Here is a 54,513-nt window from a genome sequence, read left to right on the forward strand (position 1 = left end):
CAGCATTCTCAACCACTTTTGCTTTTACTAAAGCTTTCAATGGCACCATGTTTCCAACGTTATTTCTTACATAAAACTTTTCGATTTTCTCTAAAGAAGAACGGTAACTACTATCTGCCTGCACCATTACCCTAAAGTTTCTACCATATAAAGTAAAATCGTTGATGTACGAACTACCCAATAAAGTAGAAAGTGTACCAAAAACATCCGATACTTGTACCCCTTGTTTTTTGGCTTGATCACGATCTACATCAATCTGATAACTTGGGGTGCGTGAACTAAAGAAAGTAAATGCCATGCCAATTTCTGGACGCTGATTGACAGCCGCCAAGAATTTACGGGCTACTTTTTCAAATTGCTGAACATTATCGGGACTGGTTGTTTGTAAAAGTTCAAACGTAAAACCAGCGGTTTGTCCTAGCCCAGGAATTGCTGGCGGTGCAATTGCAAGGACTCTGGCTTCTTTAATATCAGCCGTACTCTTTTTGATTTTTTCAATTACCGCTTGTACTTGATGTTCTTTCCCTTCTCTATCCGACCATGGTTTTAAGTTTACAAAGAAAGTACCAACGTTTGTTTTGTTAGAGAAACTTACGATGTTCAAACCAGCGATACCACCTACTACTCTTACTTCTGGCAATACTTCCAAACGCTTCATAATGGTTTGAAACAACGCTACGTTTCGGCTTGTAGAAGTAGCTTCTGGCATTTCGTAAGTTACATATAAACGTCCTTCATCTTCTGTTGGAATAAAACCTGTTGGTTTTGTTTTGAACAAATATCCTAAGCCAACAAATAAACAAACCATCATCACCAAAACCATTGGCGTAGCTTTAATCCACTTCGCAACCCCTCTTGTATAAGAAAGAGAAAGGCTATCAAACTTAGTATTGAACCAAGCGAAGAATTTTTCTAAGGCATTTTTTCGTGCATTTTTATCTTTCGATGGTTTCAGCATAATTGTACATAATGCTGGCGTTAAAGAAAGTGCTACAAAGGCAGAAAGAATTACAGAAACTGCAATGGTAATGGCAAATTGTTGATATAATCTACCAACGATTCCCGGCACAAAACTTACTGGAACAAACACCGCAGCAAGAATTAATGCAATAGCGATTACCGGCCCAGAAATATCTTTCATGGCTTTCTTGGTTGCTTGTTTGGGCGTCATTCCGTATTCATCCATATTATGCTGTACGGCTTCAACCACTACAATGGCATCATCCACCACAATCCCAATGGCTAATACAAAAGCAAAAAGCGTAAGTGTATTAATCGTAAAACCAAAAGGAATAAAGAAAATAAACGTTCCGATTAATGACACAGGAATGGCTAAAATTGGAATCAAAGTAGCTCTCCAGTTTTGAAGGAATAAGAATACCACCAGAATTACCAAAATCAGGGCTTCAACCAAGGTATGAATTACTTCTTCAATAGAAACTTTTACAACCGAAGCTGACTCTAAAGGCACTACGTAGTCAATATCTTTCGGGAAAGTCTTTTTCATTTCCGTCAAAGCCGCTACAACGCCTTCATAGGTTTTTAGCGTATTTCCTCCAGGAGCTAAGTAAATAATTACAAAAGCCGCAGGTTTACCCGAAACAAAAGCATTTACGCCATAATCAAATCTTCCTAGTTCAACTCTTGCCACATCTTTCAAATACACAATACTTCCTGTGGCTGGCACAGTACGAACGATAATATTTTCAAATTGGTCTTTCGTATTTAAACGACTGTTTGTCAATACGCTATATTCAAATGCTTGCGTTGAAGGTTGAGGATTCCCCCCTACTGTACCTGCTGCAATCTGAAGATTTTGTTCTGCCAAAGCCGCTGTAATATCGCTTGGCGTCATGCGCATGGCTGCCAATTTTTCTGGATTCAACCAGATTCTCATCCCAAAATCATCTGCTCTCGATACAATATCCCCTACTCCTTTTACTCTTTGAAGGGCATCTTTTACATAGATGTTGGCAAAGTTTCCGATGAATTTTGCATCATGTGTACCTTTTGGAGAGTACAATGCCAATGCCATCATGATACTTGGATTACGCTTACGAACCGTTAAACCAAGTCGTTTTACAGCATCTGGTAAAGTTGGTTGCGCCACACTTACACGGTTCTGAACATCCAATGCGGCAATGTTTACGTCTGTTCCAATATCGAAAGTAACGTTAATACTACTTTGTCCGCTACTGGTACTGTTACTCGACATATAAGTCATGCCCGGCGTACCGTTGATTTGCGTTTCAATCGGTGTGGTGGTGGTTTGCTCCACCGTCTGGGCATCTGCTCCTGTAAAATTACCCGCCACCGTAACAGTTGGAGGCGTAATATCTGGATATTGTGAGATAGGCAATGTAGTCAAGGCAATGATTCCTACGATGACAAGCACCAATGAGGTAACAATTGCGGTGATTGGCCTTTTTATAAAAACATCTGCTATCATTTCTATATTTTTTAATTTTTTTGAGTCTTTGAGTTGATAAGTCTATGAGTTTAAAGCTTATGTGTTTATAAGACATGTTTATAATTTTGAACTCATAAACTTTGTACTCATAAACTTTAAAACTCATTTACTCATAAACTCTCAATAAGCTTATTTTTTCGCTGGTGTAGCCGAAGGAACTTCCGTTGTATAAACAGCACCTTCACGTAAATTTTGAATTCCTTCAACGACTATTTTATCGCCTTCTTTCAATCCTTCTTTCACAATAATGTTAGTACCCAAAGCTGTTCCCAAGTGTACTCTTTTTTGCGTTACTTTACTGCTATCGCCCGGTACATACACAAAAAATTCACCCAATTGCTCAGAAATTGCTTTGTAAGGAATCACAACGGCTTTGCTAGAAGTACTCAATACTCTAACGGTTCCAGTCATACCCGAACGAAGTAAATTCTTAGGATTAGGGAAAGCCAGTCTAGTTTTTATCGTTCCAGTTTGTGGGTCAACGGCTCTATCCATCAAAAGGATTTTTCCTGTATGTGGATAAATATCTCCCCCAAATGCAAGTGTAAAAGTAGAATCATTGTTGGCTTTCCCTTTTTGGATTAAGTTGCTGAAGTAGTAAATATCTTTTTGGTCAACGTTAAAATCAACGGCTAATTGATTATCCGTAGAAACCGTATTCAAAATCGTTTGTCCTGCCGTTACAGCAGCTCCTTTTTTCACTAAAGAAATACCAATTGTTCCATCAAAAGGCGCATATACTTTGGTATAACGCACATTAGTTTGTACTCCTTTGATATTTGCTTTTGAAGCTTCAACTTGTTTTTTAGCTACTTCCAAAGCCGCATCTGCATTATCAACCAATTGTTTGGCTACGGCATCATTTTTCGCTAATTCTTGAAAACGATTCGCATCTTTTTGTGCTTTTGCTAAATTGGCTTCTTGCACATTTAAGTTCGCTACCGCTTGGTCATAATTTGCTTCATATAACTGTGTATCAATTGAATACAACAATTGTCCTTTGCGTACTCTTGAACCATCGCTAAAATGTACACCCGTAATAAAACCGCTTACTTGTGGTCTTAATTCTACCACATCCAAAGCCGTTACCGTAGCAGGATATTCATCATGATACGAAGCATCTGTTACTTGTACGGCTTCAATCGTTACAGGAACTGGAGGCAATGCTGGCATTTGTCCTGCCTTTTTATCACCGCATGAGCTTAATAAAAATAAAGCCGCAATGATTGAAAATTGTGTTGATTTATCGAAAAACATATTGATTCTGTTCATTTATTTGTCTGTTATTCGTTGCTGTTTTACCAGAAGATTATTTTGTGAATGAGTGAATCATTTCTAAAGAAAATTCCATTCGCAATTCACTAACTCACAACTCATCTATTAATTAATAAGCTAATTGTCCTAATGATTTTTGTACATCTACTTTACTAGATAACACCAAGTAAAGTGAATTATAATAATTGATTCTTGCCGTGCGAAGGTCCGTTTCAGAAGTAATTACTTCTAAATACGTTTTAATGCCCGAACGATATTGCAATTGAATTAAATCATAGACTTCTTTTGCCAACTCCATGTTTTCTTTTTGTGAAAGAAACACTGCCAAATTACTCTTATAAGTAGCTAACGCTTGCTGGTATTCTGTGTTGACGCTCAATTTCAGATTTTTAACGTCTAAATCTACACGCTTGAGTTGCCATTCGGCAGAGTTGATATTTGCTTTTCGTTTTCCTCCTTGAAAAATCGGTAAAGAAAGTGTTATGTTGGCGAATGAGTTCGGATAATTTCTTGAATATAAATCTGTAAACGAGTTATTCAAAAAGTTAAGATTGTACGCTCCGTTGAAAGAAACCGAAGGTAAATAACTCCATTTATTATACTTCAATTCGGCTTCACGAAGGTTTTTTAAAGTAGCTAATTGTTTGTATTCGATGCGTGAAGTAAAATCTGATTGTTGTAAAGTATCAATCACGATGTCTCTATCTAATTGTAAAGTATCATACACAATCACCAATTCTTCGTTTTCAGGATATGCCATCAACGACTTCAAGTTTTGTAATCTTGCTTTCAACAATTCTTCATTGCTTTTCTTCAAAGCCAAAGTATTGTTCAAAGTAATGCTTACTCTTTTGTAATCTATTTTATCCGTAGTTCCTGCATTGTATTGATTTTTAGCATCTTTCAAACTTCTTTGTAAACGAATAATATCGCCTTCAGTTACTTTTATTTGTTGTTTCGTTGCCAATACTGCATAAAAAGCTTTGGAAACATTAGCCGCTAAATTGATTTTAGCATTCGCCGTTGTTTGGCTGGCTTGTAAACGCACATCGTTTTGACTTCTATTCGCTAAAAGTGCATCACGATTAAAAAGGTTTTGCGAAAGTGAAAACTGTGCTGCCGAAGTATTATCAACGCCCAATTTTACAGGGTTTCCACCGATGATACTTGTCTGAACCAAAAAGTTATGCTGCAGATTGTAATTGAAATTGATTTGAGGATACCAATCAGCTAATTTTCCCTTGATAGTGTTTTCAACAATGCGTTGGTCGATGAGTGATTGCTGAATTTGTGGATGATTTTTAATGGCATATTGTACTACATTCTCAAGCGTGGCATCATCTAATTTGGGCGTTGCCACAAGCTTTTCCGACGAATTTTCTTGAACAACCGTTTGGGAGTATAGATTCGAGGGAATTTTTAAAACCAATAACGTTGTCAGCAACATCATTGATAGTATTTTTCTAGTCTGACGCATGAATTTGATAGGTAAAATAATTTGTTTTGAATAAATATAAACGGACTTACTGCATTATTTGGATAATAACATGACTTTATAACCTATAAAAAATGATATTCGTTCATGAATTGAAAAAAATAGTCAATTTTGTTGTCTATTTTTTTCAAAATAGGATTATGGCACTTTCTCAATAGAATCTTCTCTTTCTGAAAAATACGTTTTAAAACAATGCCTACTCTTCAAAATCATTACGAAATCATTTATTACTACACATTGGATTATCAATCCCAATCATTTAAAAGGCTTATAATACCTTATAAATCTTCCTCTGATTTCAACAAAATTGATATTGACAAAACCTGAAAACAAAGTTCCTACATTTTTTAAAAGGGGCTGTTATACAAATTCCTGTTATTTCTACCATTATTGCTGATGGTAATCTGTATTTGATAAAATTCAGTCTCTGCTTAATTGCTGATTCACAAAGAGCTAAACAAGTACAATCTGTATTCCTCTCATTTTTCTTCTAAGTAAAATTTTTATAAAATCTGTAAAGGCATTGTAAAGTTTTTCCGCAATTTATAGATTAATTCTAATGAGTAATTGGACATAACTTATAAGATTACCCCTAGCTGTTTGTTTAGGATATTTGAGGTAATAACTTTGTTTGGTGAACTAAATATTGGATAAATCCTATTATGAATCTCCAATTTTCAAACTGACAAAATCCATTTTTTCTTCTTTTAGAATTGTCCAAAAATTAATTGATTTATGACTAGTAAAAATAATAATTCAGACGAAGTTCTTGATGTCGTATTGATTGGAGCAGGAATTATGAGTGCCACGTTAGGAGCATTACTCAAAGAACTGCAACCAGATTTAAGTATAGAAGTATTTGAACGCTTAGACATTGCGGCAGCCGAAAGTTCGGATGCTTGGAATAATGCGGGAACTGGCCACTCGGCTTTTTGCGAATTAAACTATACGCCTCAATTACCTGATGGTTCTGTCGAGATTTCAAAGGCAATTGCTATTGCAGAGTCTTTTGAAGTATCAAAACAGTTTTGGTCTTATCTTGTACAGAAAAGAAATGATGTGTCGCCAGAGGCTTTTATCAAAAGTACTCCGCACATGAGTTTTGTTTGGGGCGAAAAAAATGTAGAGTATTTACATAAAAGATTTACCCGTTTGCAAGAATCCCATTTATTCAACGGAATGATTTATTCTGAAGACCCACAACAACTTTCGGAATGGATGCCTTTGGTAATGGAAGGTAGAAATCCAGAGGAAAAAGTGGCTGCAACCAGAATGGATTTAGGAACAGATGTAAACTTTGGTTCATTAACCAGAATTATGTTTGAAGACTTACAACATGATCAAAATGTTTCGATTCATTTCAATCATGAAGTAAGAAAACTGAAGAAAAAAGACGGTTTCTGGAAAATAAAGGTAAAAGATTTGACAACTGGCGAGAAAAGAGTTGTTAGAGCTAAATTCGTTTTCATCGGTGCTGGTGGTGGTTCATTACCATTATTAGAAAAAGCAGCGATTCCAGAAGGAAAAGGTTTTGGTGGTTTCCCTGTAAGTGGACAATGGTTGAAATGTGTGAATCCAGAAATTATCGAGCGTCACAACGCTAAAGTATATGGAAAAGCTGCTGTTGGTTCTCCGCCAATGTCGGTTCCTCACTTGGATACTCGTATGATTGATGGTAAAAAAGCATTACTTTTTGGTCCTTACGCAGGTTTCTCGACTCGTTTCTTGAAAAATGGTTCATTGTTAGATTTACCTTTGTCTATCAAACCAAATAATATTTATCCGATGATTTCGGCTGGTTTAGACAATATTCCTTTGACAAAATATTTAATTGATCAAGTTCGTCAATCGCCAGAAGATCGTTTGGTGGCTCTTAGAGACTATTTGCCAAATGCTAAAATGGAAGATTGGGAATTAGAAACAGCTGGTCAGCGTGTACAAGTAATTAAGAAAGACCCAAAACATGGTGGAATTCTTGAATTCGGAACAGAAGTAGTAAGTGCAGCCGACGGCTCAATTGCAGCTTTGTTAGGCGCTTCTCCAGGTGCATCAACGGCTGTTTCAATTATGCTTACTTTATTGGAACGTTGTTATCCAGAACAATTGAAATCTGGTGAATGGCAAGAAAAACTAAAGCAAATGATTCCTTCATTTGGCGAATCTTTGAGCAAAAATGCCGAATTAAGCGAAAATATAAGAATGCAAACAGCGGAAGCCCTACAATTACAAGTAGCGGTATAATCATTTTGTTTTCGAAATAGAAAGTCAATTAAGGGAAGCCTTGATTGACTTTTTTGTTTTACACCAATTAAAAGAGGATAGAAAAGAATAATGAATGCGCTTAAATTTAGACAATCAATCGTCATAAACAGCATTCAAATGTTTCAGCATAGACTTTCGTTTTTACTCTTTTTGTTATTCAATATTTTCACTTTTTCAGAAAGTATTGCACAAAAAACGCCTGCTAATTTTAAAGTCATTGGTTTTTATACTGCCAAGAACGACCAAGCTCATATTAGTTATGTACACGAAGCCAATAAATGGTTTGCTGAAATGGCGAAAAAACATCATTTCAGCTACGATTCTACCAATAATTGGCAAAATCTGAATACTGATTTTCTGTCTAAATATCAAGTTGTACTATTTTTGGATACTCGTCCCGAAACGCCTGAGCAAAGAATCGCTTTCCAACAATACATGGAAAATGGCGGCGCTTGGATGGGATTTCATTTTGCGGGTTTTGCTCTCAACAATTCTACTTATCCCCAAAATTGGGATTGGTATCACGAAAATTTCTTGGGTTCAGGCGAATATAAAAGCAATACTTGGCGACCGACTTCGGCAATATTAAAAGTTGAAAATACAAAGCATCCCGCTACGAAACATTTACCAAAAACTTTCAAATCTGCTCCAAACGAATGGTATCGTTGGACGAACGATTTACGAAAAAATCCTTCCATTGAAGTATTAATTGCTATTCATCCCAATAGTTTCCCATTAGGAACTGGCCCAAAAGCACATGAAATTTGGCAAAGTGGCGACTATCCTGTGGTTTGGACGAATAAAAAGTACAAAATGATTTACGTCAATATGGGCCATAACGATATTGATTATGAACACAAAACAAACGCAGATTTATCGAATACTTTTCAGAATAAAATACAAAGTCAGTTAATACTTGATGGACTTTTATGGTTAGGGAAAAAATAAAAACGCCCAAATGGTCTAATTGTCCATTTGGGCGTTTTGTGCAAAATCTACTTTTATTCTTCTTCTAAATAATCCAAATCCTTACCATGTGTTTCAGGAATGGTTAAAATAGAATAGAATGCCAAGGTAAAGCAAATTACGCCAACAATAGCTGCGGCATGAAATACGCCTATTTCTACTTTCAAATTTGCGTAAAGTACAGTCATACCAATTACCGTTCCACGTACCATATTCGGAACAGTAGTAGCGGCAGTTGCTCTAAGGTTTGTCCCAAATTGTTCGGCACCGATAGTAACGAACATCGCCCAATATCCTACTGAAAAACCCATACAAACACATAATATATATAAACCAGATGCTGTAGAAATACCTGCATAAAGGAAGATGATACTACAAATCAATGAAAGGACTAACAGAATGGTAACCGCTTTTTTTCTGGATTCTAATAACTGACTTATCACACCACTAGATAAGTCGCCTATGGCAAGGCCTACATAGCAAAACATAATAGCTTTACCAGGTTCAATATTTTCTGGAATACCCATTTTCTTTCCAAATTCATTGGCGAAAGTGGCTAAAATACCAATTACAAACCATGTAGGCATACCAATAGCAATACATTTTAAATATCGTTGTAGTCTATCCGCATTTGTAAAAAGAGCGAAGAAATTACCTTTACTTACATGTTTCTGTTTCTTAGCATTTTCAAACATACCAGATTCAAAAACGCTTATTCTCATCAAAAGTAGGATAATACCTAAACCCCCACCAATAAAATAAGCATTTCGCCAGCCACCAAATTGTGTTACGGTAAAATATGCCGCTACTGCGCCGAACAAGCCAACACCAGCAACTAAAGAAGAGCCTAATGCTCTTAATTCTTTTGGCAATACTTCCGAAACTAAAGTAATTCCTGCACCTAATTCACCCGCCAAACCTACACCAGCGACGAATCGTAAAATAGCATAAGTAGTAGGGTCTTGGATAAAACCACAAGCAATATTGGCAATAGAATAAGTAACAATAGAACCAAAAAGTACAGATAATCTTCCTTTTTTATCTCCTAAAACGCCCCATAAAATCCCTCCTATTAATAAACCACCCATTTGCCAATTTAGAATATCTTTTCCGACAGAAGAGATTTCCTCATCATTCAAACCCAAATCTCGCAAACTTGAAACCCGAACAATTCCAAATAAAAGAAGATCATAAATATCAACAAAATAACCTAAAGAGGCGACAATCACAGGGATACTCAGGAGATGTTGTAAGGGAGTTTTTGAAAGCGTATTAGTCATGTTCAATTTGTTAAAAAGGGTTTGTTACAAAAATCGTAAGGAAATACAATCAATCCAATTCTATTGTAACAAATCTATTATTTAAATACATTAAGTCTATGTTTCTACTTCATTCATCATTAAATCTGTTTTCCACATTTAAAGTATCTCAAATCTTAATATTTGATATTAATCATACTTTTATGAAACTGTACTCATAACGCTATTGAATGAATTGTGGCTAGCTTTATATAAAATTATTTATATTTTTTGTTCTTTATTTTAAGATTTTTGCGACTATGCACTTGTTGTTCTCGTATATTTTATGAAAACACATAAAACTTAATGAAAATTTTGTAAAAATAACTTTTGAAGAATAAAAGTTATGAATACAAGTATATTTTCAATCAACGCTATCTTCTCAATTTTTTTACGTCGAAACGAGTAAATAAAAGCTGAAATTGGAAAATAAATTTTAATTATTTTTTAATATTTTACAGAAATAGCCAACTTAATTTCTTAACTTGGGATAACAAATTCTTCGTTTGCTTCAAAACAAATTGAAAATTTTATAAATAACATTGAAATTATCTTATTTTTTACTTTTTTATTCACTCCATTTTTAACCGCCAATAAACAATGGAAAAACGCTTACTTTTTATCTTAATATACCTAGCTCCACTTCTAGGTTTTAGCCAAAGTATTGAAAGAATCAAAATTGCTTCTATCACTCCTAGCGAAAATACAGGACAAGATTATAGTCCATGGCTAAATGATGACTTGAATGATCAAGTACAAAGTGCTTGGACAGGAAATTTCAAATGGGTTGATGTAACGCTTTCATTAGAAAGGTCATGTAAAGTTTCTAAAATATCTTTATACGATGCGCAAGGAACTTTTGAAAATACTCCCGTATCAATTTATGCTACAGATGGCACAAACAAAGTACTCTTAGGTCTTTTTAAAGGGCTAACATATAATTCGTTTGTTGACATCATTCTCGATACTCCTGTTGATGCAAAGGCTATCATCATTCATAAATATGCCAATGATATTCCGCAAAAGGTTCAAATCTATGGTATTCCAACAAGTGCCATTATTGTTCCAACACAACCTGTTGTAACTCCTGCGCCAGTTGTTGTGGTTGCACCAACAGTTGCGGCAGAACGCATTAAAATAACTGCTGTAAAACCAAGTGAGGAAACAGGTCAGGACTTTACTCCTTGGTTGAATGATGATTTAAACAATTACGTTGAAAATGCTTGGGGAAGTAGTAATAATAGATGGGTTGATGTAAAATTGACCCTAGAAAAACGCAGTAAAATCACAAAATTATCTTTGTATGATACAGAAGGGTCTTTCACTGAACACCCTGTATCTCTTTATGCCTTAGACGGAACGAATAAGACATTACTAGGTACTTTTGAAGGACTTACTTATAAAACATTTGTTGATATTGTGGTAGCAAGCCCATTTGATGCGGATGCCATTATAGTGCGTAAGTATGGAAATGATATTCCGCAAAAAGTATATGTTTATGGTTTAGCGGCCACAACTCCTGCTGTATCAACACAAGAAGAACCAGTTGTAACACCTGAGCCTAATCCAGTTGTGGTTACTCCAACGCCCGCACCTACTCCAACAGAACCAACGGCTATTCCAGAACGCATTAAAATCATTGCTGTAAAACCTAGCGAAAATACAGGACAAGACTTTACTCCTTGGTTGAATGATGATTTAAACAACTACGTTGAAAGTGCTTGGGGAAGTAATAACAATAAATGGGTTGATGTTAAACTGACACTAGAAAAACGCAGTAAAATCACAAAATTATCTTTGTATGATACAGAAGGAACTTTTACAGAGCATCCTGTTTCTCTTTATGCTTTAGATGGTGCAAATAAAATATTCCTTGGGCTTTTCGAAGGACTTACTTATAAAACATTTGTTGACATTGTTGTGGCAAGCCCATTCGATGCTGATGCCATTATTGTTCGTAAATATGGAAATGATATTCCGCAAAAAGTATATGTTTATGGTTTAGCGGCCACAACTCCTGCTGTATCAGTACCAGAAGAACCAGTTGTAACGCCTGAACCTGATCCAGTTGTGGTTACTCCAACGCCTACACCAAGCCCTGTTGTGAAAGGTACAAAAATTACAATCGACCCGAAACGTTGGTATGAACTTAATACCATTGGACGAGGCTTGAAAGAATTAGTGGATGGCGATATAACAACTACTGTTCAACAAAGTTGGATAAAAGTAATGACGAATTACGATGCTTACTATCCACTTCTTGATGATGAAGAAATTACATTAGAAAGTATTCGTTTTTATGACGGGCAAGGTATTTTCGTAAATGACCCAATGACACTTTCTATCATTACAGATAAATGGGAAAGAATTCCTGTCGCTAAATTTACAGGAGAAGCTTATCAAGAATGGGTGGGGCCAGATCCTGCTAATCCTAATTCTTTCGTGTTAGCAACCCCTCCAACTGGAAAAATTAGATACTTGGTTATCAATACTCATGGCCAATATCCAAATGAAATGGAATTGTATGGTACACATAAGCAAAGTACTAAACCAGTAACAGTAGCACACAACACCGTTAAAATGAGAGATGGTTTTGGTGCAAACGGTTTTGAATGGGATTTTTATAACCCATTTGATGCTGATGAAATTGACGAAACAAAATTCAATGCTGTTAAATCTTTTACTGGTTTCCGCCATTATATCGACTGGGATAAACTAGAAGCTCGTGAAGGAAGCTATACTTTCAACCCTACATTTAATGGTGGTTGGGATTACGATAAAGTATATGACCGTTGCAAAAAACAAGGTATCGAAGTATTAGCTTGTATTCAAACAGCACCAGACTGGCTTGTAAATACCTATCCTGAAGAACAAAGAGATAGAAATGTTACTCCTGTTAAATTCGGAAAATCTGTCACTGACCCTGCTTCTTATATTCAGCAAGCTCGTGTTGCTTTTCAATTTGCAGCTCGTTATGGAAATAATACTAATGTTGATAGAAGTCTTTTGAGTGTTTATGATAAACCTAGATGGACTTTCGACCGTGTAAATACTGTTAAAGTTGGCTTAGGAGTAGTTAAATACATGGAATGTGGTAACGAACGTGATAAATGGTGGAAAGGACGTAGTGCATATCAAACCGCTCGTGAGCATGCAGCAAATTTATCTGCATTCTATGATGGTCACAAAAATACAATGGGGCCAGGCGTAGGGGTAAAAAATGCAGACCCTACAATGAACGTTGTAATGGCAGGTTTGGCATCAGCATCAACAGATTATGTAAGAGGAATGATTGACTGGTGTAAAGAATTCAGAGGCTATAAAGCTGATGGAAAGGTTGATTTATGCTGGGACGTAATCAACTATCACCTTTACTCTGATGATGCTAATTCTAGTCAAAGCGGAACATCTAGTCGTGGTGCTGCACCAGAAGTATCTAGTGCAGGTCAAACAGCTAAAGACTTTGTTCAAATGGCTCATGATTATGCTTACGATATGCCTGTTTGGATTTCAGAATTGGGTTATGACATCAATCAAGGAAGTGCATTGAAAGCGATTCCAATCGGAAATAAATCTGAATATGTTACGCAAGCAGATTGGACTTTAAGATCATCATTGTTGTACAATCGTTTAGGTGTTGCTAAAACTTTCTTTTATGAAATCTATGACGATAACTTTGCGAACCCGCTACATTTTAGTTCATCTGGTTTAATCAATCAAGATAAAACTCGCAGACCTGCAGCAGATTATCTATATCAAACAAATAAATTGATGGGTGAATATGTATATAAAGAAACGATTTCTCAAGACCCAATGGTTGACCGTTATGAATTAAATGGTAAATCTGCTTATGTCTTATTTATTCCAGATGAAAAAGGTCGTACAGGAAGCTATACTTTGAATCTTGGGAATGTTTCAAAAGGAAATTTATACGCTCCAAAAGTAGGCGCAGATTCTATGAGTGTTTCGGCACTTACTGGTAGCTCAGGAAAATTTACGTTAAACGTTACTGAAACACCGATTTTCTTTATACCAACTGCTACAGAAACAGCAACAGTTAAAACGGGAAGCGTTACTTCTACTAAAGAAATGTTTAGCCTTGCTAGTACAGAAAAGTTAAGTAATGAAATGCCTGCGTTAACATCATTAAATACATATCCTAATCCAACAACTGATTATGTCTTATTAACCCTTGAAAACGAAAGCACTGAAAATTTAGAAGTAAAAGTAAGCGACTTAACACTAGGCAGAGTAATGATTCAAGATGTTTATGAAAAAACTGGCGTAAAATTCTCTCAAAAAATAAGCCTTAGTGACTTACCTGTTGGAAGTTATGCAATAGAAGTAGTTCAAGGAAAAGATCAAATGGTGAAAAAAATCATTAAGACAAATTAGAATAAACTTAGCTGCCCTATAATTTTTTTAGTGGCAGCTAAGTATGGTTTTCTTTTTCCTGTATTAATTAATTTTACATCTGTCCTAAAAACCGTTCCTAATTGCATTTGGCTACGTTGTTTTCGGGAACAGCTCACCCACAAAACTGGAACTTTTTGACCTTCTTTTGGGCGTACTCTTATTCTTTTACTTTTAGCATCGTAAATTGTTGATAAAAATATATCCTTAAAATAAATTGATTCAGCCATAACCTTTTAGTATTTAAGCAATTACAATTTAAGCAAAATCATTCATATTCAATAAAGGAAGACTTCTATTTAATTGGAAGTCTTCTTTGTTTTAAACCCATTACTGAGGTTCTCTTCCATCAAAAAACTTCATTTCTTAGTAATATTTTACAAAAAGACAATTAAAATCATATTTTTTGTTGATAAGTTTATATAATTTTACAAAACTAAAGATTACTTAACCAAAAACAATTACTAAACATTAAATAAGGGTGCATTTTGGCTTGATTTAGCCAAAACTGTTCCTGATATTGAATAGACAAATACCATGTCAAAATTAAAATACTTTTTCCTTTACTTATGCTGTATGCTAAGTATGGATTTATTGGCTTCACCAGCTAAACAAATAACGGTGGCGAAAGATGGTAGCGGAGATTTTAAAAGTATCCAAGAAGCTTTTGATGCTATTCCTCTTAACAATAATAGCCCTGTTTTTATCTTTGTTAAAAACGGCACATATAAAGAAAAAGTCGTACTAGATTCTACCAAAAATATGGTGACGCTCGTCGGAGAAAATGCTTCTGGGACTATTTTAACTTTCGATGATTATTCTGGGAAATTAGGGAAAAACGGCATAAAAATAAGTACTACCACTTCTGCATCGGCAAGAATTGTTGCAGATGATTTTACTGCCGTAAACATTACTTTTGCAAATGGTGCTGGTCCTGTAGGACAAGCAGTAGCGATGTTGGTTGATGGCGATAAAGCTCGTTTTATCAATTGTCGCTTTCTAGGGTTTCAAGATACATTATATCCTAAGCGTGCTGGTACTCGACAATATTATAAAAACTGCTATATTGAAGGCACTGTCGATTTTATCTTTGGTTGGGCAATTGCTTATTTTGACCATTGCCAATTAAATGGTAAATTAGATGCAGGTTTTTTTACGGCTGCCTCAACACCAGAGAATCAATCTCATGGTTTTGTTTTTAACCGTTGTACTTTAACGGGAAGCGCCCCAGCCGCTACTTATTATTTAGGAAGACCGTGGCGAGATTATGCCAAAACTGTATTTTTATGTTGCGAAATGTCGAACATCATTAAGCCAGAAGGATGGCACAATTGGCATAAAGTAAATGCCGAAAAAACTGCTTTCTATGCAGAGTATCATTCAAAAGAAGTTGGTGGAATTTCGCAAGCAAGAGTACAATGGTCGAAACAATTAGAGAAATCAGACCTCAAGAAATATACAGTACAAAACGTACTTGGAGGAAATGACCAGTGGAAAGCGACAAAAGGACTTTCAAAACTGGTTAAAACAAAAGTTTAAGAACCCTCTTTGCTTTCAATTTGTAATTCAGCCTTGTATCATTCTGATGCAGGGCTTTTTTCTTGTTCCTCTGCCTTAGCCTCTTCTTGTTAAAAATCTTTCTTTCTAACAAAAAACACCCTATTTTTGCATTCTGATATGCAAAAAAAATCTTTCATAATACGGTTATTTAGCACATTATTGATGTGTCAAATATTGGTGTTTTCTGTTTATGGAAGAACTCTTTCGGTAAAACAGGCACAGTATTTTGGCAAACACAAATGCAAAATTGAAAGTCCTAGCGAACAACAAACCCTTGGCTCAAATATTAGAGTATTTATAGACTTAAACGCTACAGACGAGCAGCCCGAAACGTTATCAATCCTTTCTTGCATTCAAAATACCAATCCTTTAGCATTCCAGTTTGAAACGCCCTCTCATTTTAAACGATATTTTTATCAGATTTTATTTGAGCATTTTATCGCTAAAAATGCCCCTTGAGTTTCTTCTTGAAAACAATTTCACAAAAGCTTTACAAAGTTTTTGATGATTTTACGTTATTCAATCACTAGTTTTATCAATTTATCGCTTTCCATTTATTAGAAAAATCTAAAAATGAAAGGCAATATCCTTACTGATTCCTGATTGTTTATTCAGGAAATAATCCTTTTGTTGCTACATCAGGATTCCAAAATCATATCATTATGTGGAATACAATTGCCAAATTAATCATCCAATATCGCATACTCTGGATAGGAATTATTCTCAGTTCAACGATTTTTATGGGTTATGAAGCTAGCAGAATTGAGCTTTCTTATGAAATTGCTAGGATTCTTCCCGCCTACGACCCTATCGAAAAAGAGTACCAAGATTTTCGTAAAACTTTTGGTGAAGACGGTAGTATCATGGTAATCGGCTGGCAGTCGCCAAAGCTTTTTGAATTAGAAAAGTATCAAAATCTGGTTAAGCTAACAGAAGATATTAAACAATTAGAAGGTATCAAAAACATTATTTCGATTGCCAATCTATACGAATTAAAGCGAAATGATGCCCTCAAAAAATTTGAAGTTGTGCCAATTCATGGCAATACTTCTATTTCTCAAGTACAATTAGATTCTATTCAGCAAAAGGTTTTAGCCTTGAAATTTTACGACGGAAAGGTAATTAATCAAGAAAGCAATACGGCTTTGATGGCAATTACTTTCAATGAAAAAACATTGAATTCAGCCAATAGAATTGCCATTGTAAATCAGATAAAAAAACTGGCGACAGATTACTCCATTAAAAATCAGACCGAATTACACTTTTCGGGTATGCCCTTTATCCGTACCGCTACAATGCTAAAGGTTTCGAAGGAAATGAAACTGTTTATGGGTTTAGCCATTTTGATTACGGGTGTTATTCTCTGGTTCTTCTTCCGCTCAGTGCGCTTTACGCTTATTTCAATCGTTGTGGTACTGGTTGGTGTGATTTTTTCACTGGGAACGCTTCAATTAATTGGCTATAAAATCACAATTCTAACAGGATTAATTCCACCATTATTAGTTGTAATCGGTGTGCCAAATGCCATTTTCTTGATTAATAAATACCAAGCAGAATTAATTCAGCATGGCGATAAAGAGCTGGCGTTGAAAAATATGATTACTGGTATTGGGCTTTCTACTTTCTTGGCGAATGTCACCACAGCCATTGGTTTCGGCGTTTTTTACTTTACCAACAGTAGCCTTTTAGTTGAATTTGGTGTCATTGCCGCACTCAATGTCATGATTACTTATCTGCTTTGTATTCTATTAATTCCGATTGCGCTGTTTTACATGGGTTTGCCGAAGGCTCGTCATTTAAAACATTTGGAAGTAAAATGGATTAATAATTTTCTAGCAAAAATCAACTACTTGGTGCATCATCAACGAAAAGCCATTTATTCTGTGGTTTTGGTTGTAGTTCTGATTTCAGCTTATGGCATCACCAAAGTACAAGTGATTGGTTATGTGGTTGATGATTTACCAAAAAATGACCCAATCTACACGGATTTAAGATTTTTCGAGAAAAACTTCAATGGTGTTTTGCCTTTCGAAATCATGATTGATACAAAAAAGCCAAATGGAGTTTTTGCAGATCAGGCTCGTACTTTATACAAAATCAAGGCTTTACAAAACAAAATGAGAGCCTATAAGGAATTCTCAAAACCATTATCAATTGTTGAAGCAACTAGGTTTTTATATCAATCATATCGTGGTGGCGATGCTAAGTATTTTGTATTGCCGAACGTGTTGGAACTTGCTAAATTGACGGAATATGTACAGAATGGTAGCGCTTCTTCAAAACAATTCAAATCGTTTTTGAATGAAGATAAAAGTGTTACTCGTATCAGTTTCCAAATGGCTGATGTGGGTTCTGTACGTATTAAAGAATTAATAGATGAAATTCGCCCACAAGTAGATGAAATCTTCGACCCAAAAGAATACAAAGTAAGTTTAACAGGACATAGTTTGGTTTTCTTGAAAAGCAACGATTACTTACTTTCAAATCTTTACGAAAGTTTATTGATTGCCATTGGTTTAATTGCGATTGTTGGCATGGCACTTTTCCGTTCTATTCCAGTAATTATTCTCTCAAAACTTCCTTGTTTAATTCCTTTGGCATTAACAGCAGGTTTGATGGGTTTCTGGGATATTCACTTTAAACCTTCTACCATTTTGGTATTTAGCATTACTTTCGGAATTGCTTCCGACGGAACGGTTTACTTCCTAACAAGGTATCGTCAGGAATTATACGAAAGAGGTCATAGCGTTTCGCAAGCCATTACCAACAGTATTTTTGGCACGGGTTTAAGCATGGTTTATACCGCAATTATTCTTTTCTGTGGTTTCTCAATTTTTGCAGTTTCAAGTTTTGGTGGTACTGCGGCAATGGGCGTAATGGTTTCAATTACTTTATTGGTTGCGATGGTTACCAATTTGATTCTATTGCCATCATTATTACTAACGATTGCAGACTATCAACAAAAAAAGAAAACGGTTTAGTTGAAAGAGTAAAGTACTAGAACGTAATTAGTTATATGTCGAAATAAGGCATTTTAGCTGTTTTTCATTTAAAATATTGCCTTTGTTAAACTTTATTTAGACTTATTTCAAATAATGCTTGATTTAATTCTTTTTGAAGCTTAATTTTGAGGAAGATAAAAAATGAGAATCAATGTTATTTTCGAGTACTTACCAACATGAATTATTCACAACCCAAAAGGGAAGTGTGTTGCAATGCGATTTATCGGATAAAATTTATTTGAATTTTAAAGAATTGACCTTTGCTTTTAAAATTCAAGATTTTTTAGCTTTCAGAAGAAAAGTTCAAGCGGTTAATATTCATGAAATGATTTTTAACATTTCAGATCAATATGACTTTGAGATTCTTGAGTTTCCTCAAAATCAGCTTTCGCTTAAATTAACTTTATGTGATATTGTTCAATTAAGAGAATTGCTTGATGGAGCAAGATTCGCACTTGAAATGTATTCGATGTTGCACGAGGTATTGGGAGACTTCGAAGTTGTTTAGACTTAGTACAAATTCTAAGCATTTTTCTTCAATACCAAAGCTTTCTATTTCCTTTTTTAGTAATTTGACCTATATAAAAAAGAGAAACAACATGAAAGATTTATTAAGACTCCGTACTTCTCTTAAAGAAGAAATCGAAATAGCATTAAATGCTCAGTGCAAGATAGAAGCTGAGGCTTCTCAAAGATATTTAGCGATGGCTTCGTGGCTAGATAGAAATGGATATGCAAAGTCTGCTGAATATCTTTACAAACAAGCTGAAGAAGAAAGAGAACACTTCCTTAAGATTTTTAAATATATCACAGAAGTAGGCGGAACTGCCATCACACCAGTGATTGATGAAGTAGCGCAGGAATTTGCTTCTTTGAAAAGTGTTTTTGAAATCGCTTTACAAAGTGAAATTGCAGTAACCATTTCAATCAATAAAATTGTAGCAAAAGCTCGTGAAGTAAACGATTATGCTACTGAAGATTTTATGATGTGGTTTGTAACTGAACAAAGAGAAGAAGAAAAGAATGCTCGCAGAGCCTTAGAATTATTCGATTTGATTGATTCAGAAAGCCCAACAGGGAAATTTGTACTGGATAAAGAAATCGCAAAAATTGGTAGCGACGAGTAATAAAATCATTATAATGAAAAAGGGCTTTCTGAGTAATTCAGAAAGCCCTTTTTGCTTTAGCTTAAAATTATTTCCTTAAAAAGTTTATCTGCTTGCCATATCGAAACCTCAGTAAACCATTGATTACTGGGTTGAAAACACATCACCGGAGCATGCTTGCAATGATCGGTACATTCTATTTTGACTATACCGACGGTATCATCCATACCATGCTTTTTGATAGACTCCTTCAAAAATTTTCGGACATCTTTATGCTTGCCGCATTTTTTTCCATCGCATACAAAAATTGTTTTTTCTGGGAAGCTCATCTCTTTATCAATTAAAATACGAAACAAATATACATTGATATATCTATTTCGTATTTCAATTTGCCTTTTATTTCCAATCAGGAATTAGGACTTGAATTTGTCCATCATCTTGTATCTTTTCTCTAAAATCTTTCTTCTTAAAAGTTAATTTTTAAAAGAATACAAATCGCTATTAATCAGATATTTATTAATTAACGAACGAATTTCTGTTTGGCGTTGAGCAGTACTTTTAGCTTCTTTTTTCTTGAACCCTTCTACTAAATCATCTAATTCTTTCCACAACATTTTTCCATCTTCTGATTTAGCTTTTAGGCTTAATCCTTTGTTTTGGGCAATCAATTGTCCCCAAACGGCACGTACATCTACCCAATACTCTCTGTTTTTTGCCCAAAAATCAATGGCTTGTTTACATTTAGCATCATCTACTTTTTGATAATCGTTCAAGCCTTTTTCTTGAGCCAATAATTTATCACCCAAAGCATCACGAATTACTTTATCGTTATCTTGTTCGTGCAAATAACCCGCAGGCGTAACATGAATACGATTATTTCTTCTTAATACCTGATAATCAGAACGTTTAGTATATTCTCTTCTTGGAAGTGGCGCATCTGTAATATTTGCCCAAAGATGTTTTCCATCTTTATGAATCCACGAAGCCGTACCTTCATAACGTGGCATATCGTTTACTTCAAAAACAGATTGTGTCCATTGTCCTTTTACTTGGTTTTTAGGCAATTGGGTTGCTTTCCAAGTCATTCCTTTATCAAAAGCCAATAAATCTGTGTTTTCATATTGCCAATCTTCACGCCAGTGTTTTATGACCATGGTGTCATTAATAACCAATAAGTGCATTAACACTAATTTATCTTTGCTTTCTTCATCTATAAAAACCCATTCTCTTCCACCTGTTACATAACGGTCGTGAAATTGATAGCTTTTTTCTGGTGCAAACGTTTCGGCGTAGCTAAATTTTATATCAAAACAACCACATTGTCCTTTGATTGCCTTGATGTCTTCTGATTTTTGAGCATTTGCTAAGATTGATACTCCCATCAATACAATAGCGGTGAATAGTTTTTTCATGAAATTTTTGATATTACTTTTTGTGATCCTTCTTTGGAATGTTTAATCGTTTTTGACTGCTTTTTTTCCTTTTTTCTTCGACCCCACCAAATGTAAAAACCCGTAACAGGCAATGAAGCGGCAATAAACGAAGCCATAAAAGCCAATATCATACCCGTAAGTCCAAGTACTTTTCCGACATGAATATCATAAATCATCGCAGTGAATTTTTCTGCGCCTGTCTGTGTGTCGTAGGCTTTATTTTTGATTAGTTCTCCACTTTTTTGGTCGAATGTCAAGAAGCTTCTTTTGATATAATTATCGGCGTTGTGGTAAATATTGGCACGAATTGTCCCTTTGGCATTCTCTTTTTCTGGAAGGTTAAACATAAAAACCTTGCCCGCTGGCACTGTTTGATGTGCTTTGTCTGATACTTTCTGTAAAATGCGTGAAGTTTGAGCCGTCAATAAAGTATCTGAATTTACGGGTACTTCTTTGGCAGGAATATGCCCACCATTAGCTGTCCAAATCACCGTTGCTTTGAACCAATCGAAAGCAAACCAAAGCCCAGTAAGTGAAATACATAATGCTAACAATAAGCTATAAAAGCCCGGAACATTGTGTAAATCATAGTTTTTACGCTTCCATTGTGTTGTTTTTTTCCAGTCAAAACGAATACGTTGTTTTAGCGCTGCTTTATTTTTAGGCCACCAAAGGACTAAACCCGAAATCAATAAAACAATAAACATGACGGTACTCCAACCTACAATTTGTTTCCCGACTTTACCCAAAAGTAGATCGTAGTGCAAACGCAAAACAATTGGGAATAGCGTGTATTTTGTATTTTCTACATCCAATACTGCTCCGTTATAAGGATTAAGATAAACCGTATTATTGTACTCCCATTGTTGAAAATAATTCCACCCTTTAGCGTTGTATTTGAATGCTACAAATTGGTAACTTCCTTGCTTATCAACACTCGTAACAATACGAGTAATGGGTTTCTCTTTTCCTAATTGGGCTTGCGCAATGGCATGGAGATTGTCTAATGGCAAAGGTTGCTTTTGTGCCGAAACATAAAGCTTATCAGCTTTCCACCAATTTTGAAGTTCCTGTTCAAAACAGTAAATACAACCTGTTACCCCTAATATAAACACCACTAGCCCAGATACTAATCCGAGCCAGAGGTGTACTTGTCCAATGATTTTTTTAATGGTCATTTTATTAAAATTTGAAAGACATACTTACTGCGTAATTTCTTAATGGTTGTGCATAACCATAAGCATCCCAGTTTTTCTGGTCTGTTAGGTTATTCACTTTTAATCCAAATCTTACTTTTGGTAAATCGTAAAAAACAGTTGCATTCAGAAGTGTATAAGCTGGATAGTAGAAAGTATTGGCTGTTGAGAAAAACATTTTATCAACATAATAGCCTCCAAAGCCAAGTCCAAGGTTTTTAAGTGCTTTGTCTGTGAATTTATAACTAAGCCAGAAGTTGGCTACATTTTCAGGAGCAGAAGCTACTTTCTTACCTTCAGTAGTTTTATCGGTTGCTTTGATAATTCTGTTGTCGTTATAAGCATAGCCTGCGAAAATATTGAATCCCTTAAAGGGGTTGGCAACGATTTCAAATTCTAAACCTTTACTTTCCTGTTCTGCATCTTGAAAAGAAACGCCTTTTTCATCTCTACGAATGGCATCATCAATAGCGATATGATAATAGCTTAGTGTAAGATTTAGTTTTTTATCTAGCAATTCTGTTTTAATTCCTCCTTCTGACTGCACAGCATAAATCGGTTTTGGAACAAATTGCTCGCCCGTTGGCTGATTGATAGGCGCTTGGTTTTGGAAGCCACTCATATAATTTCCAAATACAACTACTTTATCTTTCAGTACTTGATAAACGAATCCTAATTTGGGTGCTAAAGCCGTTTGGTTGTATTTGGGCGTTGATGGAATTCCTTTATAATTGAAATTATCAATTCTCAAACTCAACATTGCAGAGATTCTATCGGTTAAATTCACCACATCAGAAATATAAACACTGGTTGTAATTTGGTCGGCAACATCAAAAGGAACCATTCCACCACGATTCAAAATAGCTTGGTCAATTTTAGCTTTGGTTAGTGGACTTGAGGCTTTGGTAACATTTACGGTATCTATAAAACCATTGTTACTTACTAAAGAGTAATCGAATGTACCATTAAAAAAGCGGTAATTAGCTCCTGCTAACATTTTATGGCTAATACTTCCTGTATTAAAAGTACCTGTAAAGTTTTGTTGGAAATTGGTATAATTATTGGCAATCGGGCCATAAATCAGGACGTTTCTGGCTACCAAAGTTGGCGAAAGCCAAGTAAGGTAGTTTTGATAACTGTGCTTTACATTTTCAGTCACGTATGAAAACAAGGTAGAAGAGTTCCAATTGCTAGCAATTTTATAATTAGCCTCTAAAAAGTATTTAGAAGAAAATGTTTCAGCATTGGCATCATCGTTGAAAAGGCTTTTCTTGTAATCTATCGGAAATTGCTCTGGACTAGTATAACCTGAAGGATTATTGACACGAGTATAAATAGAACGAGTTTGGTTGATGCTCAAAAATTCAATATCCGCCAAAATGCGTAAACGATTATTGATTTGATAAGAGAAACTTGGTGCAATCAAAAACGTATTATTATGTCCCTGACTTAAATGGCTGTACTGTCTGTTTACAACAGTATTTACTCTTAACAAAGCTGTTTTATCTTCATTCACAGGCGTATTAATATCGGCGGTAACACGATTAAGTCCGAAACTGCCCAAAGTATAAGAAACATCTCCTTTAAAAGTTTCAAAAGGTTTCTTTGTCACCAAATTCACCACGCCACCAAAAGATGAAATGGACGCTCCAAACAATGTTCCCGATGGACCTTTGATAACTTCAATGCGTTCAACATTTCCAATTTCAACGGATGAACGAGAAGCAGTTGTTTCCATTCCGTTGCGGGCATTGATTCCCGTAGAAAAACCTCTTGAAGTAATTCCAAAACCACCAGCAGGATAATTGATGGGTGCTGCTCCCACCGCATTTGCCAATGCTCCATTAATATTGGTTACTACTTGTTCTTGCAGTAATTCTTTAGGAATTACGGTGTAAACCTGTGGATTTTCAAGGTTTTTCAAAGGCAAACGAGCCACAAAATCCGTTTCTTTTTGCGAAAATTTATTGGAATTTGACTGTACAACAACTTCTTGTAACTGATTTGCATTTTCAGCTAAAGTAAAATCTACTACTAAAGTTTGCCCAGCTTTTACTTCAATTTCTTGTTCTTTGGTTTCAAGTCCAACCAAACTTACCTTTAGTTTATACGTTCCAGCTTTGATGCGTTCAATTTTGTATTCTCCATTTTCATTAGCAATTGTTCCTTTGTTCGTTCCATTTAATTGCACATTTACAAATTCGGCAGGTTTACCATCGGAAGTATTTATTTTCCCTTTGATGGTAGCATTTTGCCCAAATGACAAAATGCTACAGATGGTTAAGAGGTAGGTTAAATATAATTTCATGATTTCTATTTTCTATTAAAGAATAAAAGTTTAGAATTTAAGAATGAGGTTTGCTAAAATATTGAATGGTTTCTGAGGCGAACCTGCTGAACTCCAATATTGTTGGTCGAGCAGGTTATTGGCTTTTAGCGCTAATCTATATTTAGGTTGGTCATAAAAAATAGAGGCGTTGAGCAAAGTATAAGATGGAATAACGAAGACATTGGTACTCTCGAACCAAGATTCTCCAATGTAATTCCCTCCTACTCCCAAACCAATTCCTCTAAAATCTCCTTTTGTGAGGTAATAACTTACCCAAATATTGGCAACATCTTTCGGACTAGCCGTTAGCGATTTTCCATTTAAAGCTTCAGATGCTTTGGTATATTTATTCTCATTTTTGGCATAACCCGCAACGATATTTAAGCCAGAAATTGGGTTAGCAATAAGTTCTACGTCCCATCCTTTGCTATTCTGAGTGCCGTTTTGAAGCGTAAAACTCTGACCATTAATTACTTCTGTACGAGTAGCGTTTGTTACAGAAATATCATAATAACTGATAGAAGCATTCAGTTTGTTTTTTACCAAATCAAGCTTTACTCCTGTTTCCCACTGGTTGGCATATTGTGGTTTTAATACTAAAACAGTATTATCTGGCTGAGTAACAGGTGCTAAATTCACAAAGCCATTCATATAATTGGCAAAAAGAGCAACTTTTTCTTTTAATGGCTGATAAACTAATCCCATTTTTGGAGATAATGAAGTTTGTTCGTAACCTCCTTTAAATGTTCCTGTAGAAAGCGTATAATCACCTTTTGTTGAGTATCTATCTACTCGCAAGCTCAACATTGCCATTAATTCTGGCGTAATATTGATAACATCAGAAGCATATACTCCAAGAGATTTAGAATTGAAAGTGGTAGTCGTAAAACCTCTTTTTACTGATAATTCATTAATCTTATAGACATTAAAATCTTTTACGGCTTTATTAATATTCAGCGTATCATAAGTAATCGTTGAACGATTAAGTGCATTATAATTCACGCTATAATCGACACCAACAACCATTCTGTTTTTCAATGAACCTAGCGTAAAATCTCCAATAAAATTTTGTTGAAAATGTACATTCCCAAAAGTTTCAGGCGTTTGGTTTCTCACAGTTCGCATCACGGTAGAATCCGTTAGCATCGACAGCGTTGTCCAGTAAAAATGTTCGTAAGCTCCTTCTGAAAACAAAAATTTCGTTTCCGATTTCCAATTTTTAGAAAGCTTATACTCCATTTGCCCGCCAAAATTTGTCGCACGGTTTTGAACATCAACGTTATTATTGGTCAACGAACGATTATATCCAAGTTTTAACTCATCAAAACTTCTTGCTTTCACTCTTGCAAGCGAAGCAATGGCAAAACTTGACACCGTATAAGTACTTCTAGTAATATCAAGGTCAACTGTAAATTTTAAGCGGTCATTTACTTGGTAGGTAATCGTTGGAGCGATAGTAAAATTTCTAGCAAAACCTTGGTCTTGGAATGAATCTTCCGATTGCCATCCAGTGTTCAATCTGAAAAGTGCTGTTTTTTCATCATTCAATGGCACATTAACATCTGCGGCTACTCTTGAAAAACCAAAACTTCCTGCCGTAAAACTTACGTCTCCACCAAAAGTATCGTATGGTTTTTTCGTTACATAGTTAAAAACACCTCCAAAAGTAGCATTTCTATTTCCTCCGAATAAAGTCCCAGAAGGGCCTTTCAAGACTTCTACTCGTTCTAAAATAATTGGATTCATCGGAGCAACAGCACTGGTAATCATACCATTACGCATTCCAACGGTTGTAGCGAATCCTCTTGTTGTCATTCCTTGCGAGCCACCTGCTGAAAAATTTGGCACAGCTCCAGGAACATTTCGATATAAATCTGAACGTTCTGTAATTACTTGCTCTTGCATCAACGCTTTTCCAACCACACTATATACTTGTGAATTCTCCAGATTTTTTAACGGCATTCTAGCCACGCTTTCTGTTTCCTTTTGCGAAAATTTATTAGTATTTGACTGAACGACAACCTCTTGCAATTGATTAGCACTTTCAGCTAAGGCAAAATCAACCGTTAACATTTCCCCTGCTTTTACTTCAATTTGTTGCTCTTTCGTTTCCAGTCCAACCAGACCTACTTTTAGTTTATATGTTCCTGCTTTGATGCGTTCTATTTTGTATTCTCCATTTTCATTAGAGATTGTTCCCTTGTTCGTTCCGTTTAATTGTACATTTACAAATTCGGCAGGTTTGTCATCAGAAGTACTTATTTTTCCCTTTATCGTAGCATTTTGAGCAAATGCTACGACATTAAAGAGTAAAAACACTATGGTAAAATATGATTTCATTTCGATTTTTTTTATTGGGTTTTTCGGAAAATATTAAAAAGCATAGCCAACGCTCAACATCCAGTTGCGTGGTGCGCCCGGGAACATTCTGATTTTATCGTATCCGCCCACCCAATAAGTTTTATTGGTTAAGTTGTTAGCGTTTAATTGAATCTGGCATTTAGCAATCTTATAGTAAATTGCTCCTGTAAAAAGCTGATATGTTGGAATTACTTGTGGTTCAGCATTCGCAGCTACAATTGAGCCCAAACGTTCGGTGGCAAAATTGGTTCCTAAACCAATGCCCAAACCGCTTAAACTGCCTTTTCCGATTACGTATTTTGTCCAGATATTTCCTTGATGTTTTGGAGCGTTTGGTTTCTGGCGACCAATTAAAGTCTCGTCTTTACTTTGGGTAAAAGTGGCATCGTTGTAAGAATAATTGATGATTAAATTCCAGTTGGTTGCCAATTGACCGATAACATCCAATTCTATTCCTTTTGATACTTCACGTCCTACTTGTGTCAATAAATCAGGTTGACCACTTATACCTGCATTGTACAAAGCACCATCAACCGTTAATTGATAAATTGAAACATTGGCTGTTAATCGCTTATCAAACCAATCAGATTTTGCGCCAACTTCATAAAGTGTACTGTAAAGTGGGTCGAAAGGACCGCCAGCATTTACGTTAGAAAGTGCTGTAGAAGTTTGTGGCTGATAACCTTTCACGAAAGTACCATAAGCATTCACGTTTTTATTTAGGCTATACACCAAGCCTAATCTTGGAATAAGAGCTTTTTGAGTTACTTTATTCTCGGTAGCTGTTTTATAATTTTCTAAATCTGTAAAATAATCTTGACGTAAACCTAAGAGTACTTGTAGCTTTTTATAAGTAATCTGGTCTTGCAAATACACGCCTTGCGTTGAATAAAACGTTGGTGCATAGTCTGTTCTTTGATAGAAATATTTACTCATATCCGCCAAAAAGTAAGGATTTGCTGCTGTTAAATCATAATGGGCAACATTTGGTACTGGATTTCCTTTGGCATCTAATAAGTAATTAGCTTTTTTCGTTGGGTCATAAGTATTGATACTTCCTGTGTTCGTAGCGTTTCTATAACCTCTTGCCGTTAGTTGAGAACCGCCTGCGGCTAATACTTCTTGGGCATAATCATAACCAAAAACTACTTTATGGGCAGTTTGTCCTAAGTCAAAATCAATGTTGAAGTAATTAGAAACATTATCGACATTGAAGGTTCTTTTACGAATAAAAACCTGCATTTCTATCTCTGAATCTATCAATCCGCCCGCCGCATTTTTAGCATAAGTATTGGCTGAACGATGTTCCAATAAATCTTCGTCATAAGCAGTACGCATGAATGAAGAATTGAAACTAACATGATTTGAAAACTTATGATTTAAGGAAATCGTAGCATTATATACGTTTTCTTTCAAATAATCATTTGAACGGTTTAATGATTTAGAAATGGGCGTAGAATATAAATCTCCTGTTCCCAAAACTGATTGACCTCTATCTAATCGAGAATTACCATTTTGTAGAACAATATCAAAATTTAAACGGGTTTTATTATTGGGTAAGAAGGAAAAGGACGGAGCAATGATATAGTTTTTTTCGAATTGTAAATCTCGGAATGAACCAGAATTTTCATAGCCCAAATTCAAACGATACAAGAGTGTTTTCTCTTCGTTCATTGGCCCTGTAAAATCGGCTGTAGTACGAAAATTAGCAAAACTTCCCATCGAAATATTGAAAGCTTGACGTTTTTCGTCCAAAGGTTTTTTCGTTACACGATTCAACGAACCGCCCGCCGCAGCATTTCCAAATAATGCTGATGATGGTCCCTTGATGACTTCTACTCGTTCGATATGTGGAATCAATTGTTGTTTCCAGAAACTTGTAAAAGCACGCATTCCGTTTACTAACATCGAATAATTATCGTTTCCACTTACACGATGCCCTCTGATAGTCAAGTCATTATAAAATGAAAACTGACTTACACCACTCATGTTTTTTACAATATCATTTACCCGAAAAGCAGCTTGGTCTTGAATCAATTCTTTGGTAACATAACTGATTGACTGCGGTAAATCTTTCAATGCAGTTGCCGATTTTGAACCGATAAACGTTGAATTGTTCTTGTATTCAGTCTCTTTTCTACCTGTAATTTCAACGGTTTGTAATTCCGTTAGCGATTCATTTAATTGAATCACTAACGGTGAATTTTCAGAGGTAACTTTTATTTTTTGAAGAATCGTTTCATAACCAATTCCAGAAAGCTGTAAAGTATATTCGCCTTCTTTGATGTTGGCAATTGAGAAAAAACCATCTTGGTTAGTCGTTGTTCCAAACTTTGTACCTTTCAATATTACATTGATGCCCGGCAATTTTGTATTTTTTGTGTCAGAAATGCTTCCTGACAAAGTACTTTTCTGAGCAAAAACACACAAGCTCAGAAAAGTAAAAATACTTGTTAAATATAATTTCATGAACGATTAGATTTAAAATTTGAAAGTAACGCTACCCATTAAACGACGAGGCATTTGTGGTTCTACGGTTGACCAACCACTGAAATACTCTTTGTTGGTCAGGTTATCTACTTTTAAGCCCACTCTGAATTTTTGTACACCATAAAATACCGTTGCATTCAACACCGTATAACTTGGCAAAGTAAATACGCCCGTTATCGCATTGTTGGTAATTTCGTTTTTGCCAGCATAATTTCCACCAAAACCTAAACCTAAGCCTTTTACTTGTCCTTTTAGGAAAGTGTAGCTCGCCCAAAAATTCACTAAATCGGCTGGTCCAGCACTATTTGGACGACGGTTCAATAAACTTTCAGCTACTTTAATTTGCTTGCTGTCGTTATGAGCATAACCAAACATTACATTTAAACCATTGATAGGATTCGCAACTAAATCAAATTCAACACCTTTACTTTGTTGAGAACCATCTTGAACAGTAACATTATATTGTCTTCCATCACGAATCAGGATGTCTGAACGAGTTATGTTATCAACCATAATATCATAATAACTTGCCGTTAAACTCAAGCGATTATGCAAAAGATCAAGCTTAACACCACCTTCGTATTGGTTAGCTTGTTGTGGTTTAAAAGTTCCGTCGATGTCTGCAAAGGGCTGCGTAACAGGCGCTACATTTCTGAAACCATTCATGTAATTACCAAAAATGGCTACTTTATCTTTTAGCAATTGATACACCAAACCCAATTTTGGCGAAAAAGCATCTTGTTTGTACTTACCAGTAGTTATACCTGTGGCAAAATTGGTTGTTCCTACATTTTCAAAATGGTCGAAACGCAAACTTGCCATTACCATTAACTTTTCTGTAAGATTAAATACATCCGAAACATAAGCACTGTAGGTTTTAGATTCAGTTTGTGATTTCGTTGGTGCAGTATTGGTAGCCAATTTTGCATCTAAAGCTTGTTTCGTTAACATCGCATAACGTGAGTCGTTTTCTTTACTGGTATTTATTTGGTCGAATAAAATATAAGCCGAGCTATTGTTATGCGTAATGAGTTGTAGGTAATCTACACCAACCAAAAAGCGGTTACGAATTTTACCGATGTTGAAATCGCCAATAAAGTTTTGTTGAAGATTTGTCGTTGTTCCTGTGGCAGTTTGGTCGCTAATCAAGCGGTTAATCAAAGTATCACTTGCTTGTTGATACATTATATAAGAATAGTAACCATCTGAATTTCTGACACTTTTAGAAATATTCGTTTGCGAAGTCCATTTATCAGAAATCTTGTAATTTGCTTGACCAAAGACATTTAGCGTGTTGTTTGTAATCGTAATATCGTTACTTGTATAAGAACGGAAATAATTAAACTGTAATTCTTCTGGCGTTTTTGCGATTAATGGACGAGCTCTATTCAAGAAAATCATCAATGGATTTGTACCCGTTTGCGTCATGAATTCTGTCGTAATATTCACCGACAATTTATCATTCACTTTATAAGTAAGGCTTGGTGCCACAAAAGTACTTTTTCTAAAACCTGCATCTTGGAAACTGCCTTGGTAATTCGTAGAACCATTGATTCTCAACAAAGCATGTTGTTCTTTATCAAGTGGCGTATTGACATCCACGGCAAGTCTGCTCAAATCATAACCTCCTAAAGAATAACTAATTTCTCCTCCAAAGCTTTCATAAGGTTTCTTGGTAACAATGTTCAACAAACCGCCAAAAGAAATCAAACTACTGCCAAAAAGTGTTCCTGATGGTCCTTTGATACTTTCAATTCGTTCGATATTAGCTGGGTCAATTCCTCCGTTGGTTTGTCCAGCTACACCATTGATCATGGTTGGTTGTACCGAAAAACCACGCATCGAAAAATATCCCGCACCGTCTCCACCCCTTCCTGTGGCTGTCCAAAGTCGATTGACACCCGGCGCATTTTTAATGGCATCGTCAAAACTTGTTACCAATTGTTCTTTCAAAAGCTCTTTACTTACCACATTATAAGCTTGTGGATTTTCAAGATTTTTCAAAGGCATCCTCGCCACAAAATCCGTTTCTTTTTGTGCGAATTTATTGTTGGCAGATACGACTACTTCTTGCAATTGATTGGCTGTTTCGGCTAAAGTAAAATCTACAACTAACGTTTTTCCTGCTTTTACTTCTATGCGTTGTTCTTTCGTTTCTAATCCGATTAAACTTACTTTAATCGTAAAACTTCCTGCCTTTACACGCTCCAAACGATATGCTCCGTTTACGTCAGAAATTGTTCCTTTCGTCATGCCATTCAATTGTACATTTACAAATTCGGCTGGCTTACCATCGGCAGTAGTTATTTTCCCTTTGATAATGGCATTTTGAGCAAAAACAGCATTGACAGTCATCAACAAAATGATGACGATGACTGTACTCTTTCTAAAAAAGTATAAATTTTTCATGGGTTAATTATTGATTGTACTCAGTATTTTTAAGAATTTATTGAGGTTTTAACATGGAAACCCCTTACCCCAAAATTTCATATTTGGGGCGTTAATAGATTTTTAATAAACTTTACTTTGATAAACGATTCAAAACAAAACCACGCTTTTAGCTATATACTTTGCTACTGACAGTAGCTGTGGTTTGCTTTTTTCTTCTGCCCCACCAGATAAATACGCCTGAAACGGGTAAACTAGCTGCAACTAAACTCACTAAAAAGGCAAGTACTTTTCCAGCAAAACCAAAGATTGCCCCAACGTGAATATCATAATTCATTCTGATGACTTTGTCTGCTAATTTTGCTTCATGGAATCTGCCATAAAGATGATTTACCGATAATTCTTTCAAAGAATATTGGTCAAAGTATCGGTAATCTATTTTCCAATATGTTCCGATTTCAGTATTCACGTTGACGGCAATGGATGCTGAATCAGACTCTGGAATGTGTACTTCTATAGTTGTAGCATCTGGGTGTTCTACCAACATTTTCTGCCAAACCCTATCAATGGCTGGCGATTGTACCGTTACTGTTGTTTTCTGTTTTATATCTGAATAAGCTTCGGTAAATACCGTTGATTTCTCGCCACCTAAACGCCAATAAACAGAATTAGCAAACCATTGAAAGCCCCAAACTAAACCCGTTAAGGCAATTATTAAGACAATCCAAGCTGAGTAAAAACCCAAAACATTGTGCAAATCATAGTTTTTACGTTTCCATTTTGTAGTGTTTTTCCAGCGAAACCAGAAGCGTTGTTTGGCGGCACTTTCGTTTTTGGGCCACCACAAGATGATACCAGAAATCAGCATCACGACAAAAACCAAAGTTGAAATCGCAACCGTTGGCTGACCAATAGTTGGCGGAAGCCATAAGTAATAATGACCCATGAGTACGATTCTGAAAAAATCGCTGTCCATATCCTTTACTTTCAGCACTTCGCCTGTGTAAGGATTGAGGTAAGCAATGTAATAGTACGATGGTTCGTAATGAAAAAAAATAGCCTGAGCCGACTTTGTTTTTCCCGAATACATCACCGCATGAAGCTGTTTGTTTGGCAAAGCTTTTTTGGCAATTGCTTCTAACTTAGAAGGTTCCAAAAATGCTTTATTTTGAGCTTCCACAAAACGAAATGGCTGAGTAAGGTCTTGTATTTCCTCTTGAAAAGCGTATGAACAGCCTGTAATAGAAACAATAAACACCACAAGACCAGAAGCAAGCCCAAGCCAAAGGTGAATATTTCCTATGATTTTTTTAAAATTTTGCATACAATCTTACTAAAGATGGCTTAAAACTTATAATTAATACTCAATCTAGCATTACGCAAAGCCTCTGTTTGTGAATAATAATAATTGTTCCAAGCGTAATACGAACCTCCCGTTATTAGATAAGCATTGAAAAGGTTATTGACATTCAAGGCTATTCCAAATTTATCGAACTGATAAGATACCACTCCGTCAAAACGAGTATAGTTTGGCATTGAAGGATCAACATCTTTGTTGTAAGCTCCGTACCAATTACTTCTTCCTGCTAAATGTTGTACACCAAACGATAAACCCAACCCTTTTGCTTTTCCAGATTGAAAACGATAATTCAACCAAGTATTAAAAATATTTTTGTCAGTTCCTGGTACTTGTCTGCTTACTTGCGAGCCGTCTGTATCTTTCGTTACTTTTGCATCTGTTATCGCATAATTCATCGTGAGTTCTAAGCCCTCAAGAACTTGTCCTCTTACATCAAATTCTAAACCCTGTGTTTGTGTTTGTCCTAACTGAATAGAGAAATTCAAATGATTTGGGTCTTCTGTCAGTACATTGTTTTTCGTGATTTTATAGGCTGCAACTGATGCCATCCAACGACCGTTCAACCATTCTCTTTTTAGACCAATTTCTTTGTTGTCACCGATGATTGGGTCAAACTTCTTTCCTTCATAAGTACCGCCAGCTTGTGGGATAAAGGCTTTGTCATAAACTGCATACACGCTAGTACTTTTATCAATTGAATAACTCAAACCTACTCTTGGCGTAAATTTACTTACCCCAACTGTTCCAGAATAAGGGTCAGTATCATTCGTTGTTGTGTAACGACCTGCTAAAGTAAAACGGAGTTTATCATTCAGAAATCTTATTTCATCCTGAGCATAAAATGCCGTGTAGCTATTGTTATAATGTACTCCACGCTCACGAATATCTAAACTGCGGTCGAATTTTGGATAGTCTTTAGAAGCCACTTGCCCATAAACAGGATTATACACATTCAGATTGCCAATAACACCTGCTTGAGCCCAGTCATGATAATAGTTTTTATCTCCCATGTCAATTCCTGCCAAAATACGGTGCTTGATACTTCCTGTTTCTACATCACCATTTAAAAAGAATTGCCCGACTTTCGTTTCTCCTAAAATATCCCAAATAGAAGTCGTTCTTTTTAAAGTATCGCCACTAAAACCCGATGCCCAAAGGCTTTGTCCTACTTGGTCGTAATGCAAATACGCTAGTTGTCCCGTAAACTTCCAATTGGCATTAATGCTGTGCGAAAGCGTTAGGAACAAAGATTGGTCTTTGATTGTCGTTGGTTTTAAATTAGGTTCTAATGTGGTGAAATTATAAGGTAAATCGCTAATACCTTTTGCCGAAAAAGCATAAGCCGAACCAATTGCCGACATTTCAACGCCCTGATAAGTATATTCGGCTGTTAATGAAGTATTTGGATTAATTTGGTATTTAATTACAGGAGCTATCGAAACTCTATTATTGTATTCAAAATTACGATGAGTACCTTTCATTTGTCCCATTACGTTCAGACGATACAGTATTTTACCGTCTTTACTCAATTTTCCATCAAAATCTGCAGTACTGCGGTACGTTCCGAAGCTTCCGACCGTCATGCCAATTTCTGATTTAGTAATCCCTGTTGGTTTTTTAGTTACTACATTATAAAAACCACTTGGTTCACCACTGGCAAGCATAAATCCTGCTGGACCTTTTACGATTTCAATGCGTTCTACCATACTCATATCTTCCGTGAGTGGGCCCCATACTTCGGTTACGTTCATACCATTTCTGAAAGCGGCAATTCTTGAACCACGCATCACAATACGGGCGTAAGTTTCCCAATGTTCTGAACGTGACGCACCACTTACATTACGAGTAACGCCTTCGGACATATCAAAAATCTGTTGGTCTTTTAATGCTTGTGCCGTAACCACTTGAATATTTTGTGGAAGTTCCAATAATGGTGTTTTCAAACGAAGTGAAATAGAAGGATAATCCGTTACGTACTTACTTGGATTTGATACGACCACGACTTCTCTTAGTTGTTTACTATCTTCTGTTAAAGTAAAATTGATTTCTTTACTTTCTCCTGCCGCAAGTATTATGCTTTCTTTCTGTGCTTCTAGTCCTACAAAACTTGCTTGTACCGTATATTTTCCGGGTTTTATCTCAGTAATTTCATAAGCACCATTGACATCTGCAATAACGCCTTTGTTTGTTCCTTTCAACACGACATTTACAAATTCTGCTGCTTTTCCATCACTTGTAAATACTTTTCCTTTTACTGTTGCTGTATTCTGAGCAAAGGCAATCACACTATTTAAAAATATAACGCTACTGAAAACAATCTTTATGACCTGTTTTGATAACTGTTTTTTCATGATAATTTTTATAAGGATTAAAAAACTGTATTCGTCAATGTGGTTTTGACTCTGCAAATATTATACTTATTTAGACTAATTCAAAATAATTTCCGTTTTTATTTGGAATCTTTCTAAATAATCATTTACCTTTGTCATGCTTCTTTGGGAGACGAAAGAGTCAAGATGCAAGAGACAAGACGAATTGTGTGGACTTGAAGACTTTAGGACTCTAAGACACAAGAAGAAAAGAGAAAAGAAGTAATTGTTTATTCTTGAAATTTGAAACTTGAGGCATTTAAAGATAATTTCAATATTTTTCATCGAAACCTATTCAATCAATAAAATACTATTTAGAAAGCTGAGAACCGAAAAAAGGATGCTCATTATCAATAATCTTATGAAGGGGTTTATTTCCTTACTATTAATAATTTATACTTTAAACATGTTTGGACAACAGAAACATGTGGCAAATGATAGTTTAAAAACAAGTAATTTGAATGAAGTTGTTGTAACCGCTACTCGCAATGAAAGGGCTTTAAACGCTGTACCCATGCCTGTAACACTGATTGGGCAGAAACAGATTCGGGCAATGGGTTCATTGCGATTAAGTGAAGTGTTGGCAGAACAAACGGGACTTTTTATCGTGAATGATCACGGACAAGGCATTCAAATTCAAGGCTTTAATCCAGATTATACTTTAATACTCTTAGACGGTGAACCTTTAGTTGGGCGAACAGCGGGTACTTTAGAATTATCAAGATTGGCAGTTGCCAACATTAAACAGATTGAAATTGTAAAAGGTCCGTCTTCAAGTTTGTATGGTTCTGAAGCTTTGGCTGGCGTGGTCAATATTATTACTGAAAGACCCAACGGAACAAAAGGTTCTTTTTCAGCAAGATATGGAACGAATCAGACGAGTGATTTAGCTAGTAATTTAAGCATGAAAACGAAAAAATCAGGTTTCAATCTTTTCTTAAATCGTTATGCTTCTGGCGGTTATGATTTTACGCCTGAAACTTTCGGAGCAACGGTTTCGCCTTTTCAGAATTATACTATTACACCAAAGTTTACTCATGATTTTTCTAAAAATATTAGTTTGAATATTTCTACAAGGTATAATATTGAAAATCAACAAAGTAGCTTATTAGTTGGAAGTGACCAAATCACTGGAACGGGTTCTGTAAAAGATTGGAACATTAATCCAAGCCTGAGGATTGCCTTCAATCAAAACTTAAAAGCAGTTTTCAGATTTTATAATACGCATTACAAAACCAATTCTGAGCTTTTATATCAGAAAGACAATAACGTATATGATGCTACGTACTTTTCTCAAACCTTTCAAAGACCCGAAATTCAGGTGGATTATGCTTTAGGGGAAAAGCAATTTTTAACACTGGGCGTCGGTAAAATTTGGGAAAGTGTAGAAGCAACTCGATACGACGATACCAAAAGATTTGAAACCAATTATGGTTTCTTTCAATACGAAAATTTACTGGTGAATTCTCTAAACCTAACAGTTGGCGGTCGTTTTGACGCTCACTCCGCTTACAAAGCTCAGTTTAGCCCCAAAGTATCGGTGGCTTACGACTTATCTAAAAAGGTAAGGCTCAACGGCTCTGTTGGAGTGGGTTTCAAAGCACCAGATTTCCGACAATTGTATCTTAATTTCACCAATGCTGTGGCTGGTTATAGTGTGTTTGGTACGCAAGAAGTTGCTTATAATTTGGCTCGTTTACAAGCCGAAAATCAGATTTCAGAAGTACTTTTTGATGTTAATAGACTCGGAGAATTAAAAGCTGAAAGTTCACTTGCTTATAATTTTGGCGGAAAAGTTGATTTGGATAATGGTCTGAAAATCAAAGTAAATACTTTTAGAAATGATATTTCAAACTTGATTCAAACCCAAGCAGTTGCGCTAAAAACCAACGGACAAAGTGTTTTTAGCTACATGAATCTTACCAAAGCTTTTACACAAGGCATTGAATTGGATGCTAGTTATACCATTTCAAACCAACAATCGCCCATTACGCTGAGTGCGGGCTATCAGTTTCTGGAAGCAAAAGATAAAGAAGTGGTTGACAAAATTGAAAAAGGAGAACTGTTTAGAAGAGACCCTGAAACTTTAATTACCGAAAGAGTAAAAGCATCTGATTATGAAGGACTTTTCAATCGTTCACGTCATTCAGCTAATTTTAAAGTATTCTACGAAAATACAAAAAATGGATTAACAGCCTCATTAAGAGGAATTTATAGAAGTAGATACGGTTTTGCTGATTATAATGGAAATGGGATTGCTGATGTTGACAATGAATTTGTAAAAGGCTATGTTACTTGGAATATTTCAGCCAGTAAAACCTTTAAAGAACAATTCAGAGTACAGGCTGGGATTGATAATGCACTTGGTTATACAAACACTAAAAACATTCCAAATTTGGCAGGAAGGCTCATTTGGTTAAGCGTAGGAATAAACCTTGAAAAACACAAGATTACAGAACAATAGTAGTGGATTCTGATTGTGGGAAGACTTAGAATTCACAAGAATAAGTAAATGACTACAATTTTATCATAGTCATTTCTAATCGATTTCGTTTTATTTTTTCTTTTCGTTCACATGGTACAAAAACAGTCTTGGCTTATCAAGGCTGTTTTTAAAAAGCTTTCTACTAAACTTTATCAAGATGAAAGAGACACAACAAAAACATATCATTTTAATCGAAACAGATAATGCCAGCGCTTGGCAATGCAAGTGTTGTAATGAAATACAAATTCAATTTAAAAACACATTGATGACTTTTGAATGGCTTTCCATGATTCGTTTTTTGAAAAAATTAAATGAAGCACCTCATGCAGAAAAATTTTATGTCATAGAATTGTGCAATTTAAGAGATATTCCATCAATACAAACAGATGTATTTTCATCAGGAATTTGTTTAAGTAATGCCGAAATGAAAGAGTTTTTATTTGTATTACACACAGCCTGTGAAAGAATTGATTTAGACTTGATTTTCAGAAATACACTTCATAACAACTAAGCCAATGGTGCAGATTGAAACGCATTTTAAATGCCCTGTTTTTTCAATGAAAATCAGTGGAAAAACAACTCAGGAAGATACCAGAAGCTATTTATCAGAAATGAGTAAGTTGATTGGTAAAAATGAAAACTTCGGTTTACTCTTCGATTATCCAGAAGGAAATCTTTGTCGTGAAAGGGGTGTCATCAAACTAGAAACTACTTGGTTTAAACATTATCGTAGAGAGTTTTCAAAACAGTGTTTTGGCATTGCAATCGTTACAAAATCATTTTTCATGGCAAACGTCTATCACCATATTGTACAATATTTAGCCAAACGTACTTATGGCTGTCCTGTAAATATTTTTGAAACTCGCTCCGATGCTCAAAGATGGTTAATGGACTTGTATTTAACTCCTAAACAATAAAATCAATCAGATGGAAACATTAGTGTTTAAAACAAACATTGCCTCTCCTATTGGCATACAAGCCATTTGGGACGCACTCAAGTCAATCGGAATTAGCAATTTCAACATTGATTTTCACGATGTGAACAAGATTTTAAAAATTGTATCTGAACAATTTACACCTTGTGAAAAAATTATCAATGCTCTTGCAGGCTTAGGTTACCAATGCGAGAAAATATCTTAACATCAAATTAAACAGCTTTGGGCTAAAGGCTCAAAGCTTTCATTATCATACAATTAACTCACACACAATGAATTCTTTTCAAAAATTTACCTTATCAACCTTAGTAATTAGTACACTTTTTTCTGCTTGCAAAAAAGACGATGACGTTGTAGTACAACCTGTAAAATCTGAAACAGTAAAAGATCTACCCGCTGACCCAACCACTTCTGTGGGAGCAAACGGACAGCCAACTGGCACAGGAAAATACACTTTTTTTAGTTTTAAAAATGGTATCGTAGCCAGTACAGACTCTGCAAGTTTGAAATGGGACATTGGTTTTAAGGCAACGACAATCATCACAAATGGTGGAACTTCGGGTAGCGGACAAGCAGGTGCCGTAGTCCTAAACGGCATTTTTAATGAAATTACTGAAGTACCTGCATCGGCAACTTTTGCACAAGACTCAAAAACAGCATTCGCTATTCCGACAGGCTCTGGAAATGGCTGGTATAGCTATGCAAATGGCATTATTTCGCCAACTGCAGGAAAAGTAATTTTAATCAAAACGGCGGAAGGGAAATACGCAAAAGTAGAAATTTTGAGCTATTACAAAGGTGCGCCAACAACGCCAGCTGCCACCGATGCTGCTCGTTATTATACTTTCAGATATGTGTATCAACCTGAAACGAGTACAAAGTTTAACTGATCATATTGAATCGCTCAATGAGAGAGTAAAAGACATCACTCTCTTGCATAAACTGCCACTGCTTTGCGGTGGTAGTTTTTCTTAAATTTCGGATGTTGAATATCGGAAATTTAAGATTCAATACTGCGTCTTCAACAATTTTCTTAGCTCAAAACTTCTTGCTAAAAGCTATTTTTATGGAAAATTCACACGATTTCAATACACTAACCGAAAATGAAAACGGTTATATTGGCTATTGTCCATGTTGCAGGAAGTACAACCTTGCATACAAAAATTCCTTATTCATTCTCAATGAATTTGAGTTCGGTGCTTTTCAAGAAATGTTAGAAAATAGAGTTGGCATTCTTGATTTTTGGACTTCACACGGCAAAGAATTCATGATGCGAACGCCCTTGAAAAATTATTATATTTTGTGGAAAGAGAGCGAAATTGACGAAGTATTGGAAATGATGGAAGAGATTGCTTTGTTGGTAGAAGCTCATAGAGTTGTCAATATCAATAAAAACTAAACTTTTAAGTGCTGAATTTGGAGTGTAGCATGACGAGTGAAACTTATTTGTTATTCATCACTCCACACTCCAAACTCAACATTTATTTCAGTTCTTTTCCTGCAATGTCTTCCCATTTGTAGAAATGGAAAGTACGGTCGTCGCTCATGGCGATGAATAGTCCTTTCTTGAAAGTACTGTTTAAAGGCACAGAAACCACTTCTGAGCCATCACTTTGTACGGCTTTTACTTTCACCACTTTCAATAATGGATGCTCGTTTGGATTTTGAGCTGTTCCCTCACGACTAAAAATATGAAACTGGTTCGCTCCTTGGTCTGAAACCAAAATGTATCCTGTCTTTTTTGAAGTCTGATAAATAGAAATTCCTTCATGGTCTTCTGTAAAACCTGTAGTAGCAAACAAAGCCAATTCTTGATTTCCTTTTGAAGGTTCAGCAAAATACTTTCTTACACCAACGCCTTCGTCAGAATAATAGATATAACCCAATTCGTCATCAACAGCAATGGATTCTATTTCTTTTTTGCCACTGTAAGCTCCAAATTTTCTAACTAAAGTAGCTTTTACTTGTCCTGTTCCATCATCTTCTAAAAGATATTGCCAAAGATAAGTACCATCAGTTGGACCAGATTTTCTTCCGACAATAGCATAAATTTTCCCTGTTTTATTTTTGTACAATGCAATACCCATCAAATCACGAAACTCCGCTCCTGTTTCATTTTCAAAAACTTCAATGCCGCCATTGTCAACGGGTTTCATATCGGGCAAAGTGTAAATTCTAAGCTTATGCGTAAAACGTTCTGTTGTTACCGCAATGTCTGTAGCTTTATTATTGAGTATTAAGCCATACTCAATATCCACATTATCAGGCCTTTTCAGGTTACGAACTACTTTATCTTCTTGAATTTTTCCTTGTAAATCATACACATACAAAGCTCCGTCAATATCTTTATCTGTGCCGATGATAAGGCTTTTACTGACATCTTGTGGGTTAATCCAAACCGCAGGGTCGTCGGTATCGTGTTTTACAGGTTCAGTGATAAAAGTAGGCTGAATAATCTGTTGTTCGCTGTTATTAGTTTTTGTTTGAACTGCCACTTGTTTACAAGCAGTAAGCGAAAAGCCAAGCAAAAAAATGCTTAAAAACCGTTGGTTCATTATCTATCTCTTTTTTAATTGTGAGTTAGATATTGAGTGAATTAGTGAGTTGTGATTGAGTGATTAAAAATTAATCACTCATCAAAAATTCAATCATTGTTATTTGTTTGATTTTTATTTTATCAATCACTAATTCACTCAATCACAACTCACTCAATCACAATTCAAAACTATTTAGCTCCAAAAGCACCAATATATGAAGCTGGTTCTGGTGATTTGTAGGTTTGTCCATTTATCGAAAGACCTTCTTTGAAATTTCTGCTAAAAGTAGTAATTCCTTTGTTCAAAGCTGGCGAACCAGTAGCCAAGTGGAAATCCCAAGTAGTTGAGAAGTCAGCATTTGATTGACTCGTACTTACTGGATAATTCACAAATTTAGGGTCATTATCGCCTGCTTTATTGCTAATAATATCGTTTGTTCCAGTTATGATTTCAGTACTTGGTTGGAATTGAGTTGCTCCTTCTTGAGAATACGAATAATACAAAGAATTACTTGCCTTAGAACGACTATCTTCTGGTTTTTTCACATCTCTTTTAATACCAAAACGACAGTTTGCCATTAAATTATTGTACAATTCTGCACGCACACTTGCTTCTACCCAAATAGAACCGCCTTTAATCGTTGGTCTTCTCCAACCTGTGTTTACAATCGTATTATTGTAAGCCACCACATAAGCTTGCGGAGTACGGTCGCCAGAATTTGATAATTTCAAGGCATTTGTATTGGTGCTGTAAATCAAATTATAAGCAACATCAGCCACACAACCCGATTTAATATTGATGCCTTCGCCGCCGCTTTCGCCTGTTGTATGAAAAATATTATTGGTAAAAATGATACTTCCCCCTTCTAAATAAGTACAGTCATCATGCCAGAAACGAACTGTTGAGTTTTGCATCACCAATTTCCCTGCTGTGTTAGAAAACCAGATTGCTGGGTCGAATTCACCACTAACGGCTTTGTATAAACCTTGCTTTACAGAAGTTGAAGATTCTGTCGTTACTGCTCCGCCATATTCTAAAATTGCATTACTGATAACTAATTCCGAACAAGTTTTTGAAGCTAAAATTCCGCCCCATAATTTACCAAATTTGTTTTTGGTAATTCTTGCACTTTCTGGAACGGTCAATTTTACTGGACTTGCTGTACTTCCTAATACATACAAATTACCGTTTACGATGATTTCTGGCTTAGTCGTTGTATCCATTACTACGGTTACGCCTTCTTCAATCGTCAAACTTTTTCCTGCTGGAATAATGATGTCCGTTTTTACTTGAATGATAGAACCTTTTGTCCAAGTTCCTGATACTTCGCCTGTTACCGATTGTTCTACGACTGGCGTTGTCGTGTTATCGTCTTTGCTACACGCAGCGAACAAGGTCATCAATAAAAAGATGCCCACAAACATTTTTGAATTTTTCATGATAAGGATTTAATTTTTTGTTTTAGTATTTGAATTTTATGCCGATTAGATAACTCCTTTGGTAAAAATCTTCCCGAATCAAAGTTTTGCCATTACTGTTTGCTTGGTCTGGAATATTATTGTTTACGGGATTGGTATTTTTGATGAAAACTCGCATCGGTGTATTCAATAAATTGTTGGCTTTGGCGAAAATCACCCAACGGTCATTCAGCTTTTTTTCTACCGAAAAATCCATCTGAATAAAGGCTTCTTGCCATAAATCATTATCTAAAAACTGCGAAACGGTATTGATACGCTCGCCTGTGTACGAAGCCGCTAACTGGGCATCCCAACCTGTTTTATTATTTTTATAGAGTAAAGAAAAATTTCCGATATGTTCTGACTGTCCGTACAAAGGACGAGTTTGATTGACAGCTATTGAACTCAAATTTCCTGCACTATCACGCACTCTGATATTCTTTTTGGTGGTAATTGAAGAATGGGTATAAGTATAATTCGCTTTGATTCCGAAGTTTCTGAAGTACTTGATAGCATCCAATTCAAACCCATAATTATTGGCATTTCCAAAATTTCCGGGTGTGTAAAATACATCTTGTCCACGAGTTTCATCTACTTGCAAAGTGTATTCAATCGGATTTTTGATTGCTTTATAAAAAATCCCAGCCATTACTTGGTCTGAAGGATTTGGAAAGTACTCGTATCGCAAATCAACATTATCTGCTACGGCACGCTGTAAATCTGGATTTCCTCTTTCTTGAAATTCTTCGTTCACTACTTTTCCCGGTACAATTTCAAAAAAACCTGGGCGATTGATGGAACGGAAATAAGAAGTACGCAAATTTTGAGCATTGCTTAAGCTATGTTTGATATTCAAACTTGGTAAAAAATCTGTATAAACCTGATTGCCCGAAGGACGAAGTTCTCCCAATGGAAACAGCATTTGATAACCTTGGTCTGTATTTTCTACCCGAAGTCCACCGATAATTTGCGTAGCTTTCGTATTCAATTTTGCCATTAAATAACCTGCAGCAATTTTTTCAGTAGCATCATAATTCAGAGCAGAAGCCACCGTTCCTCTTGGATTTTGAACGGTAAAATTTACTTCGTCGTAGCTATTAAAATCTTTTCCGTAAACCGCCAAAAGATTGGTTGGCTGTAAGATGTAATTATTATAGAAATTACTTCTGTGCTTATCTCGATACAATACTCCAGTACTGATTTCCAATGGATTAGCTTTCCAAGCACTTAAATAAGTAAGATTCAAATAAGTCGCTAAATCTCGGTCGTCGTTATGTTCCCAGCGTCGGCTACTTTGTTGTGGATAGATTTTTGTTTCTACAAAATTTTCTCTTTTACCCAATACGCTGAAACTGGTATTATCAGGCATTTGATTTGAAGCCGTAGAATACACCGCCGACCAATTGAATTTTAATTTGTCGTTTAATTGATGCGTTCCTTGCAAAGTACTGTTGAAAATTTGTTGTTGCGTTACTCTTGAACGAATGCTGAAGGTTAAGCCTGCATTTCCTTTTTCAGGGTCGTAGCCCCCCGAAGAGTATTCTGTGGTTTTGGTATCACGCAATTGTTCATTCAGCAAATTCATGTAAGCGTTGTACCACTGAATTTTATTGTTTTCGTTCAAACGAAAATCAATTTTAGCGTGCAATCCCAAACGCTCCTGACGCTCAGAATATTGGCGCTCTGATAAACTGGTAATTCTTGATGTTTTTTCGGTGTCATAAACCGTTGAAGAATAGAATTTGCTATTACTTCCACGATAAGTATTTTGAAAACTTCCTGCTAAAATTACACCCAAACGATTTTGTAGAAAACGGTTTCCAATAGATAAACCGCCAACAATATTTGGAATAGGTTTTTTAGTTTGAAGTGTTAGTGTTCCTTTCGGGAAATCTTTTGCTGTGGAAGAGTATGTACTTCCGTTCAATTCATAAGGCGACAATTGCTGAATTTGACTGGCATCAAAACTTGTAAAACCACGATTCATAAATAATTCGTTGTAACCGCCAGCCAAATTTCCTTTGATTTCCAACTGATTCGGGGCATCTTTCATCACCATATTTACCACACCTCCAACGGCATCGCCTTCTAAATCAGGCGTTAAGGTTTTAAATACTTCTAATCGCCCTAATAATTCTGAAGGAAAAATATCTAAAGGAACATAACGATACTTGTTGTCTGGACTTGGAATTTTGATACCATTCACCAAAGTATAATTGTAACGTTTGTCCATCCCTCGCAAAATGGCATATTGTCCATCGCCATTACTGTTTCGTTCAATAGAAACGCCCGATACTCTTTGTATTAAATTCGCAACCGTTAAATCTGGTGAAATTTCAATCGCTCTTCCCGAAACAATATTCATCAACTGATTGGCTTTTCGTTCAGAAAAACGAGCTGAATTTTCGGTTGATTTATCCGTACTGGCTCTTACGACAACTTCATTCAAGGATTGTTTAACATCTGGTTCTAAATTAAAGCTTAGAAAAACATCTTCTTTGCCAATACTTATTTCTCTAGTAATCGTTTGATAAGCTACATAACTAATTTTCACTTGATATTTCCCTGCTGGAAGATGCTTAATACTGAAAGAACCATCTAAACCAGTAGCATCATAAAAGCCTTTTTTATCCAATCTGATATTTGCTCCAATTAATGGTTCGCCCGTTTCTTTGTCGATTACTTTCCCGCTTAATGTTCCTGAAAAAGCTGCGAAGGAAGTAAGGATAAAAAAACTAATCAGGCTGTAAATTCTGTTCATGTTTTCTTTGTATTGTTTTTATTTCGCTTACTGGCACTTTACTTGTCAGAGAAATAAAAATTATTTGCACTCATTTTTTTGATGAAGCAAAGGTGCAAATACAATCAGAACAGAAACAAATTTCGAGCGTTACAAAAAGGCAACAGCGTTACAAAGCACATAAACAAGAAGGCAACAAGGGAAACAAAAATAATGCAATTAACTGATTATCAGTAGTATAAAAATTTATATTCGCTACATTATCAAATTATTACCGTTACATTTCCGAATCGTTAAGTACTTATAAAGCTTGAATAAATGCCGAAAGACTATCGCCTTGAGCAAGGTTTAATTTCTTTCTCAATCGGTATCGAACTACTCGTAAACTATCTTGTGAGATGCCCAACAACGAAGAAATATCCGCAGAATTTAGATTCATTTTTAGCAGTGCAATCAATCGTAAATCGTTCGCAGTAAGATTCTCTGAACTAGCCTTTAGTTTATCAAAAAAGCTTTGATGTACTTGTTCAAAAATTCCTCTGAATTCTTCCCAATACTGGTCATGATTAAAACTTTGGTTGATTTCCTGCATGATTTGTCGAAGCTGACGTTTAGGATCTCGGCGGTCGTCTTTAATCATTTCTTCTAATCGGTGATAGAGTTTTTCAAGCAATTGATTTTTCTGAATAACGTGTAACGTGTGCGAACTCAATTCTTTTGATTTGATTTCCAAAAGATTTTTTAGGTTTTCTTCCTCCAGTACTTTGTTGCGTAAATCGACTTCCATCAAAGCTTTTTGCGTTTCATAAACATGGTTTCTTTCTTCATTCAAAAATCGTTCACTCTTAATTTTCAACCGCTGGCGACTGATAATTACTGTGGCTAAAGCTGCCAACAAAATCGTAACGATTCCAATCGCTAAACCAATGATTTGATTCGTCTTTCTCGCATTATTAAGTTGTTCTATCTCATTATTCTTTTTGGTAATATCGTACATTACTTGTAGCAAAGCCAATTGCTTATTGCTGTTTTCATCATAAATATCCAAGGCTGTTTTTCGGCTTAATTCTAAATAATGAAAAGCACTGTCGTTTCGTCCCATCAAATTATAGGCTTTCGCAATGTCTCGATAAGCTCCCGATAATTGATAGGTTTCTTTAGAATCTAGGGCTAAATCCAAAGCTTTTTTTGAATATATTAAACCTTCATTTAGCTTTCCTGTTTTTCTCAAAACATCGCCTAAATTATTCAAAACCTCAATTTGAGCAATTTGATTCTTTGTTTTTTGATTGATTGTAAAAGATTGCTGATAATAAAAATAAGCGGAATCGTAACGAGCTAAATCTTCATAAATACTTCCAATGTTTTCATAAATCTTAGACATTCCCTGTCGATTATTGATTTTTTGATAATGACTCATCGCTTGTCGCTGATAGGTAAAAGCACTATCGTACTTCTGTTGTTTTTCGTACAGTTGCCCGATTTTGCCCAAAGTATTTGCCATGCCCAAATCGTTATGAGTACTTTTATAAATAGCAAAAGCTTCGTCATAATGTTGACGAGCAAGATTTCGCTGACGATTATAATAATACAAAACGCCTAAATCGTTTAGATTTTCTGCCAATAAATCCTTCTTTTGATTCGCCTTAAATATTTTACTTGCTTGTAAATGGAAATCCAAAGCCTGTGGATAATGCCCAAAATGGTAACAGATTTGTCCCATTTGCTGTAAGTAAATGCCAGCTTGGACAATATCTTTTTGTTCGTTGGCTTTATTATATTTTTCTTTCAAAAGCCGAAAAGTAGCATCTGGATTATGAGAGAATAATCCAATATTTTCATTCTCTTCTTGTTTAAGCGACTGCGAAAAAAGGTTGGGAAGAAAAAGAATGATTAGCAAAAAGCTTTTCAGAAAACGAAACAAGGAGTAATGTTTGAAGTAATTCATAAGGAGTATCGAATAAAGATTCTTTCAAATTTCCACTTGATACTTCTCATAATTTGTACGCCACACAGAAGTTTAACAAATATTTAATGTAATGATGATGTCCTTAGCCTTTTTAAATTTGACTTTTGTGCCGATTTGATGAAGGAAAAGAATAGAATAAAACAAGTTTTTGATTTTTGACTAATTATGGGCTAAATTGCTTTTAGAGATTTTACAAATCATCAATTCACTTCAACAAATTTTAAAGCCTATCAATTTTTGATAGTATTTCAAATGAAAAAATCAACAAAACTATTCTTCTTCGTTCTTTCATATTTGTGCTTGTTTAGTGGCTTTTCTCAGGATTTAACACAGCAAATCATTCCTAACCGTACAAATAGCCAAGAACAGCAACAAAAACCTTATGTTATTTTAATTTCGGCAGATGGTTTTAGAGCAGATTTTACAGATAAATATCAGGCAAAAAATCTTCGTAAATTAAGTAATGATGGCGTAACGGCTTCGTTCATGCTTCCGTCTTTCCCTTCGCTTACTTTCCCGAATCATTATAGCATTGTTACAGGAATGTATCCATCGCATCATGGTTTGGTTGATAATTCATTTTATGATGCTCAACGCCAAGAAAATTATGGAATGAGCAATAAAAAAGCCGTTGCCGACGGCTCTTGGTATGGCGGAACGCCACTTTGGGTTTTAGCAGAAAAACAGCAAATGCTCAGTGCCAGCTTTTACTGGGTAGCTTCTGAAAGTAATATTCAAGGTACTTTGCCTACTTATTATTACAATTACAACGAGAAAATTGATATTGATACTCGTATCCAAACCGTAAAAAATTGGTTGCAATTGCCAGAAGATAAACGCCCGCATATTATTACTTTCTATTTTCCAGAAGTAGATCACGAAGCGCATACTTATGGTCCAGACTCAAAAGAAACCGAAGAAGCCGTACATTTTGTCGATAAAAGTGTTGGGAAACTCGTTGCTACGGTAGATTCTCTTCATTTACCAGTAAACTTCGTTTTCGTTTCTGATCACGGAATGACAAAAGTTGAGAACGAACATCCAATGCTTTTACCTACAGCAATTGACCCCGCTAAATTCATCATTCCTCGTGGCGATGCTTTGTTACAGCTTTATGCAAAAGATAAAAAGGATATTTTGCCAACTTACAAAGCTTTGAAAAAAGAGGCAAAAGATTTTGATGTGTATTTGAAGAAAAATATTCCAAGTCGTTGGCATTATGCCAAAAAAGACGACAAGTATAATCGTATTGGTGATATTTTACTTGTGCCTCATTTACCAAAAGTATTTGGCATTACAGGAAAATCAACTACTCCAGGCAAACACGGTTTCGACCCTGCTTTGGAAGATATGCACGCCACATTTTTTGCTTGGGGACCAGCTTTTAAAGCACAAACAAAAATTGATGGTTTTGAAAACGTAAATATTTACCCAATGATTAGCAAAATACTTGACTTGAAATACGAACACAAAATAGACGGTAAACTGAAAGTTTTAGACGGAATTTTAAAGAAGTAAAACGAAAAAGCTCAGATGGTCAAAATGTCCATTTGAGCTTTTTTTAATAATCGGCGATTTCTATCTGGTCAATTATTTTTCCTAATGGACATTTTGACCATCTGACAAATACCTAGTTTAATATCAATTTGAATTCTTGTAAAGCGATTTCAACAGCTTCAAAAGCTTCAATACTTCTGGTTTGATAAGCTTCATTAATCGTACTTAATACTTTGTTATATTTTTCTTGAGCAATGTCGATTTGATTATTCTCAGTACTTTTCTCTTTTGTTACTTGTTGTAAAATCTCATCTACTTTTTCAATATCATCAATCGACTGGTTTTCTTCATTCGATTTTGCTAGTAACTGAATCTTATTTTTGTCAACTTTCTTCTTACCCGAAAGTACTTCATTACGAAGTGTTGGCGTTAGTTTTTCTAATCCTTCTGCAAAAGCAGCATCTCTCCTAATCGTTTTTTCTCCAACGTTATATTCTTTCGCTAATCTTTCCGCAGTAGTGATTTTAGGCTCTTTTTCCAAATGGACATTTTGACCATTTGAGTCTATTTCTTCTTTTTTGCCTTGTAAATTACCAATAACATCGTTTTTCTCAGTGTTATAGCGCAATCCACGTAAATACGACACCTGTTGTGCATTCAGGTTTCTTCGTCCCAATTGCAAATCAATCATGTGTTCTTTTACTTCTTTAAAAGAATTAAACGACAATAATTGAACATTGAAAGTAATTCCAAATTCCTTGCAAATTCCGTAGCGATTATGCCCGTCAATTAACACATAAGCTGGTTCGAATTCGCTTCCTAAGCCAATAATATCTTTGGTGGTTTCCCAAAGTAACAAAGGGTCTTTACAGCCATTTGCCAATAAATTTGCTTTTAGTTGCGCCAATTCAGAGTCCAACAGTGGCGGAATAAAGCTTTTTAATTCTTCAAGAACAGTAATATTCTGTTTAATCGACTCCAAAGGCGAAAAACTACTATTTGTGATAGCTACTCTTGCTTTCTCTGCAATCGACATTTTGATGTTCTTTGCCATTTTCTAAAATGTTAATTGGTTTAAAATAATGATAAGTATTCGTCACAAAATTCTTCGTAGCATTTTGCCGCTTCTGAATCTTTATCAAACGTTCTGATAGGAATTTGCTCAATTTGCGCTTTCTGAAAAGCAATTAAATGTTTAATTTCTTTATCAAATACTTTGGTATGTGGGAAAATACTTCTCACAGTCTCTTTTATGCCATCGTGAACGGTATTTTTTCTAACCATCGTAAACACAATGCCATCCACTTGCAAAGCTGGATTAAATATCTGACGTGCTTCCGAAATACGTTCTAATAAAGTATTTAAGCCTTTTAAAGCCGACATTTCAGGCAAAAGAGTAATCAAACAACTATTCGAAGCCTGCATCGCACTCATTGTAAGAATATTCAATGACGGTGGGCAGTCAATCAATATGAAATCATAATTCTGACTCAATCTTGCAATCAGTATTTTCAAACGTTGCTCTCCTCCTACTTTATTCACCAATTCTGTTTCAGCTTTTGCTAATTCAATATCAGAGGGCGCAATGTCCAGATTTTCGCCAATATTATAGATTGGTAAATCGGCTAATTTTACCAAACTTGTATATACTTGTTGCTCATCACGAATCTGTACATCAAAAATTTGGCTTAGATTTCCCTGAGGGTCTAAATCAATAATCAATACTTTAAAGCCTTTTTTAGCAATTGCTTCACCCAAATATCCCGTTGTAGTAGTTTTGCCCACTCCACCTTTGTGATTGATTACCGAAACAACTCTAGCCTTTTCATACAAATCAATTGAAAACCCATAAGAAGTAACCACAGGCAAAAGTAACTCTAAATGTTTTTCACTTAAGTTACGTTCTCCTTTCAATGCTTTGGCTAAAGTATCCTTCGCAAGTCCAGCTTCTCTTTCCAATGTCGCCACTGAAATTGCATTTCTTCTTCTGAGAAACCTCAATAATAATTCTTGAGTCAACATTTATATAATGATTTGAAATGAAAATATTATCAAATGTACTGTTTTTGCATGATATATTATGCGATGTAATCAAAAAAGCATAAAATTTCATACATGAATTACGTTATAAGTTCTTTTAAAAAAGACAAAGAAAAAAGAATCACTCTCTCAAATCTTTTTCTTTTTTGAGAGAGGCTTTTTTAATATATTTTTAAAAGAGTTTTTTAATATATTTTTTAGCACCTCTGTAACTAATTGAAAAACAATATCTTATATCATATTTTGGCAACAAATTGTAGGTGGTTTGGCAACAAATTGTAGGTAATTAAGCAACAAATTGTAGGTGATAGGCAACAAGTTGTAGGTAATTAAGCAACAAAATGTAGGTGGTAGGCAACAAATTGTAGGTATTAAGCAACAAAATGTAGGTTGTTGTTGATTATGAATAAAATCAATATTCTTTAAGTTGATGATTTATAGATATTTATAAAATCATTAGGCAACAAAATGTAGGTGTGAGTACAAATTACTAGAAAAAAACTTGGAAATGTCGATAATCTTCTCGCTTTGAAGTATTAGGCAACAAATTGTAGGTAAAAGCTCTTTTTTTAGTTTTTAAAATTACTTTCAAAAATGTGTTTTTCCTTCCTCTTTCCTTATCCATTTTGTTTATAAAGCTTCAAGTAAAATGATACATCTTTTCTATTAATTAGGCAACAAATTGTAGGTTGTTTTTGGGGGCTTTATAGACTTCTTTTTTCTTGAATTAAGCAACAAATTGTAGGTAAAAATAAGAAATATGTCTTGTTTACTATTTCTACCACATCTTCTGCTTCTTTTTCGACTAATTAAGCAACAAATTGTAGGTAAAACAGATATACGCTAGTCTATATACTTCCTTTATGATAATCTAACATTAATTCTTAGGTATTTCAACCAATTTCATGGTTTAAAAAGATATATTTTCCATTCAATATCTTAATTATGCAACAAATTGTAGGTATTCTTATGAAATATAGGCTTTTCGTCCTGATTAAATCATATTTTATTAGGCAACAAAATGTAGGTGAACGATTAGTTAAAGGCAATTGTCAGATGATAATCTTTGTTTTTAGGTGTTAAAATAACAATCAAATGATTCTGTAAAAAAATGGATTACTTTGGAAACATTTTTTTGTAAAGTTGCCAAAAGAAATTAGTTTTGTATAGGTAACCAATATGCAGATGAAAAATGAATTAGAACCAAGCTTGAGTATTGAATTATTTCAGAATAATCCAGATTATCTGATTTTCAATAATCCATTAGCCAATCCAAAATTCATTAGAAGAATTTCTAAGAATGAATCGGTTTCGGTAGATGATATTTATACCAGAAAACTATTCATTGAAATAGCTTCTCGTCTAAAGCCCTCACATTTATTCGGAATGGAGCAAAACGAAAGTGTTTGTTTTACCATTCATATTAAAGACTTTTTAGAAAGAATAGGAGTAACTCACAAAAAGGGCTATAATTATTTGATAGAAAGTGCTGAAATGCTTCAAACTACTTTATTAAAGTGGCGTGAAGGAAAATTGGAAGTAAGTACGACCATTATTTCCCAAATGATTCATGACGAAGGTTCTGGGAAAATACAGCTTTTCATTGTGCGAGATTTAGCTCAAAAGATTCTGGAAGTAAACGAAAGAGAAAACTTCAGTTTCTTAAAAGAGAATTTCTTTAGATTACAGAACAGCCAATCAATTAAATTGTATCCATTCTTCAAGTCTTGGTTAAACAAAGGCTTTTATGAAATAGACATTGAACGCTTCAAAATTCAATTTGAATATAATACCAGCGGATACTTGAAATTCTCTAATCTTGAGAAAAGAGTACTCATTCCAGCCATTGAAGAAATCAATGATAAAACAGACATCTTTATTACTTATCAAAAGAAAGGAACGAACCTTGATAAATTACGCCCGAAAATCACAGGATTATTGTTTTTCATTAAGTTAAAAAAGAAAGCCTCATCAACAGGCGACGACGATGCTTTTAGAATGATTGAATTCAAAAGGTTCTCAGAAATGACAGAACCCTTGAAACAAGAAGAACAGCCCGATAATAATACATATTTATATACACTCTTCAAGAAAATCAATTTAGTAGAGAAGCCAGAAGTAAATACCATAGAAATAGAAATAGATACGTATGTTGAAAAAAATGGGAGAGAAGTAGTAGAAGATTGTTTCAATGCTTTAATAGATAAAAAAGTAGTAGTACGAAGTATGGCATACTTTAGTACGAAAAATTTGTTCGAGCAGCATCAAGGCTACACCAAACAGAAAAAAAAGAAAGTAGAAGAGAAAAAACAGAAGATTAAACAGGAAGCAGAAAAAGCAAATAAACAAGAAGAGTTTAAAAGACTTGTAATTCTATTTAAAGAAGCAGAACTAAATTACTTTGAAAGAAGATATGATGCTTTGAACGATAACGATAAGCTTACCTTAATAAATGAAATGCAAGAAGCAGGCCGAAATAGTGAATGGTATTTTAGTGCGGACAAGCAACCCACTCAAATTGCCAAACAGCACATGGGCATGATTTTCTCCTTAAGAGATTTATATAATCCATATAACCGCCTTGAAAAATTCCAATATTGGATGAGTAAAGAAGGAAGAGAGGTAGAAATATCTGATGATATGATACAATTACTAAATTATTAGGCTGTTATTCATCAGCATGGTCGTAAATATCCAAGTTACTTTCAAAAAGTAGCTTGGATATTTTAGTTTTATGTAGAGTTGATTTAATTCTTTCAAAAACCCAATATGTTTATTTTTTGTATTTTTATAATTATTTCAATTGTGAAAAATTGAGTAGTTTTCGTCATTACTTTTTAATCGTTTTTTATTGAAAATATTTTTCATTTTAACTTATTGATAAACAGAGTATTTGCGAAAACTTTTAAAAAAAGTTGATTTTTTTTGGTGTGGAGTCATTGTATTTACAAATAAAGCTTGCATCTTTGCACTCCCAAACGACGCCAACGGGCTGAGGGAATAAGGGGAGATAGAGTAATTAGGAAGATAATTGCTAGCTAAATTTGGTAAGATTAAGAGATTAATTGAGCTGAGTTAAA

Annotated in this window: 36 protein-coding genes (1 of these 36 cut by a window edge); 16 read left to right on the forward strand and 20 right to left on the reverse strand. The window is 35.2% G+C overall.

What is annotated here, in order from left to right; translation table 11 throughout:
* The 3 genes from VB798_RS22355 to VB798_RS22365 form a co-directional block, all read right to left on the reverse strand.
* Positions 1–2,449 carry the 5' portion of an efflux RND transporter permease subunit gene (locus tag VB798_RS22355; protein WP_323689469.1) on the reverse strand. 710 nt of this gene lie to the left of the window's left edge, so only the first 2,449 of its 3,159 coding nucleotides appear in the window; it begins with the start codon at positions 2,447–2,449; its stop codon lies off the left edge, out of view.
* 150 nt (positions 2,450–2,599) lie between these two features.
* A complete protein-coding gene (locus VB798_RS22360; RefSeq protein WP_323689470.1) occupies positions 2,600–3,742 on the reverse strand; it encodes an efflux RND transporter periplasmic adaptor subunit in 1,143 nt (380 codons plus the stop codon).
* A 112-nt stretch (positions 3,743–3,854) separates the two neighbouring features.
* Positions 3,855–5,222, reverse strand: a complete 1,368-nt coding sequence (locus VB798_RS22365) for a TolC family protein (RefSeq protein ID WP_323689471.1) — start codon at positions 5,220–5,222, stop codon at positions 3,855–3,857.
* Positions 5,223–5,975: 753 nt separating this feature from the next.
* On the opposite strand from VB798_RS22365, the gene VB798_RS22370 reads away from it, so the two are divergent.
* Positions 5,976–7,481, forward strand: a complete 1,506-nt coding sequence (locus VB798_RS22370; protein ID WP_323689472.1) for a malate:quinone oxidoreductase — start codon at positions 5,976–5,978, stop codon at positions 7,479–7,481.
* 138 nt (positions 7,482–7,619) lie between these two features.
* Positions 7,620–8,450: a ThuA domain-containing protein gene (locus VB798_RS22375; RefSeq protein ID WP_323689473.1), complete on the forward strand. Its 831-nt coding sequence runs from the start codon at positions 7,620–7,622 to the stop codon at positions 8,448–8,450.
* A 53-nt stretch (positions 8,451–8,503) separates the two neighbouring features.
* On the opposite strand, the gene VB798_RS22380 is transcribed toward VB798_RS22375, so the two are convergent.
* On the reverse strand, positions 8,504–9,748 hold the full coding sequence (locus tag VB798_RS22380; protein WP_323689474.1) for an MFS transporter: 1,245 nt from the start codon (positions 9,746–9,748) through the stop codon (positions 8,504–8,506).
* Positions 9,749–10,366: 618 nt separating this feature from the next.
* On the opposite strand from VB798_RS22380, the gene VB798_RS22385 reads away from it, so the two are divergent.
* The gene (locus VB798_RS22385; RefSeq protein ID WP_323689475.1) at positions 10,367–14,161 is read left to right on the forward strand and encodes a T9SS type A sorting domain-containing protein; all 3,795 of its coding nucleotides are present in this window, start codon (positions 10,367–10,369) and stop codon (positions 14,159–14,161) included.
* Here VB798_RS22385 and VB798_RS22390 read toward each other — a convergent pair.
* Positions 14,158–14,409: a hypothetical protein gene (locus tag VB798_RS22390; RefSeq protein ID WP_323689476.1), complete on the reverse strand. Its 252-nt coding sequence runs from the start codon at positions 14,407–14,409 to the stop codon at positions 14,158–14,160. The two genes, VB798_RS22385 and VB798_RS22390, sit on opposite strands and share 4 nt — an antisense overlap.
* 307 nt (positions 14,410–14,716) lie before the next feature.
* Between VB798_RS22390 and VB798_RS22395 the strand changes: the two genes are divergently transcribed.
* The 5 genes from VB798_RS22395 to VB798_RS22415 all read left to right on the forward strand — a co-directional run bounded on the left by VB798_RS22395 (position 14,717) and on the right by VB798_RS22415 (position 19,868).
* Complete coding sequence (locus VB798_RS22395) at positions 14,717–15,718, forward strand: pectinesterase family protein (RefSeq protein WP_323689477.1); 1,002 nt, start codon at positions 14,717–14,719, stop codon at positions 15,716–15,718.
* Positions 15,719–15,901: 183 nt separating this feature from the next.
* Positions 15,902–16,198, forward strand: coding sequence for a hypothetical protein (locus VB798_RS22400; RefSeq protein WP_323689478.1), 297 nt, complete (start codon positions 15,902–15,904; stop codon positions 16,196–16,198).
* Positions 16,199–16,401: 203 nt separating this feature from the next.
* Entirely contained in the window at positions 16,402–18,720 is a 2,319-nt protein-coding gene (locus VB798_RS22405; RefSeq protein WP_323689479.1) for an efflux RND transporter permease subunit, read from the forward strand.
* A 172-nt stretch (positions 18,721–18,892) separates the two neighbouring features.
* Positions 18,893–19,249 carry a hypothetical protein gene (locus tag VB798_RS22410; protein WP_323689480.1) on the forward strand — a complete coding sequence of 119 codons (357 nt, stop codon included), beginning with the start codon at positions 18,893–18,895 and terminating at the stop codon, positions 19,247–19,249.
* Positions 19,250–19,340: 91 nt separating this feature from the next.
* Entirely contained in the window at positions 19,341–19,868 is a 528-nt protein-coding gene (locus VB798_RS22415; RefSeq protein ID WP_323689481.1) for a ferritin, read from the forward strand.
* A gap of 56 nt (positions 19,869–19,924) precedes the next feature.
* Here the strand turns inward: VB798_RS22415 and VB798_RS22420 are convergent, their stop codons facing one another.
* The 9 genes from VB798_RS22420 to VB798_RS22460 all read right to left on the reverse strand — a co-directional run bounded on the left by VB798_RS22420 (position 19,925) and on the right by VB798_RS22460 (position 35,755).
* A complete protein-coding gene (locus VB798_RS22420) occupies positions 19,925–20,176 on the reverse strand; it encodes a (2Fe-2S) ferredoxin domain-containing protein (RefSeq protein ID WP_323689482.1) in 252 nt (83 codons plus the stop codon).
* A gap of 144 nt (positions 20,177–20,320) precedes the next feature.
* The gene (locus tag VB798_RS22425) at positions 20,321–21,259 is read right to left on the reverse strand and encodes a DUF6607 family protein (protein WP_323689483.1); all 939 of its coding nucleotides are present in this window, start codon (positions 21,257–21,259) and stop codon (positions 20,321–20,323) included.
* Positions 21,256–22,458 (reverse strand): PepSY-associated TM helix domain-containing protein, encoded by a 1,203-nt coding sequence (locus VB798_RS22430; RefSeq protein ID WP_323689484.1) that lies wholly within the window; start codon positions 22,456–22,458, stop codon positions 21,256–21,258. The genes VB798_RS22425 and VB798_RS22430 overlap by 4 nt, the downstream gene beginning before the upstream one ends.
* 4 nt (positions 22,459–22,462) lie before the next feature.
* Positions 22,463–24,784 carry a TonB-dependent receptor gene (locus VB798_RS22435; RefSeq protein ID WP_323689485.1) on the reverse strand — a complete coding sequence of 774 codons (2,322 nt, stop codon included), beginning with the start codon at positions 24,782–24,784 and terminating at the stop codon, positions 22,463–22,465.
* A 30-nt stretch (positions 24,785–24,814) separates the two neighbouring features.
* Positions 24,815–27,145 carry a TonB-dependent receptor gene (locus tag VB798_RS22440; RefSeq protein WP_323689486.1) on the reverse strand — a complete coding sequence of 777 codons (2,331 nt, stop codon included), beginning with the start codon at positions 27,143–27,145 and terminating at the stop codon, positions 24,815–24,817.
* A gap of 33 nt (positions 27,146–27,178) precedes the next feature.
* Positions 27,179–29,635 (reverse strand): TonB-dependent receptor, encoded by a 2,457-nt coding sequence (locus VB798_RS22445; protein ID WP_323689487.1) that lies wholly within the window; start codon positions 29,633–29,635, stop codon positions 27,179–27,181.
* Positions 29,636–29,647: 12 nt separating this feature from the next.
* Complete coding sequence (locus tag VB798_RS22450; protein ID WP_323689488.1) at positions 29,648–32,065, reverse strand: TonB-dependent receptor; 2,418 nt, start codon at positions 32,063–32,065, stop codon at positions 29,648–29,650.
* A 148-nt stretch (positions 32,066–32,213) separates the two neighbouring features.
* Positions 32,214–33,368: a PepSY-associated TM helix domain-containing protein gene (locus tag VB798_RS22455; protein WP_323689489.1), complete on the reverse strand. Its 1,155-nt coding sequence runs from the start codon at positions 33,366–33,368 to the stop codon at positions 32,214–32,216.
* Positions 33,369–33,388: 20 nt separating this feature from the next.
* Positions 33,389–35,755: a TonB-dependent receptor gene (locus VB798_RS22460; protein WP_323689490.1), complete on the reverse strand. Its 2,367-nt coding sequence runs from the start codon at positions 35,753–35,755 to the stop codon at positions 33,389–33,391.
* Between the two features lie 424 nt (positions 35,756–36,179).
* Between VB798_RS22460 and VB798_RS22465 the strand changes: the two genes are divergently transcribed.
* From VB798_RS22465 to VB798_RS22490, 6 genes are all read left to right on the forward strand, one after another.
* Positions 36,180–38,237 (forward strand): TonB-dependent receptor plug domain-containing protein, encoded by a 2,058-nt coding sequence (locus tag VB798_RS22465; protein WP_323689491.1) that lies wholly within the window; start codon positions 36,180–36,182, stop codon positions 38,235–38,237.
* Positions 38,238–38,415: 178 nt separating this feature from the next.
* The gene (locus VB798_RS22470) at positions 38,416–38,769 is read left to right on the forward strand and encodes a hypothetical protein (RefSeq protein WP_323689492.1); all 354 of its coding nucleotides are present in this window, start codon (positions 38,416–38,418) and stop codon (positions 38,767–38,769) included.
* A gap of 4 nt (positions 38,770–38,773) precedes the next feature.
* Positions 38,774–39,175: a SpoIIAA family protein gene (locus VB798_RS22475; protein WP_323689493.1), complete on the forward strand. Its 402-nt coding sequence runs from the start codon at positions 38,774–38,776 to the stop codon at positions 39,173–39,175.
* A gap of 10 nt (positions 39,176–39,185) precedes the next feature.
* Positions 39,186–39,398 (forward strand): hypothetical protein, encoded by a 213-nt coding sequence (locus VB798_RS22480; protein ID WP_184134048.1) that lies wholly within the window; start codon positions 39,186–39,188, stop codon positions 39,396–39,398.
* 67 nt (positions 39,399–39,465) lie between these two features.
* A complete protein-coding gene (locus VB798_RS22485) occupies positions 39,466–40,083 on the forward strand; it encodes an HmuY family protein (protein ID WP_323689494.1) in 618 nt (205 codons plus the stop codon).
* A 176-nt stretch (positions 40,084–40,259) separates the two neighbouring features.
* Positions 40,260–40,592: a DUF6686 family protein gene (locus VB798_RS22490; RefSeq protein ID WP_184134045.1), complete on the forward strand. Its 333-nt coding sequence runs from the start codon at positions 40,260–40,262 to the stop codon at positions 40,590–40,592.
* Positions 40,593–40,674: 82 nt separating this feature from the next.
* Here VB798_RS22490 and VB798_RS22495 read toward each other — a convergent pair whose 3' ends face one another.
* From VB798_RS22495 to VB798_RS22510, 4 genes are all read right to left on the reverse strand, one after another.
* Positions 40,675–41,748, reverse strand: coding sequence for a phytase (locus VB798_RS22495; RefSeq protein ID WP_323689495.1), 1,074 nt, complete (start codon positions 41,746–41,748; stop codon positions 40,675–40,677).
* Between the two features lie 170 nt (positions 41,749–41,918).
* Positions 41,919–43,169: a right-handed parallel beta-helix repeat-containing protein gene (locus VB798_RS22500; protein WP_323689496.1), complete on the reverse strand. Its 1,251-nt coding sequence runs from the start codon at positions 43,167–43,169 to the stop codon at positions 41,919–41,921.
* 22 nt (positions 43,170–43,191) lie between these two features.
* Positions 43,192–45,948 (reverse strand): TonB-dependent receptor, encoded by a 2,757-nt coding sequence (locus VB798_RS22505; protein WP_323689497.1) that lies wholly within the window; start codon positions 45,946–45,948, stop codon positions 43,192–43,194.
* Positions 45,949–46,228: 280 nt separating this feature from the next.
* Complete coding sequence (locus VB798_RS22510; protein ID WP_323689498.1) at positions 46,229–47,875, reverse strand: tetratricopeptide repeat protein; 1,647 nt, start codon at positions 47,873–47,875, stop codon at positions 46,229–46,231.
* A gap of 273 nt (positions 47,876–48,148) precedes the next feature.
* On the opposite strand from VB798_RS22510, the gene VB798_RS22515 reads away from it, so the two are divergent.
* Positions 48,149–49,414 (forward strand): alkaline phosphatase family protein, encoded by a 1,266-nt coding sequence (locus tag VB798_RS22515; RefSeq protein ID WP_323689499.1) that lies wholly within the window; start codon positions 48,149–48,151, stop codon positions 49,412–49,414.
* 112 nt (positions 49,415–49,526) lie between these two features.
* Here the strand turns inward: VB798_RS22515 and VB798_RS22520 are convergent, their stop codons facing one another.
* Together VB798_RS22520 and VB798_RS22525 are read right to left on the reverse strand one after the other, a co-directional pair.
* Complete coding sequence (locus tag VB798_RS22520; RefSeq protein WP_323689500.1) at positions 49,527–50,447, reverse strand: ParB N-terminal domain-containing protein; 921 nt, start codon at positions 50,445–50,447, stop codon at positions 49,527–49,529.
* Between the two features lie 20 nt (positions 50,448–50,467).
* Positions 50,468–51,415, reverse strand: a complete 948-nt coding sequence (locus VB798_RS22525) for a ParA family protein (protein WP_184134037.1) — start codon at positions 51,413–51,415, stop codon at positions 50,468–50,470.
* Between the two features lie 1,203 nt (positions 51,416–52,618).
* On the opposite strand from VB798_RS22525, the gene VB798_RS22530 reads away from it, so the two are divergent.
* Positions 52,619–54,097, forward strand: a complete 1,479-nt coding sequence (locus tag VB798_RS22530) for a replication initiation protein (RefSeq protein WP_323689501.1) — start codon at positions 52,619–52,621, stop codon at positions 54,095–54,097.
* Positions 54,098–54,513: the final 416 nt, after the last annotated feature.

It is taken from the genome of Arcicella lustrica, assembly GCF_034930985.1.
GTDB lineage: Bacteria > Bacteroidota > Bacteroidia > Cytophagales > Spirosomataceae > Arcicella > Arcicella lustrica.

Excerpts from the sequence above, each read along its gene's own strand:
- VB798_RS22360 (WP_323689470.1), bottom strand. The coding sequence starts at position 3,742 with ATGAACAGAATCAATATGTTTTTCGATAAATCAACACAATTTTCAATC.
- VB798_RS22365 (WP_323689471.1), bottom strand. The coding sequence starts at position 5,222 with ATGCGTCAGACTAGAAAAATACTATCAATGATGTTGCTGACAACGTTA.
- VB798_RS22370 (WP_323689472.1), top strand. The coding sequence starts at position 5,976 with ATGACTAGTAAAAATAATAATTCAGACGAAGTTCTTGATGTCGTATTG.
- VB798_RS22375 (WP_323689473.1), top strand. The coding sequence starts at position 7,620 with ATGTTTCAGCATAGACTTTCGTTTTTACTCTTTTTGTTATTCAATATT.
- VB798_RS22380 (WP_323689474.1), bottom strand. The coding sequence starts at position 9,748 with ATGACTAATACGCTTTCAAAAACTCCCTTACAACATCTCCTGAGTATC.
- VB798_RS22385 (WP_323689475.1), top strand. The coding sequence starts at position 10,367 with ATGGAAAAACGCTTACTTTTTATCTTAATATACCTAGCTCCACTTCTA.
- VB798_RS22390 (WP_323689476.1), bottom strand. The coding sequence starts at position 14,409 with ATGGCTGAATCAATTTATTTTAAGGATATATTTTTATCAACAATTTAC.
- VB798_RS22395 (WP_323689477.1), top strand. The coding sequence starts at position 14,717 with ATGTCAAAATTAAAATACTTTTTCCTTTACTTATGCTGTATGCTAAGT.
- VB798_RS22400 (WP_323689478.1), top strand. The coding sequence starts at position 15,902 with ATGTGTCAAATATTGGTGTTTTCTGTTTATGGAAGAACTCTTTCGGTA.
- VB798_RS22405 (WP_323689479.1), top strand. The coding sequence starts at position 16,402 with ATGTGGAATACAATTGCCAAATTAATCATCCAATATCGCATACTCTGG.
- VB798_RS22410 (WP_323689480.1), top strand. The coding sequence starts at position 18,893 with ATGTTATTTTCGAGTACTTACCAACATGAATTATTCACAACCCAAAAG.
- VB798_RS22415 (WP_323689481.1), top strand. The coding sequence starts at position 19,341 with ATGAAAGATTTATTAAGACTCCGTACTTCTCTTAAAGAAGAAATCGAA.
- VB798_RS22420 (WP_323689482.1), bottom strand. The coding sequence starts at position 20,176 with ATGAGCTTCCCAGAAAAAACAATTTTTGTATGCGATGGAAAAAAATGC.
- VB798_RS22425 (WP_323689483.1), bottom strand. The coding sequence starts at position 21,259 with ATGAAAAAACTATTCACCGCTATTGTATTGATGGGAGTATCAATCTTA.
- VB798_RS22430 (WP_323689484.1), bottom strand. The coding sequence starts at position 22,458 with ATGACCATTAAAAAAATCATTGGACAAGTACACCTCTGGCTCGGATTA.
- VB798_RS22435 (WP_323689485.1), bottom strand. The coding sequence starts at position 24,784 with ATGAAATTATATTTAACCTACCTCTTAACCATCTGTAGCATTTTGTCA.
- VB798_RS22440 (WP_323689486.1), bottom strand. The coding sequence starts at position 27,145 with ATGAAATCATATTTTACCATAGTGTTTTTACTCTTTAATGTCGTAGCA.
- VB798_RS22445 (WP_323689487.1), bottom strand. The coding sequence starts at position 29,635 with ATGAAATTATATTTAACAAGTATTTTTACTTTTCTGAGCTTGTGTGTT.
- VB798_RS22450 (WP_323689488.1), bottom strand. The coding sequence starts at position 32,065 with ATGAAAAATTTATACTTTTTTAGAAAGAGTACAGTCATCGTCATCATT.
- VB798_RS22455 (WP_323689489.1), bottom strand. The coding sequence starts at position 33,368 with ATGCAAAATTTTAAAAAAATCATAGGAAATATTCACCTTTGGCTTGGG.
- VB798_RS22460 (WP_323689490.1), bottom strand. The coding sequence starts at position 35,755 with ATGAAAAAACAGTTATCAAAACAGGTCATAAAGATTGTTTTCAGTAGC.
- VB798_RS22465 (WP_323689491.1), top strand. The coding sequence starts at position 36,180 with ATGTTTGGACAACAGAAACATGTGGCAAATGATAGTTTAAAAACAAGT.
- VB798_RS22470 (WP_323689492.1), top strand. The coding sequence starts at position 38,416 with ATGAAAGAGACACAACAAAAACATATCATTTTAATCGAAACAGATAAT.
- VB798_RS22475 (WP_323689493.1), top strand. The coding sequence starts at position 38,774 with ATGGTGCAGATTGAAACGCATTTTAAATGCCCTGTTTTTTCAATGAAA.
- VB798_RS22480 (WP_184134048.1), top strand. The coding sequence starts at position 39,186 with ATGGAAACATTAGTGTTTAAAACAAACATTGCCTCTCCTATTGGCATA.
- VB798_RS22485 (WP_323689494.1), top strand. The coding sequence starts at position 39,466 with ATGAATTCTTTTCAAAAATTTACCTTATCAACCTTAGTAATTAGTACA.
- VB798_RS22490 (WP_184134045.1), top strand. The coding sequence starts at position 40,260 with ATGGAAAATTCACACGATTTCAATACACTAACCGAAAATGAAAACGGT.
- VB798_RS22495 (WP_323689495.1), bottom strand. The coding sequence starts at position 41,748 with ATGAACCAACGGTTTTTAAGCATTTTTTTGCTTGGCTTTTCGCTTACT.
- VB798_RS22500 (WP_323689496.1), bottom strand. The coding sequence starts at position 43,169 with ATGAAAAATTCAAAAATGTTTGTGGGCATCTTTTTATTGATGACCTTG.
- VB798_RS22505 (WP_323689497.1), bottom strand. The coding sequence starts at position 45,948 with ATGAACAGAATTTACAGCCTGATTAGTTTTTTTATCCTTACTTCCTTC.
- VB798_RS22510 (WP_323689498.1), bottom strand. The coding sequence starts at position 47,875 with ATGAATTACTTCAAACATTACTCCTTGTTTCGTTTTCTGAAAAGCTTT.
- VB798_RS22515 (WP_323689499.1), top strand. The coding sequence starts at position 48,149 with ATGAAAAAATCAACAAAACTATTCTTCTTCGTTCTTTCATATTTGTGC.
- VB798_RS22520 (WP_323689500.1), bottom strand. The coding sequence starts at position 50,447 with ATGGCAAAGAACATCAAAATGTCGATTGCAGAGAAAGCAAGAGTAGCT.
- VB798_RS22525 (WP_184134037.1), bottom strand. The coding sequence starts at position 51,415 with ATGTTGACTCAAGAATTATTATTGAGGTTTCTCAGAAGAAGAAATGCA.
- VB798_RS22530 (WP_323689501.1), top strand. The coding sequence starts at position 52,619 with ATGAAAAATGAATTAGAACCAAGCTTGAGTATTGAATTATTTCAGAAT.